Source organism: Virgibacillus litoralis (assembly GCF_017873675.1).
Taxonomy (GTDB): domain Bacteria; phylum Bacillota; class Bacilli; order Bacillales; family Amphibacillaceae; genus Lentibacillus; species Lentibacillus litoralis.
In genome coordinates this window covers 1-57,208 of the sequence record NZ_JAGGKK010000017.1, presented here as the reverse complement: position 1 = coordinate 57,208, position 57,208 = coordinate 1, and the positions used below count along the sequence as shown (strand labels likewise).

At 39.2% G+C, this 57,208-nt stretch carries 67 protein-coding genes, 1 rRNA gene and 2 other annotated features; of the genes, 2 read left to right on the top strand and 66 right to left on the bottom strand.

Going from position 1 to position 57,208, the window contains the following annotated elements; all coding sequences use genetic code 11:
- Positions 1–102 precede the first annotated feature (102 nt).
- Positions 103–1,140, top strand: a complete 1,038-nt coding sequence (locus tag J2Z82_RS14565; RefSeq protein ID WP_209481489.1) for a hypothetical protein — start codon at positions 103–105, stop codon at positions 1,138–1,140.
- Between the two features lie 32 nt (positions 1,141–1,172).
- Entirely contained in the window at positions 1,173–2,327 is a 1,155-nt protein-coding gene (locus J2Z82_RS14560; RefSeq protein WP_209481488.1) for a site-specific integrase, read from the top strand.
- A gap of 105 nt (positions 2,328–2,432) precedes the next feature.
- Here J2Z82_RS14560 and rpsI read toward each other — a convergent pair whose 3' ends face one another.
- The 66 genes from rpsI to rrf all read right to left on the bottom strand — a co-directional run.
- Positions 2,433–2,825: a 30S ribosomal protein S9 gene (rpsI, locus tag J2Z82_RS14555; RefSeq protein ID WP_092494481.1), complete on the bottom strand. Its 393-nt coding sequence runs from the start codon at positions 2,823–2,825 to the stop codon at positions 2,433–2,435.
- Positions 2,826–2,844: 19 nt separating this feature from the next.
- Positions 2,845–3,282, bottom strand: coding sequence for a 50S ribosomal protein L13 (gene rplM / locus J2Z82_RS14550; RefSeq protein WP_092494482.1), 438 nt, complete (start codon positions 3,280–3,282; stop codon positions 2,845–2,847).
- 541 nt (positions 3,283–3,823) lie between these two features.
- Entirely contained in the window at positions 3,824–4,576 is a 753-nt protein-coding gene (gene truA / locus J2Z82_RS14545; RefSeq protein ID WP_209481487.1) for a tRNA pseudouridine(38-40) synthase TruA, read from the bottom strand.
- Between the two features lie 24 nt (positions 4,577–4,600).
- Positions 4,601–5,404, bottom strand: coding sequence for an energy-coupling factor transporter transmembrane component T family protein (locus J2Z82_RS14540; protein ID WP_209481486.1), 804 nt, complete (start codon positions 5,402–5,404; stop codon positions 4,601–4,603).
- The gene (locus J2Z82_RS14535; protein WP_209481485.1) at positions 5,401–6,270 is read right to left on the bottom strand and encodes an energy-coupling factor ABC transporter ATP-binding protein; all 870 of its coding nucleotides are present in this window, start codon (positions 6,268–6,270) and stop codon (positions 5,401–5,403) included. The genes J2Z82_RS14540 and J2Z82_RS14535 overlap by 4 nt, the downstream gene beginning before the upstream one ends.
- Entirely contained in the window at positions 6,246–7,085 is an 840-nt protein-coding gene (locus J2Z82_RS14530; protein WP_209481484.1) for an energy-coupling factor ABC transporter ATP-binding protein, read from the bottom strand. Before J2Z82_RS14530 ends, J2Z82_RS14535 begins: the two co-directional genes overlap by 25 nt.
- A gap of 466 nt (positions 7,086–7,551) precedes the next feature.
- Complete coding sequence (gene rplQ, locus J2Z82_RS14525; RefSeq protein WP_092506407.1) at positions 7,552–7,905, bottom strand: 50S ribosomal protein L17; 354 nt, start codon at positions 7,903–7,905, stop codon at positions 7,552–7,554.
- 251 nt (positions 7,906–8,156) lie between these two features.
- A complete protein-coding gene (locus J2Z82_RS14520) occupies positions 8,157–9,101 on the bottom strand; it encodes a DNA-directed RNA polymerase subunit alpha (protein ID WP_209481483.1) in 945 nt (314 codons plus the stop codon).
- A 229-nt stretch (positions 9,102–9,330) separates the two neighbouring features.
- Positions 9,331–9,720 (bottom strand): 30S ribosomal protein S11, encoded by a 390-nt coding sequence (gene rpsK, locus J2Z82_RS14515; RefSeq protein WP_092494489.1) that lies wholly within the window; start codon positions 9,718–9,720, stop codon positions 9,331–9,333.
- A gap of 23 nt (positions 9,721–9,743) precedes the next feature.
- A complete protein-coding gene (gene rpsM / locus J2Z82_RS14510) occupies positions 9,744–10,109 on the bottom strand; it encodes a 30S ribosomal protein S13 (RefSeq protein WP_209481482.1) in 366 nt (121 codons plus the stop codon).
- Positions 10,110–10,132: 23 nt separating this feature from the next.
- Positions 10,133–10,246 (bottom strand): 50S ribosomal protein L36, encoded by a 114-nt coding sequence (gene rpmJ / locus J2Z82_RS14505; protein WP_010095733.1) that lies wholly within the window; start codon positions 10,244–10,246, stop codon positions 10,133–10,135.
- A gap of 35 nt (positions 10,247–10,281) precedes the next feature.
- Complete coding sequence (gene infA, locus J2Z82_RS14500; RefSeq protein ID WP_092494491.1) at positions 10,282–10,500, bottom strand: translation initiation factor IF-1; 219 nt, start codon at positions 10,498–10,500, stop codon at positions 10,282–10,284.
- Positions 10,478–10,813 (bottom strand): KOW domain-containing RNA-binding protein, encoded by a 336-nt coding sequence (locus J2Z82_RS14495; RefSeq protein ID WP_092494492.1) that lies wholly within the window; start codon positions 10,811–10,813, stop codon positions 10,478–10,480. Before J2Z82_RS14495 ends, infA begins: the two co-directional genes overlap by 23 nt.
- A gap of 183 nt (positions 10,814–10,996) precedes the next feature.
- Positions 10,997–11,641, bottom strand: coding sequence for an adenylate kinase (locus J2Z82_RS14490; RefSeq protein ID WP_209481481.1), 645 nt, complete (start codon positions 11,639–11,641; stop codon positions 10,997–10,999).
- A 34-nt stretch (positions 11,642–11,675) separates the two neighbouring features.
- A complete protein-coding gene (gene secY, locus J2Z82_RS14485; RefSeq protein ID WP_209481480.1) occupies positions 11,676–12,968 on the bottom strand; it encodes a preprotein translocase subunit SecY in 1,293 nt (430 codons plus the stop codon).
- Positions 12,968–13,408 (bottom strand): 50S ribosomal protein L15, encoded by a 441-nt coding sequence (gene rplO, locus J2Z82_RS14480; RefSeq protein ID WP_209481479.1) that lies wholly within the window; start codon positions 13,406–13,408, stop codon positions 12,968–12,970. Before rplO ends, secY begins: the two co-directional genes overlap by 1 nt.
- A gap of 31 nt (positions 13,409–13,439) precedes the next feature.
- A complete protein-coding gene (rpmD, locus tag J2Z82_RS14475; RefSeq protein WP_209481478.1) occupies positions 13,440–13,622 on the bottom strand; it encodes a 50S ribosomal protein L30 in 183 nt (60 codons plus the stop codon).
- A gap of 13 nt (positions 13,623–13,635) precedes the next feature.
- Positions 13,636–14,139, bottom strand: a complete 504-nt coding sequence (gene rpsE, locus J2Z82_RS14470) for a 30S ribosomal protein S5 (protein ID WP_092494497.1) — start codon at positions 14,137–14,139, stop codon at positions 13,636–13,638.
- 24 nt (positions 14,140–14,163) lie between these two features.
- On the bottom strand, positions 14,164–14,526 hold the full coding sequence (rplR, locus tag J2Z82_RS14465) for a 50S ribosomal protein L18 (protein ID WP_209481477.1): 363 nt from the start codon (positions 14,524–14,526) through the stop codon (positions 14,164–14,166).
- 32 nt (positions 14,527–14,558) lie between these two features.
- Positions 14,559–15,095 (bottom strand): 50S ribosomal protein L6, encoded by a 537-nt coding sequence (rplF, locus tag J2Z82_RS14460; protein ID WP_209481476.1) that lies wholly within the window; start codon positions 15,093–15,095, stop codon positions 14,559–14,561.
- Positions 15,096–15,128: 33 nt separating this feature from the next.
- Entirely contained in the window at positions 15,129–15,527 is a 399-nt protein-coding gene (rpsH, locus tag J2Z82_RS14455) for a 30S ribosomal protein S8 (protein WP_209481475.1), read from the bottom strand.
- A 30-nt stretch (positions 15,528–15,557) separates the two neighbouring features.
- Positions 15,558–15,743, bottom strand: a complete 186-nt coding sequence (locus J2Z82_RS14450; protein WP_092494501.1) for a type Z 30S ribosomal protein S14 — start codon at positions 15,741–15,743, stop codon at positions 15,558–15,560.
- Positions 15,744–15,773: 30 nt separating this feature from the next.
- Positions 15,774–16,313, bottom strand: a complete 540-nt coding sequence (gene rplE, locus J2Z82_RS14445; protein WP_209481520.1) for a 50S ribosomal protein L5 — start codon at positions 16,311–16,313, stop codon at positions 15,774–15,776.
- Positions 16,314–16,340: 27 nt separating this feature from the next.
- Positions 16,341–16,652 (bottom strand): 50S ribosomal protein L24, encoded by a 312-nt coding sequence (rplX, locus tag J2Z82_RS14440; RefSeq protein WP_209481474.1) that lies wholly within the window; start codon positions 16,650–16,652, stop codon positions 16,341–16,343.
- A 38-nt stretch (positions 16,653–16,690) separates the two neighbouring features.
- Entirely contained in the window at positions 16,691–17,059 is a 369-nt protein-coding gene (gene rplN / locus J2Z82_RS14435; protein WP_092494504.1) for a 50S ribosomal protein L14, read from the bottom strand.
- A gap of 42 nt (positions 17,060–17,101) precedes the next feature.
- On the bottom strand, positions 17,102–17,365 hold the full coding sequence (gene rpsQ, locus J2Z82_RS14430) for a 30S ribosomal protein S17 (RefSeq protein ID WP_209481473.1): 264 nt from the start codon (positions 17,363–17,365) through the stop codon (positions 17,102–17,104).
- Between the two features lie 23 nt (positions 17,366–17,388).
- Positions 17,389–17,589 carry a 50S ribosomal protein L29 gene (rpmC, locus tag J2Z82_RS14425; RefSeq protein WP_036578662.1) on the bottom strand — a complete coding sequence of 67 codons (201 nt, stop codon included), beginning with the start codon at positions 17,587–17,589 and terminating at the stop codon, positions 17,389–17,391.
- Positions 17,579–18,013 carry a 50S ribosomal protein L16 gene (gene rplP, locus J2Z82_RS14420; RefSeq protein ID WP_092494506.1) on the bottom strand — a complete coding sequence of 145 codons (435 nt, stop codon included), beginning with the start codon at positions 18,011–18,013 and terminating at the stop codon, positions 17,579–17,581. The genes rpmC and rplP overlap by 11 nt, the downstream gene beginning before the upstream one ends.
- 18 nt (positions 18,014–18,031) lie before the next feature.
- Positions 18,032–18,673: a 30S ribosomal protein S3 gene (rpsC, locus tag J2Z82_RS14415; protein WP_209481472.1), complete on the bottom strand. Its 642-nt coding sequence runs from the start codon at positions 18,671–18,673 to the stop codon at positions 18,032–18,034.
- Positions 18,674–18,676: 3 nt separating this feature from the next.
- Entirely contained in the window at positions 18,677–19,018 is a 342-nt protein-coding gene (gene rplV, locus J2Z82_RS14410) for a 50S ribosomal protein L22 (protein WP_092494508.1), read from the bottom strand.
- A gap of 18 nt (positions 19,019–19,036) precedes the next feature.
- Entirely contained in the window at positions 19,037–19,315 is a 279-nt protein-coding gene (gene rpsS / locus J2Z82_RS14405) for a 30S ribosomal protein S19 (protein WP_092494509.1), read from the bottom strand.
- Positions 19,316–19,372: 57 nt separating this feature from the next.
- On the bottom strand, positions 19,373–20,203 hold the full coding sequence (gene rplB, locus J2Z82_RS14400; protein ID WP_209481471.1) for a 50S ribosomal protein L2: 831 nt from the start codon (positions 20,201–20,203) through the stop codon (positions 19,373–19,375).
- 31 nt (positions 20,204–20,234) lie between these two features.
- The gene (gene rplW / locus J2Z82_RS14395) at positions 20,235–20,522 is read right to left on the bottom strand and encodes a 50S ribosomal protein L23 (RefSeq protein ID WP_209481470.1); all 288 of its coding nucleotides are present in this window, start codon (positions 20,520–20,522) and stop codon (positions 20,235–20,237) included.
- Complete coding sequence (gene rplD / locus J2Z82_RS14390; protein ID WP_209481469.1) at positions 20,522–21,145, bottom strand: 50S ribosomal protein L4; 624 nt, start codon at positions 21,143–21,145, stop codon at positions 20,522–20,524. Before rplD ends, rplW begins: the two co-directional genes overlap by 1 nt.
- 26 nt (positions 21,146–21,171) lie before the next feature.
- Entirely contained in the window at positions 21,172–21,801 is a 630-nt protein-coding gene (gene rplC / locus J2Z82_RS14385) for a 50S ribosomal protein L3 (protein WP_092494513.1), read from the bottom strand.
- Between the two features lie 29 nt (positions 21,802–21,830).
- Entirely contained in the window at positions 21,831–22,139 is a 309-nt protein-coding gene (gene rpsJ, locus J2Z82_RS14380; RefSeq protein ID WP_092494514.1) for a 30S ribosomal protein S10, read from the bottom strand.
- Positions 22,140–23,230: 1,091 nt separating this feature from the next.
- Complete coding sequence (gene tuf, locus J2Z82_RS14375) at positions 23,231–24,421, bottom strand: elongation factor Tu (protein ID WP_209481468.1); 1,191 nt, start codon at positions 24,419–24,421, stop codon at positions 23,231–23,233.
- Positions 24,422–24,545: 124 nt separating this feature from the next.
- Positions 24,546–26,624 (bottom strand): elongation factor G, encoded by a 2,079-nt coding sequence (gene fusA, locus J2Z82_RS14370; RefSeq protein ID WP_209481467.1) that lies wholly within the window; start codon positions 26,622–26,624, stop codon positions 24,546–24,548.
- Positions 26,625–26,665: 41 nt separating this feature from the next.
- The gene (gene rpsG, locus J2Z82_RS14365) at positions 26,666–27,136 is read right to left on the bottom strand and encodes a 30S ribosomal protein S7 (protein WP_092494517.1); all 471 of its coding nucleotides are present in this window, start codon (positions 27,134–27,136) and stop codon (positions 26,666–26,668) included.
- Between the two features lie 35 nt (positions 27,137–27,171).
- The gene (gene rpsL, locus J2Z82_RS14360) at positions 27,172–27,588 is read right to left on the bottom strand and encodes a 30S ribosomal protein S12 (RefSeq protein ID WP_092494518.1); all 417 of its coding nucleotides are present in this window, start codon (positions 27,586–27,588) and stop codon (positions 27,172–27,174) included.
- Positions 27,589–27,729: 141 nt separating this feature from the next.
- On the bottom strand, positions 27,730–27,981 hold the full coding sequence (locus tag J2Z82_RS14355; protein ID WP_209481466.1) for a 50S ribosomal protein L7ae-like protein: 252 nt from the start codon (positions 27,979–27,981) through the stop codon (positions 27,730–27,732).
- 214 nt (positions 27,982–28,195) lie between these two features.
- Positions 28,196–31,807, bottom strand: a complete 3,612-nt coding sequence (gene rpoC / locus J2Z82_RS14350; RefSeq protein ID WP_209481465.1) for a DNA-directed RNA polymerase subunit beta' — start codon at positions 31,805–31,807, stop codon at positions 28,196–28,198.
- A 96-nt stretch (positions 31,808–31,903) separates the two neighbouring features.
- Positions 31,904–35,440 (bottom strand): DNA-directed RNA polymerase subunit beta, encoded by a 3,537-nt coding sequence (rpoB, locus tag J2Z82_RS14345; RefSeq protein WP_209481464.1) that lies wholly within the window; start codon positions 35,438–35,440, stop codon positions 31,904–31,906.
- A 540-nt stretch (positions 35,441–35,980) separates the two neighbouring features.
- Positions 35,981–36,583, bottom strand: coding sequence for a class I SAM-dependent methyltransferase (locus tag J2Z82_RS14340; RefSeq protein WP_209481463.1), 603 nt, complete (start codon positions 36,581–36,583; stop codon positions 35,981–35,983).
- Positions 36,584–36,746: 163 nt separating this feature from the next.
- Entirely contained in the window at positions 36,747–37,112 is a 366-nt protein-coding gene (gene rplL, locus J2Z82_RS14335; protein WP_092494524.1) for a 50S ribosomal protein L7/L12, read from the bottom strand.
- A gap of 66 nt (positions 37,113–37,178) precedes the next feature.
- Positions 37,179–37,688, bottom strand: coding sequence for a 50S ribosomal protein L10 (gene rplJ, locus J2Z82_RS14330; RefSeq protein ID WP_209481462.1), 510 nt, complete (start codon positions 37,686–37,688; stop codon positions 37,179–37,181).
- A gap of 28 nt (positions 37,689–37,716) precedes the next feature.
- Positions 37,717–37,865, bottom strand: a sequence feature (ribosomal protein L10 leader region).
- Between the two features lie 48 nt (positions 37,866–37,913).
- Positions 37,914–38,612, bottom strand: coding sequence for a 50S ribosomal protein L1 (gene rplA, locus J2Z82_RS14325; protein WP_209481461.1), 699 nt, complete (start codon positions 38,610–38,612; stop codon positions 37,914–37,916).
- A gap of 138 nt (positions 38,613–38,750) precedes the next feature.
- Positions 38,751–39,176 (bottom strand): 50S ribosomal protein L11, encoded by a 426-nt coding sequence (gene rplK / locus J2Z82_RS14320; RefSeq protein WP_139180819.1) that lies wholly within the window; start codon positions 39,174–39,176, stop codon positions 38,751–38,753.
- Positions 39,177–39,356: 180 nt separating this feature from the next.
- Complete coding sequence (gene nusG / locus J2Z82_RS14315) at positions 39,357–39,890, bottom strand: transcription termination/antitermination protein NusG (protein WP_092494527.1); 534 nt, start codon at positions 39,888–39,890, stop codon at positions 39,357–39,359.
- Positions 39,891–40,038: 148 nt separating this feature from the next.
- Positions 40,039–40,218, bottom strand: a complete 180-nt coding sequence (secE, locus tag J2Z82_RS14310; RefSeq protein WP_092494528.1) for a preprotein translocase subunit SecE — start codon at positions 40,216–40,218, stop codon at positions 40,039–40,041.
- Between the two features lie 34 nt (positions 40,219–40,252).
- On the bottom strand, positions 40,253–40,402 hold the full coding sequence (rpmG, locus tag J2Z82_RS14305) for a 50S ribosomal protein L33 (RefSeq protein WP_209481460.1): 150 nt from the start codon (positions 40,400–40,402) through the stop codon (positions 40,253–40,255).
- Positions 40,403–40,472: 70 nt separating this feature from the next.
- A complete protein-coding gene (gene sigH, locus J2Z82_RS14300) occupies positions 40,473–41,123 on the bottom strand; it encodes an RNA polymerase sporulation sigma factor SigH (protein WP_209481459.1) in 651 nt (216 codons plus the stop codon).
- 206 nt (positions 41,124–41,329) lie between these two features.
- Positions 41,330–41,839: an NYN domain-containing protein gene (locus J2Z82_RS14295; RefSeq protein WP_209481458.1), complete on the bottom strand. Its 510-nt coding sequence runs from the start codon at positions 41,837–41,839 to the stop codon at positions 41,330–41,332.
- Positions 41,840–41,841: 2 nt separating this feature from the next.
- Positions 41,842–42,585 carry a 23S rRNA (guanosine(2251)-2'-O)-methyltransferase RlmB gene (gene rlmB, locus J2Z82_RS14290; protein WP_209481457.1) on the bottom strand — a complete coding sequence of 248 codons (744 nt, stop codon included), beginning with the start codon at positions 42,583–42,585 and terminating at the stop codon, positions 41,842–41,844.
- Positions 42,560–42,985, bottom strand: a complete 426-nt coding sequence (locus J2Z82_RS14285) for a Mini-ribonuclease 3 (protein ID WP_209481456.1) — start codon at positions 42,983–42,985, stop codon at positions 42,560–42,562. The genes rlmB and J2Z82_RS14285 overlap by 26 nt, the downstream gene beginning before the upstream one ends.
- Positions 42,975–44,387 (bottom strand): cysteine--tRNA ligase, encoded by a 1,413-nt coding sequence (cysS, locus tag J2Z82_RS14280; protein WP_209481455.1) that lies wholly within the window; start codon positions 44,385–44,387, stop codon positions 42,975–42,977. Before cysS ends, J2Z82_RS14285 begins: the two co-directional genes overlap by 11 nt.
- The gene (cysE, locus tag J2Z82_RS14275; RefSeq protein WP_209481454.1) at positions 44,368–45,036 is read right to left on the bottom strand and encodes a serine O-acetyltransferase; all 669 of its coding nucleotides are present in this window, start codon (positions 45,034–45,036) and stop codon (positions 44,368–44,370) included. Before cysE ends, cysS begins: the two co-directional genes overlap by 20 nt.
- 361 nt (positions 45,037–45,397) lie before the next feature.
- Positions 45,398–45,613 (bottom strand) — a binding site (T-box leader).
- Between the two features lie 44 nt (positions 45,614–45,657).
- Positions 45,658–47,127: a glutamate--tRNA ligase gene (gene gltX, locus J2Z82_RS14270; RefSeq protein ID WP_209481453.1), complete on the bottom strand. Its 1,470-nt coding sequence runs from the start codon at positions 47,125–47,127 to the stop codon at positions 45,658–45,660.
- A gap of 115 nt (positions 47,128–47,242) precedes the next feature.
- The gene (locus tag J2Z82_RS14265; protein WP_209481452.1) at positions 47,243–48,340 is read right to left on the bottom strand and encodes a PIN/TRAM domain-containing protein; all 1,098 of its coding nucleotides are present in this window, start codon (positions 48,338–48,340) and stop codon (positions 47,243–47,245) included.
- A 196-nt stretch (positions 48,341–48,536) separates the two neighbouring features.
- Positions 48,537–49,910 carry a DNA repair protein RadA gene (gene radA / locus J2Z82_RS14260; protein WP_209481451.1) on the bottom strand — a complete coding sequence of 458 codons (1,374 nt, stop codon included), beginning with the start codon at positions 49,908–49,910 and terminating at the stop codon, positions 48,537–48,539.
- Positions 49,911–51,057: 1,147 nt separating this feature from the next.
- Positions 51,058–53,493, bottom strand: coding sequence for an ATP-dependent protease ATP-binding subunit ClpC (gene clpC, locus J2Z82_RS14255; protein WP_209481450.1), 2,436 nt, complete (start codon positions 53,491–53,493; stop codon positions 51,058–51,060).
- Between the two features lie 16 nt (positions 53,494–53,509).
- Complete coding sequence (gene mcsB, locus J2Z82_RS14250) at positions 53,510–54,574, bottom strand: protein-arginine kinase McsB (protein ID WP_209481449.1); 1,065 nt, start codon at positions 54,572–54,574, stop codon at positions 53,510–53,512.
- Positions 54,571–55,107: a protein-arginine kinase activator protein McsA gene (gene mcsA / locus J2Z82_RS14245; protein ID WP_209481448.1), complete on the bottom strand. Its 537-nt coding sequence runs from the start codon at positions 55,105–55,107 to the stop codon at positions 54,571–54,573. The genes mcsB and mcsA overlap by 4 nt, the downstream gene beginning before the upstream one ends.
- Before the next feature lie 15 nt (positions 55,108–55,122).
- Complete coding sequence (locus tag J2Z82_RS14240) at positions 55,123–55,590, bottom strand: CtsR family transcriptional regulator (RefSeq protein WP_092494542.1); 468 nt, start codon at positions 55,588–55,590, stop codon at positions 55,123–55,125.
- 306 nt (positions 55,591–55,896) lie between these two features.
- Entirely contained in the window at positions 55,897–56,595 is a 699-nt protein-coding gene (locus J2Z82_RS14235; protein WP_209481447.1) for an MgtC/SapB family protein, read from the bottom strand.
- 504 nt (positions 56,596–57,099) lie between these two features.
- Positions 57,100–57,208 (bottom strand): 5S ribosomal RNA (rrf, locus tag J2Z82_RS14230); the annotation flags it as partial.

Genomic DNA, 57,208 nt, shown 5'->3' with positions numbered 1-57,208 from the left:
TTATTGAAATGTTGTTGATTTTGTTGTAATGTAAATATAACACCTAACACTTACACTTTCTATGTATCAAAAGGGTAAATAATTGAAAGGGGATATTTTTTTATGAATAGCAGTAGGATCAAGGAAAATAATTCAAGTTGGTGGAAATCAGAATACGAAATAACTAATATTGATGGAATTGAATTCATAGTTCAAATGAAAGGAGGTGGAAGAAGTGAATATGACCCTTTGAAATATAAAATTCCAAAAAAAAGACCTGAAGTTCAAAGTGGACAATTAGAAATAGCTCCACATATAGCATTTAGCCGTATTAATCCAGATAACCATGAGGAAATACTTCAATTTGCAAATACATGGGGGTTATTAGGGTTAAGAAAAACAACAACTTATAGCGATATAAATACAGTCTCAGAGATATTTGATAAGCATAATGTAGCCATTGAGATTCACAAAATAGATGACTTGTATAAGAATAAGAATAAGCCTCAAGGAGAAAGAGATCGCGAGCCAGTTATTGTCTTCCAAGAAGCAATTCGCAAATATAAGGAACTGATAAATAAAATAGGCAACGAATATAAGGATGTTGGCTTTAAAAAAGGATTCCGAAGTAAAAAAGAATTGAATAAATACATGAATGAAATGATACGAATCGAAGATAAAACAAGAAATGTTCCAAAAAAGCACAAAAAAAGAGTGGAAGATATTTTTACTAAAAAAGGACAAACACTAATACCTTTTCTTCACTTAAATGAGATACTAAAGGATGTTCATCCCCAGGTATTCCCGGATATAGTAAACCATTCTATAAGTAAAGGTTGGAGATTCGATTCTCTATTATCCGCTATTTATCTTAGATTAACTATGGATTGGGAAGAAGGAAAAGAATTCATTGAATGTACTTGGAGAAAATGCAATAGGCTATTTATTCCAAACAGAAAGGATAATCAACATTGTTCGGATAGTTGTCATAACAATGATAAGACAGATAGGGCAAATCAAAGAAAATGGTTGGAGGAAGCATTATCAGAGTTTAATTCACATTCGCAAAGCAAGATAGAACAATTATTCAATTCATTGATCGAAGCTGGATATAGTGGCAAAGTTTCAATCTTAGACGAAATTCGTAAAAGATTATATTGAATTCTAAACTATACTGGAAGGATGATAAGAAAATGGCATCATACCAAAAATACTCAACAAAACAGGGCCAAAAGTGGTTATTTAAAATAGATTCTGGTACTAACCCTCAAACGGGGAAAAGAAAAACAACAACGCGAAGAGGATTTAAAACAAAAAAGGAAGCACAAACAAGTGCTGTCAAGTTGGAACAAGAACTGGAAAACGGATTACTAATTGATTTTAATAATCTCACTTATCATGACATTTTCAATCAATGGTTTTCCGACCATGCGAGGACCATTAAAAATAGCACAAAGAAAACTATCACTTCAAAGTTCAAAATTCATATTCTCCCTCGCTTTGGTAAATTAAAAATGAAAGATATTACAAAGGCATATTGCCAAAAAATGATAAATGAAATAGCGGATAATATTGCATCTGTTAATGATATCAAGATCCAAGCAAACCAGGTATTTAAATATGCTCTTAAGATGGACATAATTATGAGAAACCCTATGGAGCACGTAAGTATACCAAAACAACAGAAAGAAATTTTAAGCGAAGGAGATGATTCACAACAACGTAATTATTGGAGTAAAGGCGAGATCAAACAATTCTTAGAAATAACTGAAAAGGAAGTATCTATCCGTGATCATGTTCTTTTTCATCTTTTTATCTATACAGGTGCTAGAAAGGGAGAGTTGTTAGCTATATCCTGGGATGACATCGACTTTGAGGCAAGTTCAATACGATTTGGAAAAACACTCTTCCAGACCAATGGTGAATTTCTCTTACAAACACCGAAAACAAAAGCATCAAAACGTTTAATTAGTTTAGATAGCAAAAGTTTAAACTTACTTAGAAAATTACGTATCCATCAAAAAGAAGAAAAGTTATCTAACCTTATTAATATAGAAAATAATAAGTTTGTTTTCACCCGTGAAGATGGTTCTCCACTTCGTTCGTCATATTTAAATGAAAAGCTAGCAATGTTAGCTAAAAAACATAAATTACACAAAATTACTATTCATGGATTTCGTCATACACACGCTTCCTTATTATTTGAAGCAGGAGCAACCATTAAAGAAGTCCAGGAACGATTAGGACATTCTGACATCCACACGACCATGAACATTTATACACATGTCACGGATTACTTAAAAGAACAAACAGCAACCAAGTTCCAAAAGTACATGGAGCAGCTATGAGTGCAAAGAATATATTTTCGTGGTCAAAATGTGGTCAGAAGCAAAAAATAAGCATAAAAAAGACCCCCAACCAATAAAGGTTGAGAGCCTTGAAACGTAGATATATTAACGTTTTGAGAATTGTGGTGCACGACGAGCGCCTTTAAGACCGTATTTCTTACGTTCTGTTTCACGTGCGTCACGTGTTAGGTATCCTTCGCGTTTTAGGGAACCGCGGTATTCAGGATCTGCTTTTAGAAGCGCACGAGCGACACCGTGGCGGATAGCACCAGCTTGGCCAGTAAATCCTCCACCATGCACGTTAACTAAAACATCATAAGTTCCTTGAGTTTCAGTAGTTGCAAGTGGTTGATTTAAAATTAATAGTTGCGTTTCATATGGAAAGTAGTCTTGTGCATCACGGTCATTTATAACTACACGGCCAGTTCCTGGAACTAGACGTACACGTGCAGTTGATCTTTTACGACGACCAGTGCCGTAGTATTGTACTTGTGCCAATTGATTAACCTCCTTTTAATTATCCACGAAGCTCGTAAACTTCTGGTTTTTGTGCTTGATGATTGTGTTCAGAACCTCTGAATACGTGCAATTTCTTACCCATTTTACGGCCTAAAGGACCTTTTGGAAGCATACCTTTTATAGCAAGCTCTATCATTTGTTCAGGGTAATTTGTACGCATTTCATTTGCATTACGTTCTTTTATTCCACCTGGGTGGCCTGTATGACGATAGTACATTTTGTCATTTAATTTATTACCTGATAGTTCTATTTTTTCAGCGTTAATAACAATTACATTATCACCTGTATCAGCGTGTGGTGTGTAAGTTGGTTTATGCTTCCCGCGAAGGATCGCAGCAACCTCACTTGCCAAGCGGCCTAAACGTAGACCTTCAGCATCCACAACTAGCCATTTACGTTCAATGTTATTTTCATTCGCCATGAAAGTTGTGCGCATGATGGTTTCCCTCCATATTTCAATAATTCGTTTCAGTTGTTATTCCTATATATTCAACACAATTAGATTCCGGGGCTAATCGCGGTTTTAGAAATAAAATGCCAATAATCATCATATACCATCACTAATGTGTTTGTCAAGCTTTAGAAGGATTTTTTAAAAGAAGCTCTCTTCGTGAATCTTGTTGCTCTTTGTATATTGTGACACAGGCAAAGGGGACCGATAAAACTGCGGTGCGGATCCTCGTTCCGTTAAATAGGGGAAAAACCGTCCCAAATGGGATGAGATGAATCCTAGTTCCGTTAATTGCTCAAAAAACATGAAATTTGAGGGTGTAATGTACAAATAGCGGAAAGAGAATTACATAACGTGCTTCAAACATACGATTTACAGGAAATAACGGAATGAGGATCCGACTAATTTGCAAAACTGACCCCGGTTCGGCTAAATGTACTTAGGCAATATCGCCGGATGAGAACTTTGTGAAGAGTACTTAGTTCAACAAGGATAGTAAATCAAATTTTTTTGCTTGCTAAGTTTACTAGTGAGGCTCCTCATACTTGACCTGCCATAAATATAACCCTTGTGCTGGCACAGTTTCTCCAAGCAGTCTCCGGTCTTTTTTTTCCAATAAATCAGTAATATCAGATGGCTCGCGTCTTCCCTGTCCAATATCCAAAAGAGCCCCGATAATAATCCTTACCATATTGTATAAAAAACCGCTCCCACGAAAAATAAATTCGATCTGATTTCCCTCTTTGTGGCAAGATACTTCGTACATATGGCGTATCTTACTACCTTTTATAGTCGCTTTTGCTGATGAAAATGTGGTGAAATCATGGGTTCCTTCAAAATAGCGGCATGCATATTGCATCGCTTGAATATCGAGAGGATACGGAAATTGATACATATAATTTTGCTTAAACACATCTTTTTCCCGTTCATTCCAGATATAATACCGATACTCTTTCTCCGCAACATCATAGCGAGCATGAAACGAGTCAGGAACTACCGCGACTTTGTATACGTTTAAATCGGCAGGTAGAAGGGTGTTAAGCGCTTGTTTCCAATTTTGAGGAGGCAGCGTGAATGGTGTTTCAAAATGAATTGTCTGACCCCTTGCATGCACTCCTGTATCTGTACGACCAGAGGCATGCACTCGGATATGCTCACCTTTATGAATTTTAGTTAATGCCTTTTCCAGTTCTCCTTGAACGGTACGTGTTCTTGGCTGGATTTGAAAGCCTGAAAAGTTCGTACCATCATAGCTAATAATACATTTGATTTTTTCCATGCTTCCTCCAACCTTTCTTGGTGTCTAACTCCAGTTTCTTGTAAAAAATAGACCGGCAACTACAAATACGAATAATATATAAATAAATATATCGCGCTTTTCGATTTTTAACTCCCGGAGTTTCGTTCGTCCTTCGCCTCCCTGATAACCCCGAGCCTCCATGGCCATTGCAAGGTCTTCAGCACGCTTGAATGCACTAACGAATAGCGGAACCAATAAGGGAACAACTGCTTTCACTCGTTCTTTTAGCGGACCAGTCCGAAAATCCACACCTCGTGATGCTTGTGCTCTTGATATTTTCTCTGTTTCCTGCATGAGTGTCGGAATAAATCGTAAGGAAATAGACATCATAAGTGCAAGCTCATGGACAGGGAACTTCATTTTTTTCAAAGGATGTAGTATATTCTCGATTGCGTCTGTGATTTCAATCGGTGTTGTTGTTAAGGTCAAGAGTGATGTTACCAAAATAAGCAGGAAAAACCGCATTGAAATAGCAAAACCTTGAATAAGTGCACCAGAATAAATTTTAAAACCTAGGAATTCTATTAGTACTGATCCTTCTTTTGTAACGATAAGATGCAATAGGAACGTAAACACAATCAGGAACCACACAGGCGTTAACCCTTTGATAATATAGTACATTGGAATTCGTGTCGTAAACATGCTCGCTAGCGCAAAAGCAGTTAGAACACCATAGCTTAAAACAGAGTTTGCAAAGAATACGATAAACACGAAGAAGAAAATAATAATAATCTTTGTTCGTGGGTCCAACCGATGAATGACCGATTTTCCGGGAACGTATTGACCAATGATTAATGAATTGCTCATGATGATTCAGCTCCCTCCAAAAATTGCTGAATTTCACTTGCAATTTCTTCAATTGATTGCCGTCTATACGGAATTCTTTTCCCGAACTTTTCCTCGAAAGCATTCAAAAATTGAACTATATCCGGGACTTCGAGTTGAACCTTTTGAAGAGCTTTTTTCTGTATGAATACTTCTTCTGGCTTCCCCTCCATATATTTAGTGCCATTATTTAATATAATTACATGATCAGCATATTTAACTGCGTCTTCCATGCTATGGGTTACAAGAATGGTAGTAAGGCCCTCTCTCTTATGCATATCATAGAACATGTTCATCATTTCTTTTTGCCCTCGTGGATCAAGTCCGGCAGTAGGCTCATCCAATACGAGTACCTCAGGTTTAATGGCAAGTACCCCTGCAATCGCTACCCTGCGCATTTGTCCACCACTTAACTCGAATGGTGACCGTTTCAATAATTCTTCAGGTATTCCTACATCAGGTGTTATCTCCCGAATCCGTTTTTGTATTTCATCTTTCGGAACATCAAAATTTTCTGGGCCGAATGCTATATCTTTTTCAACGGTTTCTTCAAATAATTGGTGTTCCGGATATTGAAATACAACGCCAACTCGACTGCGTAATTCTTTCATGTTTTTGACTTTAGAATCATTTGTTAAATGAAAATCACCGATCGTAACATCACCAGAACTTGGACGAACCAATCCATTCAGGTGCTGAATAAGTGTTGATTTACCAGAGCCAGTGTGACCAATTATCGCTACAAATGAACCCGACGGAATATCAAAAGATAAATCTTCAATTGCTTTATGTTCAAATGGTGTACCCTGTTGGTAGATATAGTTTACATTCTTGAATGTGATATCCATAAATCCTCCAGAAGTTCTCTTTGATTTAAGGGTTCATTTGTAATCGATACCCCAGCTTTTAATAACGCATCAGATAAATTTGCAATAAAGGGAACATCTAAACCAATTTTTCGCAGTTCAGCCCTTTTTGCAAAGATTTCCCGTGGTGTAGCCTCATCCCAAATTTCACCTTCATTCATCACAATTACACGCTCAGCTCTTACTACTTCCTGAAGATCGTGGGTAATCGTGATCAATGAAAGTTGATGTTTCTCCTGGACACTAGTTATTGTTTCCATAATTTCTGTTCGACCTTTTGGATCTAGCATTGCTGTTGCTTCATCCAATATAAGAACTTGTGGGAAGATTGCTAAGACGCTTGCGATTGCTACTCGCTGTTTTTGACCTCCCGAAAGTTTGTGCGGCTCGGTCATAAGGTAATCCAGCATACCGACAGCAGATAAAGTATCATCAATCCGTTTAACCATTTCGGCACGAGGTATCCCGCGATTTTCCATACCAAATGCAACATCATCCTGTACAGTTGTTCCAACAAACTGGTTATCCGGATTTTGGAAAACCATGCCAACATCTTTCCGAATTTCCCAGATGGACTCTTGTGTTACCTGCTGACCGTTAATAAAGATTGCTCCCTCTTCTGGGAAAAGCAGACCATTCATTAACTTAGCAACAGTTGATTTACCTGAACCATTATGACCTATAATCGCTACTTCTTCGTTTTCATAGATTTCGAACGAACAATCTTTCAGCACCCAAGGCAGTTCTTCAGTGTACCTGAATGACACGTTTCTAAATTCTATTAACTTACCTCTCATAGCAATAATACCCCCTGCTCTGCTCAATGCCCTGGGTGGAGCGTGAGTTTATTTTGGTTTTCTGGTTGATGTTGGGCTCTTCTGTCGATGTTCTCGCTCTTCTGTCGATTTCCCTGCTCTTCTGTCGATGTTCTCGCTCTTCTATCGATGTTCTCGCTCTTCTGTCGATGTTCTCGCTCTTCTGTCGATGTTCACTGCTCTTCTGTCGATATTTCCCGCTCTTCTGTTGATGTTCTCGCTCTTCTGTCGATGTTCTCGCTCTTCTATTGATGTTCACTGCTCTTCTGTTGATGCTCTCGCTATTCTGTTGATGTTCCCCGCTCTTCTGTCGATGTTCTCGCTCTCCTGTCGATGTTCCCACTTGTCCATCTATAAACAGTCATCTGCTTAATTCTGCATACAAAAAAAGGGCCGGGATTCACCTCATGGAAGAGATTCTGTCCTGCCCCTTAAGCGCACGAATTCATTAAACTAGTTCAATGATTGCCATTTTTGCTCCGTCACCTTGACGAGCACCTAGCTTAAGAACGCGTGTATATCCGCCTTGTCTGTCTTCGTAGCGTGCAGCGACGTCATCGAAGAGTTTTTGCATAACACTTTCGTTTTCGTTCGCTTCTTGATTATATAAGAAAGCTGCTGCTTGACGACGCGCGTGAAGATCACCGCGTTTTCCAAGTGTAATCATTTTCTCTACTGTTGATTTTAACTCTTTCGCTTTTGCTTCTGTTGTTTCAACCCGTTCGTGAATAATCAAATCAGATGCAAGGTTGCGAAGTAGTGCCATACGAGCGTCTGTTGTACGACCTAATTTTCTAGCCATGGACTATCCCTCCCTTATACTGCTACATAGATATTCATTACTTCTAGTAACGTTGATTATTGAACATCTGCGCAGGGCCACGTCCAGCTTCGACGCACAGGACGTGCAAGTGTCGATGAAGTCACAGGACGTGACGTTTTTATCGACCAGCGCCTAACGTCTAGTGAACCACCCGTGTTGCACGGGCGCAGTTCATACGTCGTTGAACAGGCACTTCCGCTTTTGTTCTATTCTAAAGGTGTCTGTATCGATCAGTCATCATCTCGTAAGCCTAAGCCTAAATCCTCTAGTTTTACTTTTACTTCTTCTAGTGATTTGCGACCTAAGTTACGCACCTTCATCATATCTTCTTCAGATTTATTTGAAAGCTCTTGAACTGTATTAATTCCAGCACGTTTTAAGCAATTATAGGATCTGACAGATAAATCGAGTTCTTCGATTGTCATTTCCATCACTTTTTCTTTTTGATCTTCTTCTTTTTCGACCATGATTTCTGCATTTTGTGCTTCATCTGTCAAACCTACAAAAATATTTAGATGCTCTGTAAAGACTTTTGCACCTAAAGAAACTGCTTCTTCAGGACGGATGCTTCCATCTGTAGATACATCAATTGTTAATTTATCGTAGTTTGCAACTTGCCCCACACGGGTATTTTCGACTTGATATGTCACACGTGATACTGGTGTAAAGATTGAATCAACCGGAATCACTCCGATTGGTCGCTCATCATGATTGTTTGCATCAGCTGGACGATAACCGCGGCCGCGTTCTGCCGTAATCTTCATATGCAATTTACCTTTACCGTTAATTGTAGCAAGTGGTAAGTCAGGATTTAATACCTCTACATCACTATCATATGTCAGGTCTGCAGCCGTAACTTTTCCTTCTCCCTGCACATCAATCTCTAAGGTTTTCTCTTCTTCAGAGTAAATCTTTAGAGCAAGCTTTTTCAAGTTCAAAATAATTGTTGTTACGTCCTCAACAACGCCTTCAATTGTTGAAAACTCATGATGCGCTCCATCCATCTGAACTGATGTAACAGCAGCACCCGGAAGTGAGGATAATAGGATACGACGCAAGGAGTTTCCTAGAGTGGCACCATATCCACGTTCAAGCGGTTCGACGACGAACTTTCCAAATTTAGCATCATCGCTGATCTCTACCGTTTCTATTATTGGTTTTTCAATTTCGATCATTCAATAAAACCCTCCTTTAAAACGTCGAAACCCCGGTTAGACTTCGTGTCTAACCGAAATTCCTCAAATAGGCAGTTGGCGTTTCTGCGCTATTAAAATTTCATTCGTACTCTCATGTCTTTGTCATGTTGTATAGTAAAGTCTGTTCAAAAGGGAATTTCCCTTATGCTTTATACTTTTAGCTATCATAACCCATTATAGACAGGGTGACAAATTCTATACAGTACAATTATACACGACGACGTTTTGGTGGGCGGCAACCATTGTGAGGTACTGGGGTTACGTCACGGATAGCCGTAACTTCCAATCCTGCTGCCTGTAGTGAACGAATTGCTGCTTCACGTCCAGCACCAGGGCCTTTAACAGTTACTTCTAATGTTTTCATACCGTTATCAACTGCTGTTTTAGCTGCGGTTTCAGCAGCCATTTGTGCAGCAAATGGTGTAGACTTACGAGAGCCTTTAAATCCTAGTGCGCCGGAAGAGCTCCAGCCAATAGAATTACCTTGGACATCCGTAATCGTAACGATTGTGTTGTTAAACGTAGAACGAATGTGTGCTACACCCGTATCAATATTTTTTTTCACACGACGCTTACGCGTATTTGTTTTACGTGCCATTGATTAGCTTACCTCCTTTTACCTTACTTTTTCTTGTTAGCCATTGTACGACGTGGACCTTTACGAGTACGTGAATTGTTTTTCGTTTTTTGACCACGTACTGGCAACCCACGACGATGTCTGATTCCTCGATAAGAACCAATTTCGATTAGGCGTTTAATGTTGAGGGATACTTCACGACGAAGGTCACCTTCAACTGTAAATTCGTTAATTGCTTTACGAATATTGCCTAATTCATCTTCTGTCAAATCGCGTACACGAGTATTTTCTGAAACGCCTGCTTCTTTAAGGACTTCCTGTGCAGTATTTTTTCCAACACCATAAATATAGGTTAATGAAATAACTACACGTTTATCACGCGGAATATCTATACCTGCAATACGTGCCATAGCTCAATGCACCTCCTTGTTTATTAGCCTTGTTTTTGCTTGTGTTTAGGGTTTTCACAAATCACCATTACTTTGCCCTTACGCTTAATGACTTTGCATTTTTCACATATTGGCTTTACAGATGCTCTTACTTTCATCATCTTTACCTCCTTTTATATCGGAGCTCACTCGTCTATTTATAACGGTACGTAATTCGTCCTCTTGTTAAATCATACGGGGAAAGTTCTACCGTCACTTTATCACCAGGTAAAATGCGGATGAAATGCATACGAATTTTGCCAGATACATGAGCTAAAACCGTATGGCCATTTTCAAGTTCGACATTAAACTGTGCATTCGGCAATGTGTCAGTTACGGTACCTTCCACTTCAATTACATCGTCTTTCGCCATCGTGTTGATCTCCCTTCATTAAATCAGTCACAATTTCATTGACAAATTTATCTATGGCAAATCGTAATTTACCATTTGTGACACGACCAGTTTCTAGAAGGCTGTTTTGGACTTCCGGAGAAATATAATCCATAACTTCAATATGATGTAGATTCTTTTTCTTTGGTCGATCATATTTACGTTTTTCCCCATCTGCAAGCAAGACAAATCGATCATCTATCATTTTTAGTACTACAGCATATTGTCCTGCTTCTCGCCCTTGCTTTATACGAACAACTTGACCTATCCGCGGAATCGAATCAGCTTCGCTCAACAACGATCACCTTCACTTAGGCTTTTATTTTAATCCTGCCAATCATAGGCACACTACCAGTTGCTATTCTGTGTCACTGTTATATCAAGTAATACACGTTCTGCCGCATATTCTACGACTTTCATTATAACTTTAACAAAATAGAATTGCATCTATCCTGAGCTGGTAATACAGCCAAAATGCTTACTTTTCTATTTTTGCTTGAATATCTTGAAAGACTTGATCAATTTCTTGATCACCATCAACGGTCACAAGATATCCTTTCTCTTGATAAAAATCCAATAACGGCTGCGTTTGTTTCATGTTAACTTCCAAACGTTTTTTCACCGTTTCTGCTTGGTCATCTTCTCGTTGTATCAGTTCAGAGCCATCTTTATCACATATTCCCTCATGTTTAGGAGGATTATATATGACATGATATGTTGCTCCACAATTCGGACAAATTCTACGACCCGTTAGACGCTCCACTAATTTTTCTTCTGGTACATCTACATGCAGGACATAGTCAATTGATTCCTTCAAATCAGCTAAAAGAGATTGCAATGCCTCAGCTTGTGCAATGGTCCTTGGAAAACCATCCAATAAAAAACCATTTTTACAATCATCTTTGCCTAAACGCTCTTTAACAATTCCTATTGTTACTTCATCCGGAACAAGTTCACCTTGGTCCATATATTCTTTAGCCTTCTTACCAAGGTCAGTTCCTTCTTTAATTGCTAATCGGAACATATCTCCTGTTGAAATATGAGGGATGTGGTATTTTTCATTTATTTTTTCTGCCTGGGTGCCTTTACCAGCACCAGGTAGACCCATCAAGATTAAATTCAACAATTTTCCCCTCGCTCTCATTGGCAGCAATCTGTTACTTAATAAACCCTGTATAGTGTCGCTTCACTAATTGACTTTCCAATTGTTTCATTGTTTGCAGTGCAACACCTACAACGATTAGTAAGCTCGTGCCACCGATTTGTACTGCTTGCGGCAGATTTGCAAGACCACCTAAGAGGATAGGAAGCACAGAAACAGCTGCTAAGAAGATAGACCCTACAAATGTTAAACGATACATAACGCGTGTAAGATACGTTTCTGTATTTTTCCCAGGACGAATACCTGGTATATATCCACCTTGTTTTTGCAAGTTCTCTGCCATTTGTTCTGGATTTACTTGAACAAACGTATAGAAATAGGTGAATGCAATGATCAATGCTACATAAATAACCATGCCAATTGGTTGGGTATAATCAAATATCGTTCCAATTGTTTCAGCAAACTCATTACCTTCAAATAACCCTGCAACCGTTCTTGGTGCGATAATGAATGCTATTGCAAAGATTACCGGGATAACTCCGGCAGCATTTACTTTTAATGGTAAATGTGTGGAGTGCCCCCCCACTGGAGAACGATTTACAAGCTTTTTAGCATATTGAATTGGAATTTTACGTAGTGCTTGCTGGATAAAGATAACTCCAACAACTACTGCTACTACCACCAATGCAATTAATGCGACAATTACAATGTTTATAAATAATTCATCACCAGGATCTACAAAATACTGGCTATATAATTGATTTACTCCATTTGGAACCGCTGCTACGATACCAGCAAAAATTAAAATAGAGATTCCGTTTCCAACACCATTTGCTGTGATCTGTTCACCCAACCACATCAAGAATGTTGTTCCACTTGTTAGTACGAGAGCAATGATAATAAATTTTAATACGCTTGGGTCAGCTATTAATAATCCACCAGCCATTGCATTAAAACCAATTGACATCGCGATCGCCTGGACAAACGCAAGTGCAACTGTGCCGTAACGAGTAATTTGTGCTAACTTCTTGCGGCCCATTTCTCCTTGCTTTTTCCATTCGGTGAACTTTGGTACAACATCCATTTGCAGTAATTGCATAATAATCGCTGCAGTAATATAAGGCATAATCCCCATCGCAAAAATGGAGAAGTTTTGTAATGCCCCACCACCAAATGTGTTTAAAAAGCCGAATACGTTTTGTTGATTCATAAAATCGATAGCTTCTTTATCTGTATATGGCACTGGAATAAATGTACCAAGACGGAATACAACTAACATTAGTAATGTAAATATGATCTTCCGTCTAATGTCACCTACTCGCATTAAATTGGAAATCGTACGGAACATTAAATCACCTCTGTTTTACCGCCCGCTGCTTCGATAGCTTCCTTCGCTGAAGCAGAGAACTTATGAGCTTTTACAGTAAGTTTCTTTTCAACAGCACCCTTACCTAGTACCTTGATACCAGCTTTAAGATTGCTAACGGCACCTTCTTCAAGTAATAGCTCAGGTGTAATTTCTGTGCCTTCTTCAAATTTATTTAATGCATCTAGGTTTACAATCGCAAACTCTTTACGGTGAATATTTGTAAATCCTCGCTTAGGCAAACGTTGGAATAATGGCAATTGGCCACCTTCAAAGCCCGGACGAGTGTTTCCACCTGAACGTGCTTTTTGTCCTTTATGTCCTCTTCCGGAAGTTTTTCCGTTACCAGATGACATACCACGACCTACGCGATTACGCTTTTTGCGAGTTCCTTCTGACGCCTTCAATTCATGAAGTTTCATTCGAGCACCTCCTCTTTACGCTAATGTTTAATTAAACCTCTTTAACCGCTATGAGATGAGATACTTTGTTAACCATACCGCGTACAGCTGGAGTATCTTCACGAACTACGGATTGATGAATTTTTTTCAGACCTAGTGTTTGAACAGTTTGACGTTGTCCTTCTGTTCGACCAATAACACTTCGCGTGAGGGTGATTTCTAATTTTTTAGACATAGTATTTCCCTCCTTATCCTAACAGTTCTTCTACAGACTTTCCGCGTAGTTTTGCTACGTCTTCTGCACGTTTTAAGTTTGATAGTCCACTTAGTGTTGCACGAATCATGTTGATTGGTGTATTTGAACCAAGTGATTTAGTTAAAATATCGCCGACACCTGCAAGTTCCAGTATAGCACGAACAGGTCCTCCGGAAATTACTCCAGTACCTTCAGTTGCAGGCTTCATTAATACGTTACCTGAACCAAATCTTCCATTAATTTCGTGTGGAATAGTTGTTCCAACAATAGGTACTGTGATTAGGCTTTTCTTTGCATCATCAACAGCCTTCTTAATTGCTTCTGGTACCTCTTGTGCTTTACCAGTACCAAAGCCTACATGGCCGTTTTTATCTCCAACTACAACCAATGCAGCAAAACGGAAACGACGTCCACCTTTAACAACTTTTGCAACACGGTTGATTGTAACAACGCGTTCTTCAAGATCTAATTTGTTCGGATCAATGCTAGTATGCATCTATGTCCCTCCTTTATCTATCGATTAAAATTCAAGACCTGCCTCGCGGGCAGCTTCAGCTAATGCTTTTACACGTCCATGATAAAGGTAGCCTCCGCGATCAAACACAACCGATTTAAAACCTTTATCCTGGGCACGTTTTGCAACTAATTCTCCGACTTGTTTAGCTGCATCTACATTGCCTGTTGTTTCAACCTTCATTTCATTATCTTTTGTAGAAGCACTTGCAACAGTAACTCCTTCGTTATCATCAATTAATTGTGCATAGATGTGTTTATTTGAACGGTACACATTCAGACGAGGCTGTTCAGTTGTTCCAACAACGGATTTACGAACACGCGCATGTCTTCTCTTGCGTACAGCGTTTTTGTCAGGCTTTGTGATCATCTAGGTCACTCCTTTCTGCTCCCTAACTAACCTTACTTAGCAGTTTTACCTTCTTTTTGTCGTACATATTCACCTTCATAGCGAATACCTTTACCTTTATAAGGTTCTGGTGGTCTGATTGCTCTAATGTTTGCTGCAACTTCACCAACCAATTCTTTACTAATACCTTTTACGATAATTTGTGTGTTTTTAGGAACATCAATCTCGATACCATCAATTGGATCAAGTTCAACCGGGTGTGAATAACCTGCGTTAATCACTACTTTGTCACCTTGTTTTAAGGCACGGTAACCAACACCGCTGATTTCAAGATTTTTCTCAAAACCTTTATGAACTCCTTGAACCATGTTATCAATCAAGCTGCGAGTCGTACCGTGCAGAGCTCGGTGTTCTTTATGGTTACTTGGACGTTCAACAGTTAAAACATTATCTTCTATAACAACTTTCATATCTTGATGAAAGTCTCTTGTTAATTCACCTTTTGGGCCTTTTACTGTAGCAGTGTTTCCATTAATGTTTACCTCAACACCCTCTGGAATTTCCACTGGCTTAAGTCCTATACGAGACATCCCATGCACCTCCTGTCTTAAAAGTATATATTATTACCAAACGTACGCTAGTACTTCGCCACCAATAGCTTGTGTACGTGCTTCTTTATCAGAAAGCACTCCATTTGATGTTGATACAACAGCAATACCTAAGCCATTTAGTACACGAGGTACTTCATCAGCTTTTGCGTAGACACGCAAACCTGGTTTACTAATCCGTTTGATACCTGTTATTACTCGTTCGTTGCTTGCACCGTACTTAAGGAAAATACGCAGAACGCCTTGCTTATTGTCTTCAATAAATTCATAATCACGTACAAAACCTTCACGTTTAAGGATGTCGGCGATTTCTTTCTTAATTTTTGAAGCCGGAAGCTCTAACTTTTCATGGCGCACCATGTTTGCATTACGAATACGAGTTAGCATATCTGCGATTGGATCTGTCATAACCATTACTACATTACCTCCTTCCCGAATCGGGGTTTACCAGCTTGCTTTTTTGACACCAGGAATTTGACCTTTATAGGCAAGTTCGCGGAAACAAATACGGCAAAGTTTAAATTTACGAATTACAGAATGCGGGCGTCCACATCGTTCACAACGTGTATATTCACGTACTTTGTACTTTTGTGGGCGTTTTTGTTTCGCAATCATTGATTTTTTAGCCACAATTTTCCCTCCTTGTATTAGCTCCTAGCTTTACTTTTGGAAAGGCATGCCTAGCTGAGCTAAAAGTTCACGTGCTTCTTCGTCAGTATTGGCAGAAGTTACAATAACAATGTCCATACCACGAACTTTACTTACTTTATCATAGTTGATTTCTGGGAAAATTAGCTGTTCTTTAACACCTAATGTATAGTTGCCACGACCATCAAATGCTTTCTTTGAAATACCACGGAAATCACGAACACGTGGAAGTGAAACTGCAATAAGCTTTTGTAGGAATTCATGCATACGATTGCCACGAAGTGTTACTTTTGCTCCAATTGGCATCCCTTCACGCAAACGAAATCCAGCAATTGACTTTTTAGCACGAGTCACCATTGGTCTTTGCCCAGAAATTAGTGCAAGTTCTTCAACTGCATTATCTAATGCTTTTGAGTTCTGTACTGCATCACCAACACCCATGTTGATAACAATTTTCTCGATAGCTGGTGCTTGCATAACAGAATCATAATTAAATTTATTCATTAATGACGGCAATACGTCGTCCTGGTACTTTTGTTTAAGTTCATTCATCATGTCGCCCTCCTTTCACAGCACAAACTATTTATCCAATGCTTCACCGGATTTTTTTGCGATACGGACTTTTTTTCCGTCACGTTCTTCATATCCAACGCGAGTTGGTTCACCGGATTTTGGATCTAATGGCATTACGTTAGAAACATGAATTGGTGCTTCCTGGTTAAGAATTCCACCCTGTGGATTGTCTTGTGAAGGTTTTGCGTGTTTTTTAATCATATTGATACCTTCTACTAGGACACGTTCTTTTTTAGGATATGCTTCTAAAATAGTACCTTGTTTATCACGGTCTTTACCGGAAATTACTTTGACTTTATCACCTTTTTTTACATGCATGCTTTACGCACCTCCTTGACAAGGCTTTTCATTACTCATTATAGAACTTCTGGAGCTAGAGATACGATTTTCATGAACTTTGCTTCACGTAATTCACGTGCAACTGGTCCGAAGATACGAGTACCTCGTGGACCTTTATCATCACGGATAATTACGGCAGCATTTTCATCAAAACGAATATATGATCCATCTTTACGGCGCATTCCTGTCTTTGAACGTACGATGACGGCTCTTACAACCTCACCTTTTTTAACAACGCCACCTGGTGTTGCGTGCTTTACGGAACAAACAATTACATCACCAATGTTAGCTGTCTTACGTCCAGAACCACCCAATACTTTAATGGTTAATACTTCACGAGCACCAGAGTTATCTGCAACTTTTAAACGAGTTTCTTGTTGAATCATATCGCTGTGACCTCCCTTCGGATACCTTCCGAGCGAACTTTATTATATTATTACCGCTTCTTCAACGATTTCAACTAGACGGAAACGTTTAGTTGCTGATAGCGGACGAGTTTCCATGATTTGAACAACATCACCATTTTTAGCTTGATTATTTTCATCATGTGTTTTGAATTTTTTAGAGTATTTTACACGCTTACCGTATAACGAATGAAACTTGTAAGTCTCAACCAAAACAGTAATTGTTTTATCCATTTTGTCTGAAACGACACGGCCTGTATATACTTTACGATCATTACGCTCAGTCATTGAGGTTATCCTCCTCTCTTGTTTCAGTTATTCACGCTTACTTCACGTTGACGTACAACTGTTTTCATACGAGCAATAGACTTTCTTACCTCACGAATACGTGCGGTGTTTTCCAATTGGCCTGTTGCTAGCTGAAAGCGTAAATTAAATAGTTCTTCTTTTAACGATTTAACTTTTTGTTCAATTTCGGCAGTGGTTAGTTCTCTAATTTCATTAGCCTTCATTGATTTCACCACCAATTTCTTCACGTTTTACGAATTTAGTTCTAATCGGCAGTTTATGAGAAGCAAGACGCAACGCTTCACGTGCAACTTCTTCTGGTACACCAGCGATTTCAAACATTATTTTTCCTGGTTTAACTACTGCTACCCATCCTTCTGGAGCACCTTTACCGGAACCCATACGGACCTCTAGGGGTTTTGCAGTATATGGTTTGTCTGGAAAGATTTTAATCCAAACTTTACCGCCACGTTTCATGTAACGAGTCATTGCAATACGAGCGGCCTCGATTTGACGACTTGTAATCCAAGAAGCTTCAAGTGCTTGTAGACCATACTCACCAAAAGCTACTGTAGTTCCACCTTTAGCACGGCCATTCATTTTACCACGATGTTGCTTACGATATTTTACACGTTTAGGCATTAACATAATGCATTTCCCCCTTCCTTACTTTTTAGTTTTAGTTGGAAGGACTTCTCCACGATAGATCCACACTTTAACGCCCAACTTACCATAAGTTGTGTCAGCTTCTGCTGTGCCATAGTCGATATCAGCACGCAATGTGTGTAGTGGTACTGTTCCTTCACTGTAATGTTCCGCACGAGCGATGTCTGCGCCGCCTAGACGTCCGGACACTTGTGTTTTAATTCCTTTTGCTCCTCCGCGCATTGCACGTTGAATAGTTTGCTTTTGAGCACGACGGAATGAAATACGATTTTCTAATTGACGAGCAATGTTATCAGCAACTAATACTGCGTTTAGATCAACTTTTTTGATTTCAACGATATTGATGTGAACACGCTTGCCGGTCAGACTATTTAATGATTTACGTAGAGCTTCTACTTCTGAACCGCCTTTACCAATAACCATACCTGGCTTACCAGTGTGAATGGTGATGTTTACACGATTTGCTGCACGTTCGATGTCGATAGAAGAAACAGCAGCAATGCGTAAGCGATTTTCAAGATATTCTCTAATCTTAATATCCTCGTGTAGTAAGTCTGCATAGTCTTTGCCTGCATACCACTTTGACTCCCAGTCACGAATGATACCAACGCGAAGACCTTTTGGATTTACTTTTTGACCCACTGACTATCCCTCCTTCTTTTCAGTTACAACCACTGTAATATGGCTTGTGCGTTTATTAATTTTACTTGCACGTCCTTGTGCACGTGGACGAAAACGTTTCAATGTAGCACCTTCATTTACAAATACTTCAGAAACTACCAGGTTATCTGCTTCCATTTCATAGTTGTGTTCCGCATTCGCAATTGCAGAATTTAGTACTTTTTCTACAACTGGAGAAGCACCACGTTGTGTATGGCGTAGTATTCCTACTGCTTCACCAACTTCTTTTCCTCGAATCAAATCTACGACTAAACGAACTTTACGAGGAGCAATACGAACAGATTTCGCAACGGCTTTAGCTTGCATGTGGAGCGCCTCCTCTCATTAGCGTTTTGTTTTCTTATCATCGCCACCGTGTCCTCTATAAGTACGGGTTGGCGCGAATTCACCTAATTTATGTCCGACCATATCTTCTGTAACATAGACAGGTACGTGTTTACGTCCGTCATATACAGCAATCGTATGACCAACAAAAGTAGGGAATATTGTTGAACGACGAGACCAAGATTTAACTACTTGTTTCTTGTCAGATTCATTTAGAGTATCAATCTTTTTCAATAGATGGTCATCTGCAAAAGGTCCCTTTTTCAAGCTACGACCCATGGATAAACCTCCTTTCGTAATTGAACGACGGATCTTACCGCCCGTCGTCTCATCCGTTTATTTTTTACGCTTACGAACGATATATTTATCTGTAGGTTTGTTACGCTGACGCGTTTTGTAACCAAGTGTAGGCTTACCCCAAGGTGACATAGGTGATTTACGTCCGATTGGCGCACGTCCTTCACCACCACCATGTGGGTGATCATTAGGGTTCATAACAGAACCACGAACAGTCGGGCGTTTACCTAACCAACGAGAACGACCAGCTTTACCTATAGTTATAAGCTCATGCTCAAGGTTTCCAACTTGGCCGATTGTTGCACGGCATGAAGATAATATTAAACGAACTTCGCCTGATTTCAAGCGTACCAACGTATATTTATCTTCGCGTCCAAGAATCTGTGCTTCAGCTCCAGCTGAGCGTACAAGTTGTCCGCCGCGTCCAGGCTTCAATTCAATGTTGTGAATAATAGTACCCACTGGAATGTTTTGAAGTGCAAGACTATTACCTAGCTTGATATCTGCTTGTTCGCCAGATTCAATTTGTTGTCCTACTTTGATTCCTTTTGGTGCTAATATATAACGCTTTTCTCCATCTGCATAATGAATTAATGCAATATTAGCTGATCGGTTTGGATCATATTCCACTGTAGCAACGCGTCCAGGTATTCCATCTTTATCACGCTTAAAGTCAATTATACGGTATTGACGCTTGTGACCTCCGCCTTTATGACGAACTGTAAGCTTACCTTGGTTGTTACGACCGCCACGCTTGTAAATTGAACTTAATAGAGACTTTTCCGGAGTATCCGTAGTAACCTCTGCAAAGTCAGATGAAGACATGAAACGTCTGCCGTTTGTTGTTGGTCTGAATTTTTTAATAGCCATTTTGTTTTCCCTCCTTCACTAGTTTCTCTATTTAACCTTCAAAGAAGTCTAGGTCTTTACTATCTTTTGAAAGCTGCACAATAGCTTTTTTGCGATCTGAACGGTATCCGCCGTAACGGCCCATTCGCTTGAATTTACCTTTAATATTCATAGTGTTTACTTTGTCTACCTTCACACCAAAAACCAGTTCAACAGCGTCTTTAATCTCTGTTTTGTTCGCTTTCGGAGTTACTTCAAACGTATATTTCTTTTCTGCCATTAAGTCAGCAGAACCTTCTGTAATGACAGGGCGCTTTATAATATCACGTGGATCTTTCATTATGCAAGCACCTCCCCTGCTTTTTCAGCTGCATCCTTGGTTATGATCAGCTTGTCATGCGTAAGCAAGTCTAGTACATTTACTTCTTCTACAGTAAGTACTCTTACGTTCTGTAGATTATTGGCAGAACGAACTACTGTTTCGTCTCTGTCAGCTGTTACAATTAATGCCTTTTTATCTGCATTAAGTGCATTTAGCATTTGTACTACTTCTTTTGTTTTTGGAGCATTAATTGCAATGCTTTCCACTACAATCAAGTCTTCTTCCTTTGCTTTTGAAGAAAGTGCCGACTTAAGTGCTAAACGACGAACTTTCTTCGGTAGTTTATAGCTGTAGCTACGTGGTGTTGGGCCAAATACAGTTCCGCCGCCAACCCATTGCGGTGAACGAGTTGAACCTTGACGTGCACGACCTGTTCCTTTTTGTCTCCACGGCTTAGCTCCTCCGCCACGAACTTGTGAACGGTTTTTAACAGCATGTGTGCCCTGACGTAGTGATGAACGTTGCATTAGTACTGCTTCATTCAAAACATGCGTGTTTGGCTCAATACCGAATACGGAGTCGTTTAATTCAAAATCTCCAGCTTTAGATCCATCTTGTTTTAATAGTGCTACTTTAGGCATGACATATCCTCCCTTCGTGTATATGATTAGTTAGCCTTTAATGCACTCGCAATTTTTACGAATGATTTTTTTGCTCCAGGGATATTACCTCTGATTAAAAGCAGATTGCGTTCAGCGTCTACCTTTACAATATCAAGGTTTTCAATAGTGATTTGTTTACCACCCATTTGACCTGGAAGTTTCTTACCTTTGAAAACACGCATTGGGTCAATTACACCCATCGCACCTGGCGATCTATGAAAATGAGAGCCGTGGGTTGATGGTCCGCGTTGTTGTCCATGGCGTTTGATAACCCCTTGGAAACCTTTCCCTTTAGAAGTACCAGTTACATCGACCTTATCGCCAGTTTGAAAAACATCAACGCCAAGTTCTTGACCAACTTCATATTCATCAAGATTTGCGTTACGGATTTCACGAACGTAGCGCTTAGGGGCTGTGTTTGCTTTATCAGCATGGCCTTTTTCCGCTTTGTTTGTACGTGATTCCTTTTCATCTGCAAAACCGATTTGTACTGCTTCGTAGCCATCATTTTCTAATGTTCTCTTTTGTAATACTACGTTTGGCTCAGCTTGAACAACTGTTACCGGGACTAACTCTCCCTCGTCAGAAAATAACTGAGTCATGCCGATTTTACGACCTAAGATTCCTTTCGTCATCCGTTACACCTCCTATATAATTCAATAATTTATAATTTAATTTCAATATCCACACCAGATGGTAAGTCAAGACGCATCAATGAATCAACTGTTTGTGGTGTTGGATTAACAATGTCGATCAAGCGCTTATGAGTACGCATCTCGAACTGCTCACGAGCATCTTTGTATTTGTGCACCGCACGCAATACAGTGTAAACAGATCTTTCTGTAGGCAACGGAATCGGTCCAGAAACACTCGCTCCAGAACGCTTCGCTGTATCTACAATCTTTTCAGAAGACTGATCTAAAATACGGTGATCATATGCTTTCAATCGAATTCTAATCTTCTCTTTTGCCATTATTTTCCCTCCTTTTCGCCCATTTTATAATAGACATTCTCCGTGAAAATTTCTCGACCATCCGCCATGGCAAAGGGGCCGGGTGTGTCAACAACCTTTCACTTCATCGCCTTTTTTCGACCAACATTAATATTATAAAGAAAAAACGTGGTCAATGCAACCTTTAATTATAGATAACTATTTGATTGCACATCTATGTATTATACAAACATATTCCACTGATTGCAAGGAGTTAGAGAATTTTTTTTGTAGAAATTTGCTGAAACCAGAATTAAATTCTGTTGAGCGGGTTTTGTATGCGTGAACACTCGCCTTAATCTCTCATTTCATATGTGGTTAGTATCTCGAGAAATACCGCAAATGCCAGGTACCACCCCAACTTATAATAACTCGCCGAAAATTTACTACGCGTACTTTAAGGCATGAAGTTTGCCACTCGGAATGATAGTCTGGCAAACGGGCGAAATGAATCCTCATTCCGCTAATTGGTAAAAAAGGTGCTCTTAGAAGGGTGAGACGGATCCTCGTTCCGTTAATAGCTGGAAATCAGCCATTTTTGCTGTGAAAAGGACAAATAGCGGAACGAGGATCCGGACCCAGGCTTGAAACGATGGTTTTCAAGGAAATAACGGAATGAGGATTCGCCAAACAGTTGGAGCGGATCCTCGTTCCGTTAAAAATGGCTTCTGCAACAACAGGGGGCGAAATCTATGCTAATTTCTACGCGACTTCTATCGTTATCCGGACAGAACCCCTATTTTAGCAGTTAAGTATAAATACTTCTTAACTGCATAAGTGCAACTAAGGTTTGCGCTCCAGAGTATAAGGGGTTCTAAGAAAGCAAAATACGCTTTCATTACAATCCCCTTAACGAATGCCAAGTTTTCTAACATATACCTTGATTAATAGAATGCTTTAAGGTCCACAGAGTCCGCAGAACCACAAAAAATGTTTCTAATTTGATTAAATTGATTTTCATGATAGATGGTGGCTGCACATCGACAGCCAAGTTACTTTCTTACCTGCCGAAAAGAGCGAACTAAAAAACAGACAGCGTCGTCACGCTGTCTGTTTCTTAGTTATCATATTAATTATTTTTGAATTGAAGTTACAACGCCTGATCCTACAGTACGTCCGCCTTCACGGATTGAGAAACGTGTGCCGTCTTCAATAGCAATTTTTGAAATTAACTCAACATCCATTTCGATGTTATCGCCAGGCATTACCATTTCTACTCCTTCTGGAAGTTGAATAACTCCAGTTACGTCAGTTGTACGGAAATAGAACTGTGGGCGATAGTTAGCGAAGAATGGAGTATGACGTCCACCTTCTTCTTTAGATAACACATAAACTTCTGCTTTAAAATTTGTATGTGGTGTAATTGAACCTGGTTTAGCTAGTACTTGACCACGGTTGATATCATCACGTGATACCCCACGAAGAAGTGCACCAATGTTGTCACCTGCTTCAGCGTAATCAAGAAGCTTACGGAACATTTCAACACCAGTTACAGTTGATTTAGATGGAGCATCAGCAAGGCCGATGATCTCAACATCGTCACCAACTTTGATAGAACCACGTTCAACACGACCTGTTGCAACTGTACCACGGCCAGTAATTGAGAATACGTCCTCAACTGGCATCATGAATGGCTTGTCATTGTCGCGTTCTGGAGTTGGAATATACTCATCAACTGCTGCCATAAGTTCATAGATTTTTTCTTCATAATCTGCATCGCCTTCAAGAGCTTTAAGAGCAGAACCTTTAATTACTGGTACATCGTCGCCAGGGAAGTCGTATTCAGTTAATAGATCGCGAACTTCCATTTCAACTAGTTCTAGTAATTCTTCGTCATCTACCATGTCTGTTTTGTTAAGGAATACAACAATTGAAGGTACCCCAACGTTACGTGATAGTAGGATGTGTTCACGAGTTTGTGGCATAGGGCCATCAGCAGCAGATACTACTAGGATAGCTCCGTCCATTTGTGCTGCACCAGTGATCATGTTTTTAACATAGTCAGCGTGTCCTGGGCAGTCAACGTGAGCATAGTGACGAGTATCAGTTTCATACTCAACGTGAGATGTTGCGATTGTAATACCGCGTTCTTTTTCTTCTGGAGCACCGTCGATTTGGTCATATGCCATTGCAGTACCTTCACCAGATTGTTTGTGCAATGTAGTAGTGATTGCAGCAGTTAAAGTAGTTTTACCATGGTCAACGTGACCAATTGTTCCAATATTCACGTGACTTTTTGAGCGATCGAACTTTTCTTTAGCCATTTATAGTTCCTCCTTTAAATAAATAAAAGTATGTTTTAGATTTTATATTTTCAGCCAAGAAATAACAATATGTTATTTCTTAGCCTTCAATAAAAGTTATACTTCAGATTTAGAAAAAAATCAATTATTCGCCTGCATTTTTCTTGACTATTTCTTCTGAAATACTCTTTGGCACTTGTTCATAATGATCAAAGTGCATTGTAAATGTTCCGCGACCTTGCGTGTTTGAACGTAATGCAGTTGCATAACCGAACATTTCTGCAAGTGGTACAAATGCTTTAACAAGCTGTGCCGGGCCACGTGGCTCCATTCCTTCTACACGTCCACGACGAGAAGTAACATCACCCATGATATCTCCCATGTATTCTTCAGGGATTACGATTTCAACTTTCATCATAGGCTCTAAAAGAACAGGCTGACATTTGTTTTTAGCAGCCTTTAAGGCCATTGAACCAGCTATTTTAAACGCCATTTCGTTCGAGTCTACGTCATGATAGCTTCCATCATAAAGTGTTGCTTTAATATCGATTAATGGATAGCCAGCTAATACACCATTTGCTGTTGACTCTTTAATACCTTGTTCAACAGATGGAATGTATTCACGTGGTACAACACCACCAACGATTTTATTAGTAAATTCGAAGCCTGCGCCTTCTTCGTTTGGTTCAAATTTAACCCAAACGTGACCGTATTGTCCACGACCACCAGACTGCCGTACGAATTTACCTTCAACTTCAGCTGATCCACGGAATGTCTCACGGTATGCTACCTGTGGAGCACCAACAGTTGCTTCTACTTTAAATTCTCTTTTTAGACGGTCAACGATAATGTCAAGGTGTAACTCACCCATACCAGAAATAATTGTTTGACCAGTCTCTACGTCTGTTTCTGTTCTGAAAGTAGGATCCTCTTCTGCAAGTTTACCTAAAGCAATTGCCATTTTATCTTGGTCAGCTTTTGTTTTAGGTTCAATTGCAACACCGATAACCGGTTCAGGGAAGTCCATTGATTCCAAGATTACAAGATCCTTCTCAGCACAAAGTGTATCTCCTGTTGATGTATCTTTCAAACCAACCCCAGCAGCTATCTCTCCTGCATATACAGTTGAGATTTCTTCACGGGAGTTTGCGTGCATTTGCAGGATACGTCCTACACGCTCACGCTTATCCTTTACTGAGTTTTTAACATATGAACCAGAAGATAATGTTCCAGAATATACGCGGAAGAATGTTAACTTACCAACGTATGGGTCTGTAGCCACTTTAAAAGCTAGTGCAGAGAAAGGCGCGTCATCAGATGACTCACGAACTACTTCCTCTTCCGTACCAGGAACCTTACCTTCGATTGGTGGAACGTCAGTTGGAGATGGCAAATAATCAATTACACCATCCAACATTAGTTGGACACCTTTGTTTTTGAATGCTGACCCAACAAATACAGGGTAAAATTCAATGTTAAGTGTTGCTGTACGAATTGCTTTTTTAAGTTCGTCGTTGGAGATTTCCTCTCCTTCTAGATACTTCATCATTAGCTCTTCGTCTAACTCGGAAACAGCTTCTACTAAGCTAGCACGCAGTTCTTCTGCTTTTTCTTTATATTCTGCTGGAATCTCGCGCGCTTCTGCACGTGTTCCCAGATCATCTAGATAGTAGTAAGCATCCATTGTAATTAGGTCAATAATACCTTCAAAATCATCCTCAGCTCCAATTGGTAACTGAACTGGATGGGCGTTTGCACCTAAACGTTTTTTCAATGTTTCTGTGGAATAAATGAAATCTGCTCCCACTTTATCCATCTTGTTAATAAATACCACTCTAGGCACACCATAAGTTGTTGCCTGGCGCCATACAGTTTCGGTTTGTGGTTCAACACCTGATTGCGCGTCAAGAACAGTTACCGCCCCATCAAGTACACGCAATGAACGTTCAACTTCTACTGTGAAGTCTACGTGTCCTGGTGTATCAATGATGTTTATACGATAACCTTTCCATTGAGCAGTAGTTGCTGCGGATGTAATTGTGATACCGCGCTCTTGCTCCTGCTCCATCCAGTCCATCTGAGAAGCGCCTTCATGAGTTTCGCCAATTTTATGAATACGTCCTGTATAGAAAAGAATACGCTCAGTAGTAGTGGTCTTACCTGCATCAATGTGTGCCATAATACCAAGATTACGCGTCTTTTCCAAGGAGAACTCTCTAGCCATGTATTCTTCTCCTTCCTGTAAAAATCTTTATTTTGTTTTTATTACCAGCGATAGTGAGCAAATGCTTTATTGGCTTCAGCCATTTTATGCAATTCTTCGCGTTTTTTAACTGATGACCCTGTGTTGTTAGAAGCATCAAGAATTTCATTAGCAAGTCGCTCTTCCATCGTTTTTTCTCCGCGCAGACGTGAGTAATTAACAACATAACGTAAACCTAATGCTTGACGGCGTTCTGGGCGAACTTCCATCGGTACTTGGTAGTTTGAACCACCAACACGACGTGCGCGAACCTCAAGTACTGGCATTACATTTTTCATCGCTTGTTCAAAAACTTCCATTGCGTTTTGTCCACTTCTTTCTGCTACAAGTTCAAACGCATTATAAAGAATTTTTTGTGCTTTACCTCTTTTACCGTCTATCATGATTTGATTGATTAAACGTGTAACTAGCTTTGAATTATAAAGCGGATCTGGCAAGACATCGCGTTTAGGTACTGGTCCTTTACGTGGCATATGTCCCCCTCCTTTCCTATATCTATATTATAAAATTATTTCTTTTTAGGTTTTTTCGCACCATATTTAGAACGACCTTGTGCACGGCCTTCCACACCAGCGGTATCAAGAGCACCACGTACAATATGGTAACGTACACCTGGTAAGTCCTTAACACGACCGCCACGGATTAATACCACACTATGCTCCTGTAGATTGTGTCCAATTCCAGGAATGTATGCAGTTACCTCCATGTTATTTGACAAACGAACACGTGCATACTTACGAAGTGCAGAGTTCGGTTTCTTTGGTGTTAGTGTACCAACTCGTGTACAAACGCCACGTTTATGTGGTGAATTTTCATCCGTAGCTCTTTTCTTGAAGCTGTTGTACCCTCTATTTAGTGCAGGAGAGTCAGATTTTCTTGGTTTGTTCACACGACCTTTACGTACAAGTTGATTAATTGTAGGCATAATTGTTATCCTCCCTTCTTATTTATAAGCTTATTTTAAACCAGTTACCACCCAATTTTTGGTTATTTCTAATCCCACATATCCAGGTGGTTCATCCTTTAGCAAAAAACAAAGTCTTCGCGAAAAAATCCGCCAAAACCTTTATTGTTTTACTGCTACTGTCGATGCACCAACGTCTATGCCGCAAGCAGCGCCTAGTCGTTCCATCGAATCAACACGGTGACAAGGCACATCCAGCTCATTAGCTAAACGCTCTACCTTTTGTGTGATTTGTTGGTCTGCATCATCAGCAATAAACACTTCACTTACATCACCAGTTTTCATAGCTTTAAGTGTTTGCTTTGTTCCGATTATCAACTGTGTTTGAACCTGAGTTACTTTTTCATAAGACATCAATACATCCTCCAAAGTAACAAGTACAATCGGAAACACCTTAAACATAGTATCATTCTCGTTTTTTAATGTCAACTGAAATTTTACTATTTTATTAGTGTTTCCGAAATTTAGTCACTTGTTTTTGGCAGGAAGAAAAGTATAGAACTTTCCTTCCTGCATAAGTTCAACTAGGACTCTCAAGAGTCACGACGACGAAAGCCAAGTTAAATGGTTACTTTACCGTTTCTGTTTCTTCTTGTTCTTCTTCTTTTTCACTCGTTTGATCTAAAGATGATTTGAGCTTACGGTAACGTTGCATTCCAGTTCCAGCAGGGACCAGTTTACCGATGATCACATTCTCTTTAAGACCTAACAGTTCGTCGCGTTTACCTTTAATGGCAGCATCCGTTAACACACGAGTTGTTTCCTGGAAGGATGCAGCTGATAAGAATGAATCAGTTTCCAGTGATGCTTTCGTGATTCCCAGTAATACAGGTTTACCGACAGCTGGTCGTTTTCCTTCCTGTAATACTGCGTTGTTTGCATCTTTGAATTGGTGTATTTCGAGTAATGATCCAGGGAGTACATTTGTATCTCCGGATTCAACAACACGAATTTTACGAAGCATTTGGCGAACCATTACTTCTACGTGTTTATCCCCGATTTCAACACCTTGCATGCGATAAACACGCTGTACTTCACGTAACAAGTATGATTGAACTCCTTGTACGCCTTGAGCACGAAGAAGTTCTTTTGGATCAACAGAACCCTCGGTAAGCTCTTGACCAGCGGATACTTCATCACCAACAGTAACTTTCATGCGTGCATTGTACGGAACAGGATAAGAGCGCTGTTCTACATCACCTTGAACAACAATTTCCTGCTTATCTTTTACTTCTTTTATTTCATTGACTGTACCATGAACTTCGCTGATAACTGCTTGCCCTTTAGGGTTACGCGCCTCAACCAGTTCCTGAATACGTGGTAAACCTTGTGTAATATCGTCTCCTGCAACCCCACCTGTGTGGAATGTACGCATTGTAAGCTGTGTACCTGGTTCACCGATAGATTGTGCAGCGATAATACCTACCGCTTCACCAACTTCTACCTCATCACCCGTTGCTAGGTTTCGGCCATAGCATTTCTTACAAACGCCATGTTTTGTATTACATGTGAAAGCAGTTCTTATGATAACTTGCTTGTGTCCTGCTTCAATGATTTGTTTTGCTTGATCCTCTGAGATAACTTCATTGATATCTACTATTACTTCACCTGTTTCAGGATGGCTAACCTTTTCAAACGCTGTACGTCCGACTAACCGATCCAACAGTGGTTCGATCAATTCTGTTCCATCGGTTAACGCTGAAACAGGTAAACCGCGATCTGTACCACAATCGTCTTCACGAATTATTACATCCTGTGCTACATCGACGAGACGACGGGTTAAGTAACCAGAGTCAGCTGTTTTCAGTGCAGTATCAGCAAGACCTTTACGAGCACCGTGTGTAGAAATAAAGTATTCTAACACCGTTAACCCTTCACGGAAGCTTGATTTGATCGGTAATTCAATAATCTTACCAGCCGGGTTGGCCATTAAACCACGCATACCTGCAAGCTGTGTAAAGTTAGATGCGTTACCTCTTGCGCCTGAATCACTCATCATAAATATTGGGTTTCTTGGGTTCAGTGATTGCATTAAACGTTCTTGAATATCGTCTTTTGCTTTAGACCAGATTGCTATAACTCGGTCATAACGTTCTTCATCGGTAATTAAACCGCGTCGGAACTGTTTTGACACGTTATCAACCTTGGATTGTGATTCTTCGATAATCTTTTGTTTTTCGGCTAATACAACGATATCAGATACACCAACAGTCATTCCTGCTTTTGTTGAATAGCTGAATCCAAGATCTTTCATTCTGTCGAGCATTTTTGATGTTTCGCTAATTTTAAACCGTTTAAACACTTCAGCAATTATATCTCCAAGTATACCTTTCTTAAATGGAGGAATAATCTCACGTGATTTAATCTCTTCCCTAATATCTGTTCCTTTTTTAACAAAATACTTCTCTGGAGTTTTAATTTCCAAATTGTCATTTGTTGGTTCATTAATATACGGGAATGATTCAGGTAATATCTCATTAAAGATAAGCTTACCTACAGTCGTAATTAACAATTGAGCCTGCTGTTCATCAGTGAATGATTTCTTGTTCAAGCTGGATGCCTGCACGGCAATTCTCGTGTGTAAATGAACATAACCATTTTGATAAGCTATCAGCGCCTCACTAAGATCTTTAAATACGCTGCCTTCTCCAATTGCATTCTCACGTTCTAGCGTCACATAATAGTTACCTAACACCATATCCTGTGACGGCGTTACAACTGGTTTACCATCTTTAGGATTTAGAATGTTTTGAGCAGCAAGCATTAGAATACGTGCTTCGGCTTGAGCCTCTGCCGAAAGTGGCACGTGGACAGCCATTTGGTCTCCATCAAAGTCAGCGTTATAAGCTGTACAAACTAATGGGTGAAGGCGAATTGCTCTACCCTCTACTAATGTTGGTTCGAATGCCTGAATACCTAAACGGTGCAGCGTTGGAGCACGGTTTAGCAGTACAGGATGTTCTTTAATAACATCCTCTAATACATCCCAAACATCTGGATGCACGCGTTCAATTTTGCGTTTTGCTGATTTAATATTATGAGCTATTCCTCTTTCAACAAGCTCTTTCATAATGAATGGCTTAAATAACTCAAGCGCCATTTCCTTCGGTAGCCCGCACTGATACATTTTAAGACTTGGGCCAACAACAATTACCGAACGACCTGAGTAGTCTACACGTTTACCAAGCAAGTTCTGACGGAAACGACCTTGTTTACCTTTCAGCATATGAGATAAGGATTTTAATGGTCTATTTCCTGGACCTGTAACTGGACGGCCGCGACGCCCGTTATCAACCAATGCGTCAACAGCTTCCTGTAACATACGTTTCTCGTTTTGCACAATAATACTTGGTGCACCAAGGTCCAATAGTCGTTTTAAACGATTATTACGGTTAATAACACGACGATATAAATCGTTTAGATCCGAAGTTGCAAAGCGTCCTCCATCAAGTTGCACCATTGGACGAATTTCTGGTGGAATAATCGGAAGTACATCAAGGACCATCCATGACGTATCATTACCTGAATGGCGAAATGCCTCTAATACATCTAAACGTTTGATTGCACGAGTTCTGCGTTGTCCTTGTGCTGTTTTTAACTCCTCTTGCAATGCTTCAACTTCTTTTTCAAGATCGATATCCTGTAAAAGCTTCCGTATTGCTTCAGCTCCCATTTGCGCCTTGAAAGTTTTGCCGTACTTGTCATAATATGCCCGATACTCTTTTTCTGATAGAAGTTGTTTCTTCTCCAGTGGTGTATCTCCTGACTCCGTAACAATATATGCAGCAAAATAAATCACTTCTTCTAACGCACGTGGAGACATATCTAATACAAGACCCATTCGACTTGGAATCCCTTTAAAGTACCAAATATGTGATACTGGTGCAGCTAATTCAATATGACCCATACGCTCACGACGTACTTTAGCTTTGGTAACTTCTACACCACATCGATCACAAACGACGCCTTTATACCGTACACGCTTATATTTTCCGCAATGACATTCCCAGTCCTTTTGTGGACCGAAAATACGTTCACAAAATAATCCGTCTTTCTCTGGCTTTAGTGTGCGGTAGTTAATCGTTTCTGGTTTTTTGACCTCGCCGTATGACCAAGAGCGAATTTTTTCTGATGAAGCTAAACCTATTTTCATATACTCAAAGTTATTTACATCTAGCAAGGGGCCTACCTCCCTTTTAGTGTCCGATTTTACCAATTACTTAGAATTATATAGATGGAGGTGCTGACCCAGTATTGAGTCAACACTCCGTTATTTTTAGTTGCCTTCTACTTCTAAGTTCAGTTTGCTTGCTGCTTGCGTTTCTTCTTCTTCAAGGTCTCGCATTTCTATTTCTGACTCATCACTTGCGAGCATCTTAACGTCCATGCCAAGACTTTGTAATTCCTTAATAAGGACTTTAAAGGATTCTGGCACTCCTGGTTCGGCAACATTGTCGCCTTTAACGATTGATTCGTACGTTTTCACGCGTCCGACAATATCATCAGATTTAACCGTCAATATTTCTTGAAGTGTATAAGCAGCACCATATGCCTCAAGTGCCCAAACTTCCATCTCACCGAAACGCTGTCCACCGAATTGCGCTTTTCCGCCTAGTGGTTGCTGCGTTACAAGTGAATATGGTCCTGTTGAACGAGCGTGCAACTTGTCATCAACCATGTGTGCAAGTTTAATCATATACATGACACCAACAGATATACGGTTGTCAAACGGCTCTCCCGTTCTCCCGTCATATAATATGGTCTTGGCGTCTTTTGGCATACCCGCTTCTTCCAGTGTATCCCATACATCTTGCTCTGAGGCGCCATCGAAAACTGGTGTTGCTACATGGATACCAAGCTGACGCGCAGCCATACCTAAGTGCATTTCAAACACCTGTCCGATATTCATACGTGATGGTACACCCAATGGGTTAAGCATTATATCGATTGGTGTCCCGTCTGGTAAGAACGGCATATCTTCTTCAGGTAGTATTTTGGAAATAACACCTTTATTACCATGTCGTCCGGCCATTTTGTCACCTTCAGATATCTTACGTTTCTGAACGATGTATGCTCGAACAAGCTGGTTAACACCTGGTGGCAGTTCATCTCCATCTTCACGATTAAAGATTTTAACGTCCAGAACAATTCCTCCAGCACCATGAGGCACTCGTAATGATGTATCACGAACTTCTCGGGCCTTTTCCCCAAAAATAGCATGTAGTAAGCGCTCTTCAGCGGATAGTTCGGTTACCCCTTTAGGTGTTACCTTACCAACCAAGATGTCTCCATCCGAAACTTCAGCACCTACTCGAATAATTCCTTCTTCATTTAGGTCTTTCAAGGCATCCTCGCCAACATTCGGAATATCTCTGGTAATTTCTTCTGGTCCGAGCTTCGTATCACGAGCTTCAGATTCGTACTCCTCTATATGAATAGAAGTATAAACGTCATCCTTCACAAGTCGTTCACTCATGATGATTGCATCTTCGTAGTTGTAACCTTCCCAAGTCATGAAGCCGGTAAGGACATTGCGACCTAATGCTAGCTCGCCATCTTCCATGGATGGACCATCCGCAAGAATTTCGCCTTTTGTAACACGGTCTCCCTGGCTTACGATAGGACGTTGGTTATAACAACTCCCTTGATTGGAACGAATGTATTTTTGCAAACGGTAACGGTCTAAGTCACCTTTTACTTCTTTTCCATCCACTTCAGAAACGCGGCGAATGTGAACTTCTTTTGCTTCCACGCGTTCAACAATACCATCGTTAACACAAATAATTGCTGCACCCGAATCTTTACCAGAAACATATTCCATTCCTGTTCCAACAACTGGTGCTTCAGGTTGCAACAACGGTACTGCTTGACGCTGCATGTTAGCCCCCATTAATGCACGGTTAGAGTCATCGTTTTCTAAAAATGGAATACACGCAGTTGCAGCCGAGACAACTTGTTTAGGAGATACATCCATGTAATCAAGCTGTTCACGCGGTACAGCTGTGTTTTCACCACGGAAACGCGCAATAACTTCATCATCTGTAAAACTGCCATCTTCGTTTAAGCGAGCGTTCGCCTGAGCTACAATATAGTTATCTTCTTCATCTGCTGTCAGGTAATCAATTCGTGCTGTTACTTTACCTGTTTCAGGATCAACTCGACGATATGGCGTTTCGATAAAGCCAAATTCATTAACTTTTGCGTAACTGGACAACGAGTTTATTAAACCAATGTTTGGTCCCTCTGGTGTCTCAATTGGACACATACGGCCGTAGTGAGAATAGTGAACATCACGAACTTCAAATCCTGCACGCTCACGGGTCAAACCACCTGGTCCCAGAGCAGACAAACGACGCTTATGCGTTAACTCTGCTAATGGATTTGTTTGGTCCATAAACTGTGATAACTGTGAACTTCCGAAAAATTCCTTAATTGAAGCAATCACAGGTCGAATATTAATTAATTGTTGCGGTGTAATACTAGATGTATCCTGAATCGACATTCTTTCACGCACAACACGTTCCATACGAGATAGCCCGATACGGAATTGATTTTGTAATAATTCCCCAACAGAACGAAGTCTGCGGTTACCCAGGTGATCTATATCATCTGTGCCTCCAACGTGGTGAAGTAGATTAAAGAAATAGTTAACCGCTGATAAAATGTCAGCAGGCATTATGTTTTTAACACTTCTGTCAACACCGGCATTACCAATCACATCTAATTCTCTTTCACCACTTGGATCAGTAGGGTCTATTATTTTAATTGATTGTACAAGAATCGGATCATCAAGAACTCCCTCTTGTAGTTCAACACTTTTTGCACCGAGTTTATCTTCCTCACTTTCCAAGTAAGGAATTATCTTATCAAGCAGTTTACGCTCTAGTTTATCACCTTTTTGCGCTAAGACCTCTCCAGTTTCCGGATCAACAACTGGTTCAGCTAGCACTTGATTAAACAGGCGATTTTTAATGTCCAGCTTTTTATTCATTTTGTAACGGCCTACATGTGCAAGGTCGTAACGTTTTGGATCAAAGAAACGTGAAACCAATAAACTTTTTGCGTTATCCACTGTTGGTGGTTCACCAGGACGCAGACGTTCATAAATTTCTAATAACGCTTTATCTGTTGTTTCTGTATTATCTTTTTCTAATGTATTCTTAAGGTACTCGCTTTCACCTAGTACATCGATAATTTCCTGATCAGAACCAAAACCAAGTGCACGTAAAAGTACCGTAATTGGCAATTTACGTGTGCGATCAATTCTTACATATGCGACATCTTTGGCATCTGTTTCAAATTCCAGCCATGCACCACGATTCGGAATAACCGTTGCTGTAACACCGCGTTTACCATTTTTGTCGAATTTCTCATTATAGTAAACACTAGGTGAACGTACAAGCTGCGAAACGATGACACGTTCAGCCCCATTAATAATAAATGTACCTGTGTCTGTCATGAGTGGAAAATCACCCATAAATACTTCTTGCTCTTTCACTTCACCGGTCTCATTATTGATTAAACGAACCTTCACGCGAAGTGGAGCATTATACGTGACATCTCGATCTTTTGATTCGTCTACAGGATATTTCGGTTCCCCGAGACTATAATCAACAAACTCTAGCGAAAGGTTGCCTGTGAAATCTTCAATAGGAGAAATATCCTTGAACATTTCTCTCAAACCTTCTTCTAAAAACCACTGGTAAGAAGCGGTTTGAATCTCGATTAGATTTGGTAATTCTAACACCTCGCTAATACGCGCATAGCTCCTGCGTTGGCGGTGCCGTCCATACTGAACTAGTTGACCTGTCAACAACTTCACCCCTCAAATCAAGCATTTTTCATAAACTATTAAAGCGTAAATACGCTCTTTTGAAAAATGACTAATAATATTTAGCAAAAACGAACTGATATAATGTAGATTAAATCAGTTGTTTTTTGAATCCTATTTGTGTGTTGATACGAAACAACAATAGCACAAGTGCTACTGTTCGAAAAACATGCTGAACAAACTTGTAATTCGGAGTTATACAAGCACATATTTTTCATTCATCAGTAATATAACACGTTTCAATATGATATAATAAAAATATTAAAAACCTTAACTAATCGTAAAAAGTCTTTATGAAAGCATAGTCTGCTTTTCTAGAACCCCGACTACAATTAGAAAGTATTAAACTTTCTTAAATGCGAAAAAAGGCTTTTGTTAAAAACCTTTTGTGTTAATTTTTGGGATTTTAACAGTGTCTCCGATTACCGACGAATTATACGTTTCATTTTTCACAGAATTTCCCCTTGACAAAGGAAGTCCCATGTTAGCATTTTACTATACTATCACATGTAAAATCTAAGGTCAATCATTTGTGGCTTTCAATATAAAATATCCTTTACTGCGTACAACAACTTCAACATTTCCAAATAAATCACTTAATTTCTCCTTTGCTGAAGGGGCACCTTGCTTCTTTTGAATAACTACCCACAATTGACCGTGCTCCAATAGAGCATTCTTACTATCTTCAAACATTTGATGAACCACTTTTTTCCCTGCTCTAATCGGCGGATTTGTCAGTATAGCAGCAAACGACCGATTTGTTAGATTGCTAAAACGATCACTTTGCACAAATTCAACATTTACTACATTATTATGATCGGCATTTTGTTGAGCAAGGTTGATAGCGCGTTCGTTAATATCTGTTAAAATCACGTTTCTGTCTTGATAACAATCTGCCAACGTAATTCCAATCGGACCGTAACCACAGCCCAAATCTAAAAACTCGCCTGTAATCGAAGGCTGTCTGAATTGTTCTATTAGTAAACGTGAACCATAATCCACTTCATTTTTTGAAAAAACACCATAATCACTTTCAAATGTGTAATCCTTGCCTCGTAATTGGTAATTCCATTTCTTGGGTGAACTTTTAGATTGAGGATTCTGCGAAAAGTAATGCTCTGACATTAGGGCACCTACTTCGTGTGTAATATATGAAGAAATAAATATATATAGAGCCCGTCGCGGATTCCGACGAGCTCTTTTTTGAAAACTTGACTTATCGCTAAGCCAGAGTTCACTTATGCAGCAAGAAACTATTACATATTCTTAACTGCTATTAAAACTATTATTACTTAACTTCTACTGCTGCTCCAACTTCTTCTAGTTTGCCTTTGATTTCTTCAGCGTCTTCTTTAGAAGTAGCTTCTTTAACTGCTTTAGGAGCATTGTCTACTAAGTCTTTTGCATCCTTAAGACCAAGACCAGTAATTTCACGAACAGCTTTAACTACTTTGATTTTTGAATCTCCAGCACTTTCAAGTACTACGTCAAATTCAGTTTGTTCTTCAGCTTCTTCTGCTCCACCAGCAGCACCGGCAGCAGCAACTGGCGCTGCAGCACTTACACCAAATTCTTCTTCAATTGCTTTAACAAGATCGTTCAATTCTAAAACAGACATTTCTTTAACTGCTTCAATGATTTGTTCATTAGTCATAATTTATTCCTCCATTTTTCTTTTTAATTTAATAATTCTGGAATGCTAAATTGCTCTAACGTCAATTTATGCACCTTGTTCTTCTTCTTTTTGATCTGCGATTGCTTGTGTTGCATACGCAAGATTACGTATAGGCGCTTGTAGCACGCTAAGTAGCATAGATACCATACCTTCGTAATTTGGCAGATCAGCAAGTTCTTTAATTTGTTCAAGCGATGCAACCTGACCTTCAATTACGCCACCCTTAATTTCTAGCGCATTGTGATCTTTTGCAAAGTTATTCAATATTTTAGCTGGTGCCACTACATCCTCATTACTAAATGCGATTGCAGTCGGACCTACCAATGTATCAGATAACTCTCCTAATTCTACAGCATCCACAGCACGACGAGCCATTGAGTTTTTATAGACTTTGAATTCAACATCAGCTTCACGAAGCTGTTTACGCAATTCAGTTACCTCAGCTACATCAAGACCACGATAATCAACTAACAAAGTAGATTGGCTGTCACGGAATTTAGCAGAAATCTCTTGTACGAGTTGTTGTTTTTGCTCAATAATATTGCTATTGGACATTGTTCCACCTCCTATTAACGTTACCGATAACGAGACTAATAAAGCCTCCATGTAGACATGGAGGCTTTTATGACAAATTATAATCATCAACGATCATTTAATCTGCTTTTAAACACCTCGGCAGGAAATTAAGCGATTACTCGCACCTACTGTCTACGGTACAACGTATTCTTTTTTACAACGCAATTCAGTATACCTAATCGTTGTTAGATTGTCAACAACAAATTAGCCGCGAACATAACTTGAGACGTCTACTTTAATTCCAGGTCCCATTGTTGATGTCACAGATGCATTACGCATGTAGATACCTTTAGCAGCTTGTGGTTTAGCTTTTACAAGCGCTTCTGTAATTGCTTCAAAGTTTTCGACTAATTTTTCATTGTCGAATGAAATCTTTCCAATTGGAACATGGATGTTCGCTGATTTATCAACACGATATTCCACTTTACCAGCTTTAATATCGTTAACAGCTTTTTCAATTTCAAATGTTACTGTACCAGTTTTTGGATTAGGCATTAGTCCTTTTGGTCCTAATACACGTCCAAGCTTACCAACTTCGGCCATCATGTCAGGAGTTGCAACAATCACGTCGAATTCAAACCAACCTTGATTGATTTTATTGATTAGATCCTGTTCTCCAACATAATCGGCGCCAGCTTCTTCAGCTTCTTTTGCTTTATCACCTTTTGCAAATACTAGTACACGTTGTGTTTTACCAGTACCATGCGGTAAGACCATAGCTCCGCGAATTTGCTGGTCAGCTTTCTTAGGGTCTACACCCAAACGAAATGCCGCTTCTACAGTTTCATCGAAGTTTGCTTTTGCTGTTTCTTTTAACAATGCAACAGATTCTTGTACTTCATATGATTTTGTACGATCAACAAGCTTGGTAGCTTCTTGAAGTCTTTTACTTTTTTTAGCCATTTTGTTTCCTCCTCAATTGTGGTTATAGCGGTAAGACCTCCCACTTATAAAAGTATAAATACTTTTATAGCTTGCAAAAAGGTTGCGATGGATGGTAACCCATTCCCGCAACCTGTACCTATTAAAGATTGTTAGACATTAGTCTTCAATCGTAATGCCCATACTGCGTGCAGTTCCTTCAACCATGCGCATCGCTGCTTCTACGTCAGCGGCGTTTAAATCAGGCATTTTTGTTTCCGCAATTTCTTGTACTTTATCACGCTTAACAGTAGCAACTTTATTACGGTTTGGTTCACCTGAAGCAGTTTCAATCCCAGCTGCTTTTTTCAACAATACAGCAGCAGGCGGAGTTTTTGTGATAAATGTAAATGAACGGTCTTCAAATACCGTGATTTCTACCGGAATAATCATACCAGCATCATCTTGCGTACGCGCATTAAATTCTTTACAGAATCCCATGATATTAACACCTGCTTGACCTAACGCCGGCCCTACTGGTGGTGCTGGGTTTGCTTTACCAGCTGGAATCTGTAATTTAACTAACTTGATTACTTTTTTAGCCACGAGACACACCTCCTTAAAGTCCGTGATGTGGTAATTGGGGAAATTTCCCCTCCCACTCATTATTAGCCATTTTCCTCGAATATCGAGGACATAAATAACAAAAGAATTTTAGCATGAATCATAAAATTATGCAAGGTTTTGTTGAAACACTTTTATAAAACAGTCGTAAAATAATTCCTGTTATAGTTTTTCAATCTGGGAGAAATCCAGTTCAACTGGTGTCTCACGCCCAAACATATTAACATGTACCTTAACCTTTTGCTTATCAACATCAATATGTTCAATTGTACCTGTAAAGTTTGTGAATGGTCCATCGTTGACTCGTACATTTTCTTTTATTTCAAAGTCAAGCTGCATAACAGGTTCGGCTACTCCCATACGCTTCAGCACTGCATCTACCTCATCCGGTAAAAGCGACGTAGGTTTCGTTCCATGTCCACTTGATCCCACGAATCCTGTTACGCCAGGTGTGTTCCTAACAACATACCATGAATCATCAGTCATCACCATCTCTGCCAGAACATACCCAGGGAAGAATTTCTTTTTAACAACTTTTTTCTTACCGTTTTTAATTTCTGTTTCTTCATCTTCCGGCACAATTACACGAAAGATTCTATCTTCCATGCCCATTGATTCCACACGTTTTTCCAAATTTGTTTTAACTTTGTTTTCATACCCGGAATATGTATGAACAGCATACCAATTTTTTTCCATTTAAGCAGGACAAAATTACTTGCCCTTCCCTCCCTTAGCTTAAAACTTTAAAGTTCCCTAAAAAGATCTGCAATATTAAAAAACCCGTTTGCCCCGGGTTTTTTCAAATCGAAATATTATATTCCATTATAACATAATTATAGCTTAATTATTCAAAAAATGAACTTAAAATTTCGGAAATCCCAAGATCTATTACTGTGAAAAACAATGCCACAAACACTACTGTCGATATTACAGTTATGGTGTAACTAGTTAATTCACGACCTTTTGGCCAACTAACCTTTTTCATTTCCCGAGATACATTCTTAAAAAATTGAACAAGATTCATGCTTGTACCCCCAAACTCTACCCGAAGAGTGCTATTATTTCGTCTCACGGTGCAATGTATGCTTCCCACATGTTTTGCAATACTTTCTAACTTCCATACGTACAGGTTGTGTGGATACATTTTTACTAGTTGTATAGTTTCTGCTTGAACAAATTGCACACGCTAATGTTATTTTTTTATTCACTTTATCACCCCATTGTAGGGTTTTTTACTCATATAACTGTAGCATGGTTACTACGATGTGTCAACGGCTATTATACGCTGGTTTCATTCGATTCCAGCAGCTGCTCTAATTTACGTTTAACCCGTTGCAAAGCGTTATCTATCGATTTCACGTGACGTTTTAACTCTACTGAAATCTCCTGATAGGTTTGTCCATCTAAATATAAACGCAGCACTTCTTTTTCTAACTCACTTAGTAATTCTGACAATCTATATTCCATATCACCAAACTTTTCTCTATTTACGAGTAATTCCTGTGGATCAATTGCTTTTGAACCTGCTACAACATCCAGCAATGTCCTGTCTGATTCTTCATCATAAATTGGTTTATCTAGTGATACATACGAATTAAGTGGTATGTGCTTTTGTCTTGTAGCTGTTTTAATCGCCGTAATAATTTGTCGGGTCACACAAAGTTCAGCAAATGCCTTAAACGATGATAGCTTGTCCCCGTCATAGTCGCGAATTGCCTTATACAGACCTATCATGCCTTCTTGAATAATATCCTCTTTATCAGCACCAATAATGAAATAGGTTCTTGCTTTCGCTCGTACAAAATTGATGTATTTATTTATTAAAAAATCAAGTGCTTGACTATTCCCTTGATGCACAAGAAGGATAATACTATCATCATCCAGCATTTTTAGGCTTTGGTTCTTTTCTGCTGCTAGCTTGACACTCACCAAAAATGACCCCCCGACTACAGTGTAGTCAATTTAAACGTATTATACAGTAAGCGCTTCACTAACGTCAATATTAGAAAACTTTGGAAGATGAAAAAATTTATACTTTTCTTAACTCGGAATTAAAGCGCAATTGTTACTTCACATTAGTCGCTTGTATATTCTATACACCAATGCTGTACAATTAAAAAGTGGAGAACGAGGTATTATTTGTCTCCCCGTCTCCACTTTTCAAATTTTTCATGTACTTCTTTTTTTAATGGAATCCTAATTTTAGGTTGTACCTTCTTGTGTGCTTCTATATCTTTTTCAATTTCTCTTTCAAAATCCTTAAATTCAATATATAGTTCTCTGGCTGACTTCCGTAAAGCTCCACGTCCGAATATGGTTCGTTGCTCTGCATAGTCTGATGTCGCTACATACACTTGATTTTTAACGTTCTTTAATCCTTTAACAAGCCTTTCAATACATTCGTCAGCTGTTTCATTTTCTTTTGTGTAAATAACCTCAACCTTATATGATTTATGCTTGCTTTCGATACCTTTAACATAGTACGCGTCAAATACAACGATAACTCGGAACCCTGAATACGACTGATACTCTGCCATCGATTCAATCAATTTGTCCCGAGCCTGTCCAATATCTTTTTCTTTAAGTTTCTGGAGTTCTTCCCATGCGCCGATGATATTATAACCGTCAACAACTAGTACAAACATGCCTAATCACCAAGCGGAAATCTTTTTCGATATATTTCATACAATAGCAGACTGCAAGCAACAGATGCGTTTAAAGAGGAAACATGACCAGTCATTGGAAGGCTAACAGTCCAATCACATTTATCTTTAACCAAACGGCTTATCCCTTTTCCTTCATTCCCGATCACAATGGCGACCGATAAGTCACCGTCAAGCTCACGGTAATCTTCTGTACCATCCGCGTCTGTTCCAACAACCCAAACATAACGTTCTTTTAATTCATCAATTGTTTTTGCAATATTTGTAACCCTGGCAACAGGAATATGTTCCAGTGCTCCTGCTGCAGTTTTTGCTACTGTTGAAGTTAGACCAACTGACCTGTGTTTTGGAATAATTACCCCGTGAACTCCTGCGGCATCAGCAGTCCTTAAGATAGACCCTAAATTATGAGGATCCTCCAGCTCATCCAATATAATAAAGAATGGTGTTTCATTTTTGTCATTTGCTTTATCAAACAGATCCTCCAAAGTAGCATATTGGTAGGATGCTACATAGGCTAAAATCCCTTGATGTGAACCTTCCACAAGCTGGTCAAGCTTCTTTTTCGGCACCTTTTGAATAATGGTCCCAGCATTTCTGCTAAGTTTCTGCAGCTTCCCAAATAACTGATTGTTTAATTGCTCTGATACTAATACCTTATTTACCGATCGTCCAGAGTTTAGTGCCTCGATTACAGGGTTCTTACCGATTATTATCTCCTGATCCATCGTTAGCCTGCCTCCCTTCGCTGAATTCTATTGCTTGTGTTATCAATTCGTCTAAACGACTTTCATTTTTTAGTAAATAATGATAACCAATTAGCGCCTCGAACGCCGTACTATAATTATAAGCTTGTACACTTGTATTTTTAGGGACCGTTCCGGATTTTGCGTTACGACCTCTGGAGACAACTCCTTCTTCTTCATCACTAAGAAGTTTAGTTTCCTGCCAGTGTAAAATAACAGCAGCTTGTGCCTTTGCTGATACAAACGAAATAGCCGATCGATGTAACTGATTCGGTTTCACTTTACCAGTTTGCAATAAATACTCCCTTACATGGACTTCATAAACAGCATCACCCATGTAAGCGAGAGCTAAACTTTTCATTTGCTTTACATCAAGACTCATTACTATCCCTTTTCCAGCGGGTTCCTTGAGGAGTATCTTCTAAAATAATATTCTTTTCTTTCAGATTATCGCGAATTTCGTCTGCCCGATTAAAGTCACGTTTCTTTCTGGCTTCCACTCGCTCTTGCAATAATGCTTCGATTTCTTCGTCGAGTAATTCCCCTTCCTGCTCAATATAAATTCCCAACACATCCAGTAAAGTGGTGAAGCTGCTTTGAAATGCCTCGATTACTTTTATGGAGGTATGTTTACCCTGCAGATAGAGATTAGCTTCTTTTGTTAAATCGAACAAAATTGAAATTGCATTTGCAGTATTAAAGTCATCATCCATCGCTTCTTCAAATTGTTCATTCACCTGCGTAACTTTTTCCAGCCATTGGTCTGCGTTTTTATCCATGTTCATACTTGTTTGTTTACGGTGCTCCAAGTTGAAATAGGCATTTTTAATACGGTCCAGGCTATTTTTAGCACCTTCCAGCAATTCCTCGGTAAAGTTTATCGGATTACGATAATGAACACTTAGCATAAAGAACCGAACCACCTGCGGGTCATGCTGTTGAATGATATCCCTCGTTAATACGAAGTTACCTAGTGATTTGGACATTTTTTCATTGTCAATATTAATATACCCATTATGCATCCAGTATTTTGCAAAGGATTTACCTGTCATTGCCTCAGATTGTGCGATTTCATTTTCATGATGCGGAAACGCCAAATCCTGTCCACCGGCATGGATATCAATTGTTTCAGCAAGGTATTTTTTGGCCATTGCAGAGCACTCGATATGCCATCCCGGTCTGCCTTGTCCCCACGGGGAATCCCAGGCTATTTCATCAGCCTTTGCTTTTTTCCACAATGCAAAATCAAGTGGGTCTTCTTTTTTCTCACCTACTTTTATTCGTGCACCTGAGCGCAATTCATCAATCGATTGATGTGATAGTTTTCCGTATCCGTCAAATGAACGAGGTTTAAAGTAGACATCTCCATCAACTTCATATGCATACCCTTTTGCAATTAATGTTTCGATAAACGTCAAAATATCACTCATTGCTTCAGTAACTCGCGGATTATAGGTTGCTTTTTTTACACCTAAGGAACCGACATCCTCCAAATAGGCATCGATAAATCGATTCGCAACTTCCGATACTTCTTCGCCTACCTCATTGGCAGCTTTAATGATCTTGTCATCTACATCTGTGAAATTTAACACATAATCGACTTGATATTCTTTATATTCCAGATACCTTCGCACTGTATCAAAAACAATCGCAGGGCGTGCATTCCCAATATGAATATAATTGTAGACAGTTGGGCCACACACATACATACTGACTTTTCCTTCTTTAAGTGGCTTAAACAGCTCTTTTTGACGCGTTAAAGTATTATAAACGGTTATCGGCATTTTGATTCCCTTCTTTCAGCTTTGCTAGTTCTTCTTGTAATGCGTTTATTTCCTCTTGCAGCTGATCACAACGATCTGCTACAGGATCTGGTAGTTTATGATGATCTAGATTTTTACGTAATTTTTGACCGTTTTGAACGACTACACGCCCAGGCACCCCTACAACCGTTGAGTGATCAGGTACATCTTTTAATACTACCGAACCACCTCCGACCTTAGAACTTTCGCCGATGGTTATTGAGCCAAGCACCTTGGCACCAGTTGCAATAAGGGCATTGTCTTTAATAGTTGGGTGACGCTTTCCTCTTTCTTTCCCTGTACCACCTAACGTTACCCCTTGAAAAACGGTAACATTATCACCTATTTCACAGGTTTCTCCAATCACAACTCCCATACCATGATCGATAAAAAACCTTCTGCCGATTTTCGCACCAGGGTGTATTTCAATACCAGTTATAAAACGGCTTATCTGTGATATCACTCGCGCAATAAAATATAATCTCTGTTTAAAGAAAAAATGAGCAATACGATGATTCCATATTGCATGCAGCCCCGAATAGGTTAAACCTACTTCAAAATAATTCCTTGCTGCTGGATCTTGTTCAAAGACTACATCCATATCTTCTTTCATTCGTTTAAAAAACCCCATTATGACAACGCCTCCTCCCCATTATTTGGCATTAGAAAACTTGGCATTCGTTAAAGGGATTCTTTCGAAAGGGTATTATGCTTTCTTAGAACCCCTTATAACTTTGGATTGCCTTATACTTTTGCAGTAACAAAAGCGCAAGCGCCTGTTCAGCTCCGTATGGACTGGACTGACCCGTGTGAGATAAAGGATACACGAAGAGCGTAAGCGATTCGATGTTGACTTATCGTAGACACGGGGAGGGAAGTCCACTAGGCGCTAGGCGCTGGAGCTGGACGTGGCTGATTCTGGAGTCCAGTTATCCACTGCACTTATATTTTATAGCTAGACAGTTTAAAAAAACGCCCCTGTGTATTCAATACACAGAGACGCTTATGGCGCGGTTCCACTCTGTTTGGAGATATCGCTTCTCCCAACTTATACTCTAATAACGGCTGAGTACCGCCGTTATGTACATTTCTTCCATAACGGGCTCAAAGGTGCATTTCAAAAACGATGCTTTAAATCGCTCCCAGCCTCAGGCGATTCTCTCTGGATAAGTCATCCGTTTTTTACTTCTCCTTATCAACGCTCCAATATTGTATTACTACTATATTATATTTTCGGCTCGATGTGAATTAATTAAGCTTCTAATTTTTTTAACACTTTATCTAATCTGCTTAAAATAATTTCTTTTCCTAATAATTCTATCGCCATTGGGAGCTCTGGACCATGTGCTTGTCCAGTTGTAGCAACTCGAATTGGCATAAATAACTTTTTACCTCTGTGGCCTGTTTCTTTTTGCGTTGCCTTAATTTCTGCTTTAATAGAATCCTTCGTAAAGTCATCCAAATGGATTAGTTTGTCTGTAAAAACCTGCAATACTTCAGGTACCTGCTCCTGTTGCAATATTTCCATGGCACTTTCATCATAATCAATTGATTCCTTGAAAAACAACTCCGTTAATTCAACGATTTCCGCTCCGTATCGCAGTTGTTCCCGATATAATGTGATAACATTCTCTGCCCATTCCCTTGTCGAAGCATCCATATCTTCAGGTAATCTTCCAGCCTTAATCAGGTGCGGCATTGCTAACTCAATTACTTTTTCAATATCAGTTGCTTTAATATACTCATTATTCATCCATTTTAATTTATGCTGATCAAAAATTGCAGCAGACGTTGATAACCGCTCAGGATCAAAAATTTCAATTAATTTTTCCTTATTAAAGATTTCCTCTTCGCCTACCGGAGACCAGCCAAGCAACGTAATAAAGTTAAATAATGCCTCGGGTAAATAGCCTAAGTTACGATATTGTTCAATAAATTGCAGAATATGCTCATCACGTTTGCTCAGCTTTTTACGATCTTCATTCAGAATGAGTGTCATATGACCAAATCTTGGTGCTTCCCATCCAAAGGCATCATACACCATCATTTGTTTAGGCGTGTTGGAAATATGCTCTTCACCGCGCAGGATATGTGAAATCTGCATTAAATGATCATCAATCGCAACGGCGAAATTGTATGTTGGTGTACCACTTTTCTTTACAATTACCCAGTCACCAAAATCACTTGATTCAAACTTTATATTACCTCTTACAATATCATTAAATGTATAATCTTTATTTGAAGGAACACGCATACGAATACTTGGCTTACGACCTTCCTGTTCAAACTGGGCAATATCTTCTGCCGTCAAATTACTGTGTGCACCGGAGTATTTTGGAACTTGTCCTTTAGCACGTTGCTCTTCTCGTTCCTCATCAAGTTCTTCTTCAGTCATATAACATTTGTAAGCTAATCCCTTTTCAAGTAATTCGTCTACGTATTTATCATATATATCCAGCCGTTCCATTTGACGGTATGGGCCATAGTCTCCACCAATGTCAGCACCTTCATCCCATTCGATGCCAAGCCACTTTAAATATTTAAGCTGACTCTCTTCTCCTCCGGCTACATTTCGCTTCTCGTCAGTATCCTCCGTCCGGATTATAAATTTCCCATCAAAATGTTTAGCATATAAATAATTAAACAGTGCCGTCCGCGCATTTCCTATATGTAAATTACCAGTAGGACTTGGCGCATAACGAACACGAACTTGATCTGTCATGTTGGGTACCCCTTTCTATTAGTTAACAATATATAAAGTGCAGTACATTTAGTATTAGAAAAAGTGATAACATACTACGTTATCACTTTTTCATCCTCTATAAGTTATACCTTTTTTACAGTGCTTTTTCAAGTAATTTCGGTTTAGCAAAAATCATTCGTCCTGCAGATGTTTGCAGAACACTAGTAATAAGTACCTCTATTGTTTTACCGATGTAATCCCGGCCTTCTTCTACAACAATCATTGTACCATCATCTAAATAAGCAATACCCTGGTTTTGTTCTTTTCCATCTTTAATTACTTGAACCATTAACTCTTCACCAGGCAATACTACTGGTTTCACAGCATTCGCTAGATCGTTAATATTTAACACGTGTACACCTTGAAGATCACACACTTTGTTCAAATTAAAGTCATTTGTAACAACAATACCATTGATTACTTTCGCTAGTTTTATCAGTTTGCTGTCGACTTCCTGAATCTCTTCAAAGTCACCTTCATATATTTCTACTTTAACCGGTAATTCTTTCTGGATACGGTTCAAAACGTCCAGTCCACGGCGTCCGCGGTTACGCTTCAACACATCTGATGAATCAGCAATATGCTGTAATTCTCCTAATACAAACTGTGGAATCACAATGGTTCCTTCTAAGAAACTAGTTTGGCAAATATCAGCGATACGGCCATCAATAATAACACTTGTATCTAAGATTTTAGCCTTAGGCTGTGTCTGCTCACTAGAATCACCATCTGTTGCAGTCCGCTTATCGCGTTCCTTTTTACTGATATTTAATAAGTTCACGAATTCTTCTCTTCGTCTAAACCCAACTTGAAAACCAAAGTAACCAAGCAAAATGGTAACAAACAACGGAATAACCTGTGAAACAAACTCAATATCAATATCCTTCAGTGCAATATTGATCAAATATGCAACAACTAAACCAATAATTAATCCCAGGCTGCCAAAAAATAAATCGCCAACAGGCACTTTAATAAGTGCCTCCTCGATCCACCTTAATAATCCGACAATGTAATCAGCTAGCCAATAAGAAATAAGAGATAGTATAATTGCACCTAAAACTAAACCAACATATGGGGATTCTACCCAACTTGCATCTGTAAAATCTAATAATTCTATAATATCCGGTATATATAAATACCCAATGGTACCTCCACTAATGATAAAAAATAAATGGACAATCTTTTTCAGCACCACCGTCACCTCCTATCTTTTTATTATTACCTATTTTTCTAAAAATAACCCTAAATAAAAATAATCTTGGAAGTGTAAAAAACTTATAATATCAATTAAACAATAGCATAACTGCAATTAACAGTCAATTTAATAAACAATAAAGTTTAACACATGATGTTATGTCTGTCAATTTAATTTCAACTGATTTTCTTGCTTATCTGTCCAATCCAATATCCAATGCTTCTTGTACAGTATTAACACCAACCACCTCTATCGATTCAGGTGCTTTCCATCCTTCCAGGTTTTTCTTCGGACAAATAACCCGTTTAAATCCCAGCTTGGCAGCCTCTTGTACACGTTGCTCAATTCGGGACACACGCCTTATTTCTCCTGTCAGCCCTACCTCTCCAATAATAATATCCTCCGGCTTGGTAGGCTGATCACGGAAACTCGAGGCAATGCTCACCGCAACCGCCAAGTCTATTGCTGGCTCATCAAGCTTCACTCCCCCAGCAACTTTTATATAGGCATCCTGGTTTTGGAGCATCAATCCTACACGTTTCTCTAAGACTGCCATTAACAATGGAACACGATTTGAATCAATGCCAGTTGCCATTCTTCTTGGATTTCCAAAGCTTGAAGGTGATATTAATGCCTGAATCTCAACCAGAACTGGCCTTGTCCCCTCCATTGAGGCAACAACAGTTGATCCTGACGTACCTTGAGAGCGTTCTTCCAAGAAAATTTCAGAAGGATTTAACACTTCTCTAAGTCCTTCTTCCTTCATTTCAAATATTCCCATTTCATGTGTACTGCCAAAGCGATTCTTAACCCCTCGTAAAATACGATGTGTATGATGTTGCTCCCCTTCAAAATAAAGAACTGCATCAACCATATGCTCAAGCATTCGTGGTCCCGCAATTGCACCCTCTTTCGTTACGTGTCCAACAATAAAGATTGGGATCCCATTTGTTTTAGCAATCCTCATTAATTCACTCGTACACTCACGTACTTGCGATACACTTCCTGGTGCACTTGTAACTTCCTCGCGGAAAATAGTTTGAATGGAATCAATTACAACGAAAGATGGTTTGATTTGTTCAATTTGGTTAGCAATATCAAGTAAATTAGTTTCGGCCAGTACATATAACAAATCTGACTTGACTCCCAACCGGTCCGCGCGGAGCTTCGTTTGGCGAGTAGATTCCTCACCAGATATATAAAGAACAGGCAATTGCTTTTCAGCTAATTGGGCTGAGATTTGTAAGAGTAATGTAGACTTTCCGATACCTGGATCACCGCCAATTAGCGCTAGTGAACCTGGAACAATACCCCCGCCAAGCACACGATTAAATTCCTTCATCGTTGTTGTCATACGTGGTTCTTTCTCTGAATCAATTGCAGTAATACTCTCAGGTTTACGAGCAGCTTTTGCTCCCCCACCTACTGTATGTCTGTTTTTTACACTTGATGCTTCAATTTCTTCTACTAATGTGTTCCAATTATTACAACCAGGACATTTACCCATCCATTTTGCAGATTCATAGCCACAATCCTGACAAACAAACTTCACTTTTCGTTTTGCCAATGTGATTCAACCCTTTCAGTTCAACTTCTATTCTATACGAAAAACGTAACATGAAGGTTACAGAATTCTATCAATTAAACAATAAAATTTACATACTTATGCCACAAGAACTAGTTTAACATCTTTCCCTGTTAAGTGTGATGAATTAGAAATCCTGACTAATCGTTAAAAGGATTGTGATGTTTTGCTTTGGTATGAGTATGAGTTTTCTTAACTGCTAAGGCTCTTTTAAGTAAGGTTGTTGTTTTTGCCATAAAAGATTTAAACTGCGAACTAACATGAAAAAATGGTTGAGTGCTATGACACCGCTCCGGAAATACACTACGCTGTTGACTGGAGTAAGAATCGCTATAGAATAAATCTGTGACAGCACTACACTAGTCCGGGTGAGCGGAGGGCGGTGACTCCTGCGGGAATATCAACAGCTGAAGATCCAGCAGGAAGCTGTTTTGGTTTCCGAGGAAGCTGAAGCGTTGCCCGAGGAAAGCATCCGCCCGCAGCGAACCCCGGACGGCGGGACGAGAGGCTTTCAGAGATTATTCTAGCAGTTACTTCGCATTTTATATCTTATGTATACAAAATACTTTAATCAATGTTGTCGAGGCAACAATTTAAAAACGTTCTGAGATTATTCAGATAGCTGTTTGAGCTTATTCTATAAATGCGAAAGTTGAGTTAATATCAATAAACCTTTACCCATTGCTTTAGAAAACTTGGCTTATCGCCAAGCTTTAATATAGATAAGCCTTAGTTGCCCTTATGCAGTAAGAAAGTATTTAAACTTTTGTATGAAAATATCTCTATAACTTGATTTTAGCGGACACAGGAGACGCTATTTCTATATAAAAGTAACTTTCTCGAAGTTATCCGGACACAGAAGCCCTTATTATACATATTTCATGGTTATTTAACTGTATTTGTGTTAAATAAGGTCCTTGGTGTCCGCAAACACCATCATTTTCGTGGATTTTTGCCAAATAAGGTCCCTGGTGTCCGCTAACCTCAAATTTGCTATATGAAAAATAATTTTCATGATAGATGGTGGCTCGCGGAGCGGAGCCATGCTGGTTTCTTAACTGCTAAAAAAGCTGAAAGGGAGTTCCCTTTCAGCTTTTTGCAGGATATTTAATTCGTTAAATCCTATTTTTTAGGATAAGACAATAAATTCTCCCTTGTTATTTAAACCGATTTTTACTTTTTCACCTTTTGAAATAGTTTCTTTCAGCAATTCTTCAGATAGTAAATCCTCGATATTTTTTTGAATGGATCGACGTAATGGACGTGCTCCATATTCTGGATCAAATCCTTCATTAGCGATCTTTTCAATAGCTTTATCTGTTAATGTAAACTCTATTTCCTGTTGCTTAAGGCGTTGCTGCAGTTGTTTAATCATAAGTGTTACAATATCCTTCATGTGTTTGCGCTCTAATGAATGGAATACAATTGTCTCGTCAATTCTATTTAAAAACTCTGGTCTAAATGCTTTTTTCAACTCTTCGGTTACTTTAGTTTTCATATTATTGTAATCCTGGTTCTCTTCATCCAAGTTAAAACCAACATATTTATTCCGTCTCAACTCATCTGCACCTACGTTGGAAGTCATGATGAGAACAGTATTACGAAAATCAATGAGACGACCTTTTGAATCAGTTAAGCGACCATCCTCAAGTACCTGCAGCAAAATGTTGAATACTTCTGGATGGGCTTTCTCAACCTCATCTAATAATACAACGGAATATGGTTTCCTTCGTACTTTCTCAGTAAGCTGACCACCTTCTTCATAACCTACATATCCAGGTGGGGAGCCTACAAGGCGGGACGTAGAATGTTTTTCCATGTATTCAGACATATCAATTCGAATCATAGATTCCTCATCAGCAAACATTGCTTCAGCTAACGCACGTGCAAGCTCCGTTTTACCGACTCCTGTTGGGCCTAGGAATATAAACGAACCGATTGGGCGTTTAGGATCCTTTAATCCAGCTCGTGCACGACGGATCGCTTTTGATACTGCATTTACGGACTCTTCCTGACCGATAACACGGCCATGTAACGTTTTTTCCAGATTTAACAGTCGGTCACTTTCATCTTTGGTGAGATTAGAAACAGGCACACCGGTCCATGTAGAAACAACCTTAGCAATATCTTCTACGGTTACCTCTGAAGTTTCCTGACCTTGCTTTTCTTTCCACTTACTCTTAGTTTCTTCTAATTCTTCTCGCAGTCGTTGTTCTGAGTCACGTAACGATGCCGCCTTTTCAAATTCCTGACTTTGTACTGCGGAGTCTTTCTCTTTGCGAACTTCTTCCAGTTTCTGTTCCAGTTCCTTTAAGTTTGGCGGAATTGTATAAGAGCGTAATCGAACTTTAGATCCTGCCTCATCAATTAAATCAATTGCCTTATCTGGTAAAAACCGGTCTGTAATATAACGGTTTGAAAGATTTGCCGCTGCCTCTACAGCCTCATCCGGAATTGTCACTCGATGATGAGCCTCATAGCGATCACGTAATCCCTTCAAGATTTGAACCGTTTCTTCCAATGTTGGCTCATCTACCTGAATTGGCTGGAATCTCCGTTCTAACGCAGCATCCTTTTCAATATATTTACGGTATTCGTCAAGTGTAGTTGCACCAATACATTGCAGTTCGCCCCGGGATAATGCTGGTTTAAGAATATTAGATGCATCAATAGCACCTTCTGCTCCACCAGCTCCAATTAATGTATGCAATTCATCAATGAACAAAATAATATTGCCTGCTTGACGAATTTCTTCCATCACTTTTTTAAGTCGGTCTTCAAATTCACCACGATATTTTGTTCCTGCAACAACAGTCCCCATATCTAGTGTCATAACACGTTTATCACGTAAAGTTTCTGGAATCTCATTGTCGACTATTTGCTGAGCTAATCCTTCCGCGACAGCGGTTTTACCGACACCTGGCTCCCCAATTAAGACAGGGTTGTTTTTAGTCCGGCGGCTGAGTACTTGAATTACTCTTTCAATTTCTTTCCCACGTCCAATAACTGGATCAACATTTCCTTCTTTTGCACTAACAGTTAAGTCACGTGCCAGTGAGTCCAATGTTGGAGTGTTCGCACTTGATGTCGCCTGTGCACTACCACGGCCTTGGCGACCTGCCTGTGACTCATTACTCCCTAATAGTTGAAGTACTTGTTGACGCGCCTTATTCAGACTGACACCAAGGTTATTTAGAACACGTGCTGCAACACCTTCCCCTTCACGAATTAAGCCTAATAGAATATGTTCTGTTCCTACATAAGAATGACCTAATTTCCGCGCTTCATCCTGAGATAATTCGACTACTTTCTTAGCTCGTGGTGTATAATGAATTGTTTGCATAGGTTGTTTGCCAACACCTATTAGCTTTTCCACTTCTTCTTGTATTTTTGGAACCTCTAATCCTAATGATTGCAGTGCTTTTGCAGCAATGCCTTCTCCTTCACGAACAAGACCTAATAATACATGCTCTGTACCAATATTATTGTGGCCCAGTCGAACTGCTTCTTCCTGGGATAATGCTAACACTTTTTGCGCTCTTTCTGTAAAACGTCCAAACATCATATCGATTTCCTCCTACCTATTTCTCTAATTGCAGCCGTTCACGAACTAATGATGCTCTAAATACATCTCGCTCACTCGCTGTTAAAGTCTTTTTTGCATATTGCTGTAAAAAACCAGGTTGAGTGAGAACCATTAACTCACTAAGTATATTACGGGGTACTTTTTCTATAATTCCCAAGTCAATTCCCAGCCGAACATTCGATAGACATTTTGCAGCTTCTTTTGATTCCAATATTCGGCTATATTCCAATACTCCGTATGAGCGATAAATTCTGTTCTCTAATTTTGTACTCGACTGATCCATTATTCTATTGCGAGCATTACGTTCATGTTCAATTAACTGCTGGACAACACTTTGTAAGTCCTCAACAATATCTTCTTCAGATTTACCTAGTGTAATCTGATTGGAAATTTGAAATATATTTCCAATAGCTTCGCTGCCCTCACCATAAATACCACGAACAACAAGCCCCAGCTGGTTTATTGACGGTATCATACGATTAATTTGCTGAGTCCATGATAATGCCGGGAGGTGCATCATAACAGAAGCCCGCATCCCTGTTCCAACATTTGTCGGGCAAGTGGTTAAATATCCATGTTTTTCATCAAATGCATAATCAATTTTTTCTTCTAGCCAATCATCAAATTCGAAAGCTTTTTCAAGTGCCTTATTTAATTGGAATCCGGGAAAATAAAGCTGAACCCGAATGTGATCTTCTTCATTTATCATAACAGATACTTGTTCGTTTTTTGAAATGAGTGTTGCAGCGGAATTATCATGCTCCACTAAGTGCGGACTAATCAAATGCTTTTCTACCAGAACACGCTTTTCCACTGGTTTTAGACTGCTAATAGGTATAAATTCAAAATTCAAGTAATCCTGAAAAGATTTATGTTCGTATTCATCCCGGAAAAACTGACTTATGCTTTGAAGGTCTTTCTGATTAGCTAATATTGGATATGAATAATCTGCAAAATTACGTGCCAGCCGTATCCGGCTACTCAATACAATATCACTATCAGGACCTTCTTCTCTCATCCACGGGCTAATGGCTTCATTCATAAAGTGTTGTAAGGTCATGTGTTATCACCTCGCATCTGTTTTTCCAATTCTTTAATTTTATCTCTAACCTTTGCAGCATCCTCGAAAGCTTCATTTTCAATTAACTGGTGTAATTCAGCTTTATGTGACTCTATTTCCTTCTTCATGTGCAAATCCCCACCTTTTCGGGTAGGAATTTTGCCATGGTGCTTCGTATTACCGCTATGCACACGACGAAGGATTGGATCTAAACGTTCAGAAAATGTTCGGTAGCATTCAGCACAACCAAACTTACCAACACGTTTAAATTCAGAAAACGTCATTTCACATTGCGGACATTGCAAATCTTGTGCCTGTTGATATGGTGAGCCTTTTTGACTGTCTATAGATGAAGTGTCAAAATTAAATAAACCAGATAATAAATTATGAAGGGAATAGCCTTCTTCAGGATATGTCATATATCCTTTTTCTTTTGCGCAGATTTCACAAACATGTACTTCTGTTTTATTGCCGTTAATAACTTGCGAAAAATGAAGGGTAGCTTGCCGTTTATGGCACTCTTGACATTCCATATATTCTCTCCCCCTTTATTTATTTAAATATTTTAAAGTCGACAGCATTGAAGTTAACACACGGGCACGAACCTCGTCTCGTAAAGGTAATTGAAATGCCAGTGTATTCCTGCCGATAGCGCTTAAGATAATTTTGGCCTCACGTTTTGTAACAATTTCTTCTTCTAGCAACCTTTCCAGTATATCAAGTGCAGCTTGTTGTGTTACTTGAGGATTTATCATCTCTATAATGTCATCTATTAATTCAGACTTGTCCTGATGCTGAATTCGGATAATACGGATATATCCTCCACCACCACGCTTACTTTCAACTATATACCCTTTTTCCACAGTAAAGCGTGTATTAATCACATAATTAATTTGTGATGGCACACAATGGAATTGATCAGCGATCTCGCTTCGTTTAATCTCGATCGCATCCTGCCTAGCAGCCTCCAGAATTTTCTTTAAATGTTGTTCAATTATATCTGAAATGTTGCTCATATACCCTCCCCCACTTTCATCTTATGAATTATCCTTTTATGTCTTTCCAACTCTTTTAATTTTAAGTTTTTGACTTTGACTAACTTTGACTATATTTTTATTATACTTTAAATTATTTCTTATGCAAATACAATGTTCTATATCTATTTTAGCCAAGTTACAGATAAATGAAACATTAGAAAACTTCGCTTATCGCCAAGCTCGAATGGTTTAAGCCTTAGTTGTACTTACGCAGCAGGAAGGGGCCTATACTCTGTTATTTGCTAAAAAAACCTTACGAATTCTGATCGCAAGGTTCTAAATAAATTACTTTCGCTCGATAATATTTTTTACATGCTTTAGATTTGATACTTCCGCGAACAATGATACCCGATCTAAATCCTGATCCCGGTCAATCTTAATAAAGATATTACGAAGATCGTTATCAACCCGTTCGATTTCGACTTGCTTAATAGATAGATTATACGCTTCAAAGATTGATACAATATTATTAATTTTTAAATCAGGCAATGCAACAATTTCAATTAAGTAGGATGATCGACTTTTAGTAAATAGTTTTTCAAAATTGTTTAGAAATACTAAACTTAACAAAATAATTAGTGTTGTAAACATCGCTGGAGCATACATCCCAGCACCAACTACTAATCCTAATCCTGCAACTGCCCATATAGATGCTGCAGTAGTTAGCCCACGGATAGTCATTCCATTTACAATAATAGTACCTGCTCCAAGAAAACCGATTCCGCTTATTACATAAGAAGGTATACGTGCTGGATCAAACCGAATGTTATCGTATTCACCAATAAATTCTTCAAAACCATATAAAGATAATAACATCATCAAACAGGAGCCAACTCCCACCAAAATATGGGTACGAAATCCTGCTGAGTGATTTTTTAGTTCTCGTTCAAACCCGATTAAGCCTGAAAGTAACAAAGCAATCAGTACGCGAACAATAATTATTAAAAAATTATCGCCGAAAAATTGGTCTATATATTCAATCATTCACTATCCTCCTCACTACTTCTATATATATCCTTTTATTTTAAACTAAATTACAGGTTTTCACGAGCGAGAAAGCCCATCACTTTTAAGCGTTGGATGGAACAAGTCATACGAATATATTTTATTTATTAGAAAACTTGGCTAATCGCCAAGCCTTAATTAAGATAAGCCTTAGTTGCACTTATGCAGTAAGAAAGGATTAATACTTTCATATCTGCTAAAATTAAAAACCTTTGTGTAAACTTTTACTTATATTTTGAATAAGGTTTAATAAATGAAAACCTACGTTCTTAATGGGGTGTTTTTGATGGCTAAAAACCAATCGACAACAGGAATTTGTAGTCGGAAGAAGGACAATGATTCAGAACCCCACTGCTTTTAGTTGTGTTGGGGTATCAGATATAAGTAAATTGTATTTACTTGAGGCGTTAGACAAAAGGCAATTTATAAATTTCCATATAGAAAAAAGCTAAGATACAACATTGTATCTTAGCTTTTTATAATGCCTGGCGGCGTCGTACTCTTGCAGGGGCAAAGCCCCAACTACCATCGGCGCTGGAGAGCTTAACTGCTGTGTTCGGCATGGGAACAGGTGTGTCCTCTCCGCTAATGC

What these genes read in the sequence shown, in the direction of transcription:
- gltX (WP_209481453.1), bottom strand. Translation starts at nt 47,127, where the DNA reads ATGACAGATCAAGTTCGTGTTCGTTATGCGCCAAGTCCTACTGGTAAT.
- rplN (WP_092494504.1), bottom strand. Translation starts at nt 17,059, where the DNA reads ATGATTCAACAAGAAACTCGTTTAAAAGTTGCAGATAACTCTGGTGCT.
- J2Z82_RS14295 (WP_209481458.1), bottom strand. Translation starts at nt 41,839, where the DNA reads ATGTTTGTACTAGTTGTTGACGGTTATAATATCATCGGCGCATGGGAA.
- rplM (WP_092494482.1), bottom strand. Translation starts at nt 3,282, where the DNA reads ATGCGCACAACTTTCATGGCGAATGAAAATAACATTGAACGTAAATGG.
- rplW (WP_209481470.1), bottom strand. Translation starts at nt 20,522, where the DNA reads ATGAAAGATCCACGTGATATTATAAAGCGCCCTGTCATTACAGAAGGT.
- rplL (WP_092494524.1), bottom strand. Translation starts at nt 37,112, where the DNA reads ATGACTAATGAACAAATCATTGAAGCAGTTAAAGAAATGTCTGTTTTA.
- rplX (WP_209481474.1), bottom strand. Translation starts at nt 16,652, where the DNA reads ATGCATGTAAAAAAAGGTGATAAAGTCAAAGTAATTTCCGGTAAAGAC.
- J2Z82_RS14355 (WP_209481466.1), bottom strand. Translation starts at nt 27,981, where the DNA reads ATGTCTTATGAAAAAGTAACTCAGGTTCAAACACAGTTGATAATCGGA.
- rplV (WP_092494508.1), bottom strand. Translation starts at nt 19,018, where the DNA reads ATGCAAGCTAAAGCCGTTGCGAAATCTGTTCGTATTGCTCCTCGTAAA.
- rplD (WP_209481469.1), bottom strand. Translation starts at nt 21,145, where the DNA reads ATGCCTAAAGTAGCACTATTAAAACAAGATGGATCTAAAGCTGGAGAT.
- clpC (WP_209481450.1), bottom strand. Translation starts at nt 53,493, where the DNA reads ATGATGTTTGGACGTTTTACAGAAAGAGCGCAAAAAGTGTTAGCATTA.
- rplO (WP_209481479.1), bottom strand. Translation starts at nt 13,408, where the DNA reads ATGAAACTTCATGAATTGAAGGCGTCAGAAGGAACTCGCAAAAAGCGT.
- rplF (WP_209481476.1), bottom strand. Translation starts at nt 15,095, where the DNA reads ATGTCTCGTATAGGACTTAAGCCAGTGGAAATTCCAGAGGGTGTTGAG.
- rpsK (WP_092494489.1), bottom strand. Translation starts at nt 9,720, where the DNA reads ATGGCACGTAAAACAAATACGCGTAAGCGTCGTGTGAAAAAAAATATT.
- rpsQ (WP_209481473.1), bottom strand. Translation starts at nt 17,365, where the DNA reads ATGACTGAGCGTAATGATCGTAAAGTATATACAGGCCGTGTCGTTTCA.
- rpsL (WP_092494518.1), bottom strand. Translation starts at nt 27,588, where the DNA reads ATGCCTACAATTAATCAACTTGTACGTAAAGGTCGTGTGAACAAACCA.
- rplA (WP_209481461.1), bottom strand. Translation starts at nt 38,612, where the DNA reads ATGGCTAAAAAAAGTAAAAGACTTCAAGAAGCTACCAAGCTTGTTGAT.
- cysE (WP_209481454.1), bottom strand. Translation starts at nt 45,036, where the DNA reads ATGGGGTTTTTTAAACGAATGAAAGAAGATATGGATGTAGTCTTTGAA.
- J2Z82_RS14285 (WP_209481456.1), bottom strand. Translation starts at nt 42,985, where the DNA reads ATGAGTCTTGATGTAAAGCAAATGAAAAGTTTAGCTCTCGCTTACATG.
- truA (WP_209481487.1), bottom strand. Translation starts at nt 4,576, where the DNA reads ATGGAAAAAATCAAATGTATTATTAGCTATGATGGTACGAACTTTTCA.
- rplR (WP_209481477.1), bottom strand. Translation starts at nt 14,526, where the DNA reads ATGATCACAAAGCCTGACAAAAACGCTGTACGCAAGAGAAGACATGCG.
- fusA (WP_209481467.1), bottom strand. Translation starts at nt 26,624, where the DNA reads ATGGCTAGAGAGTTCTCCTTGGAAAAGACGCGTAATCTTGGTATTATG.
- secY (WP_209481480.1), bottom strand. Translation starts at nt 12,968, where the DNA reads ATGTTCCGTACGATTTCCAATTTAATGCGAGTAGGTGACATTAGACGG.
- secE (WP_092494528.1), bottom strand. Translation starts at nt 40,218, where the DNA reads ATGAATCTTGTTCAATTTTTTAAGAATGTATCTCGGGAAATGAAAAAG.
- rpsE (WP_092494497.1), bottom strand. Translation starts at nt 14,139, where the DNA reads ATGCATACTAGCATTGATCCGAACAAATTAGATCTTGAAGAACGCGTT.
- rplE (WP_209481520.1), bottom strand. Translation starts at nt 16,313, where the DNA reads ATGAATGAACTTAAACAAAAGTACCAGGACGACGTATTGCCGTCATTA.
- rplP (WP_092494506.1), bottom strand. Translation starts at nt 18,013, where the DNA reads ATGTTAATGCCTAAACGTGTAAAATATCGTAAGCAACATCGTGGTAAA.
- J2Z82_RS14565 (WP_209481489.1), top strand. Translation starts at nt 103, where the DNA reads ATGAATAGCAGTAGGATCAAGGAAAATAATTCAAGTTGGTGGAAATCA.
- J2Z82_RS14340 (WP_209481463.1), bottom strand. Translation starts at nt 36,583, where the DNA reads ATGTCAGAGCATTACTTTTCGCAGAATCCTCAATCTAAAAGTTCACCC.
- rpmC (WP_036578662.1), bottom strand. Translation starts at nt 17,589, where the DNA reads ATGAAGGCTAATGAAATTAGAGAACTAACCACTGCCGAAATTGAACAA.
- nusG (WP_092494527.1), bottom strand. Translation starts at nt 39,890, where the DNA reads ATGGAAAAAAATTGGTATGCTGTTCATACATATTCCGGGTATGAAAAC.
- J2Z82_RS14235 (WP_209481447.1), bottom strand. Translation starts at nt 56,595, where the DNA reads ATGATTGAATATATAGACCAATTTTTCGGCGATAATTTTTTAATAATT.
- mcsA (WP_209481448.1), bottom strand. Translation starts at nt 55,107, where the DNA reads ATGGAATGTCAAGAGTGCCATAAACGGCAAGCTACCCTTCATTTTTCG.
- rlmB (WP_209481457.1), bottom strand. Translation starts at nt 42,585, where the DNA reads ATGGATCAGGAGATAATAATCGGTAAGAACCCTGTAATCGAGGCACTA.
- rpsH (WP_209481475.1), bottom strand. Translation starts at nt 15,527, where the DNA reads ATGGTTATGACAGATCCAATCGCAGATATGCTAACTCGTATTCGTAAT.
- J2Z82_RS14240 (WP_092494542.1), bottom strand. Translation starts at nt 55,590, where the DNA reads ATGAGCAACATTTCAGATATAATTGAACAACATTTAAAGAAAATTCTG.
- cysS (WP_209481455.1), bottom strand. Translation starts at nt 44,387, where the DNA reads ATGCCGATAACCGTTTATAATACTTTAACGCGTCAAAAAGAGCTGTTT.
- mcsB (WP_209481449.1), bottom strand. Translation starts at nt 54,574, where the DNA reads ATGACCTTACAACACTTTATGAATGAAGCCATTAGCCCGTGGATGAGA.
- rpsM (WP_209481482.1), bottom strand. Translation starts at nt 10,109, where the DNA reads ATGGCACGTATTGCAGGTATAGATATTCCGCGTGATAAACGTGTAGTT.
- J2Z82_RS14560 (WP_209481488.1), top strand. Translation starts at nt 1,173, where the DNA reads ATGGCATCATACCAAAAATACTCAACAAAACAGGGCCAAAAGTGGTTA.
- tuf (WP_209481468.1), bottom strand. Translation starts at nt 24,421, where the DNA reads ATGGCTAAAGAAAAGTTCGATCGCTCAAAAAGTCACGTGAATATTGGA.
- J2Z82_RS14540 (WP_209481486.1), bottom strand. Translation starts at nt 5,404, where the DNA reads ATGAGCAATTCATTAATCATTGGTCAATACGTTCCCGGAAAATCGGTC.
- rpsS (WP_092494509.1), bottom strand. Translation starts at nt 19,315, where the DNA reads ATGGGTCGTAGCTTGAAAAAGGGACCTTTTGCAGATGACCATCTATTG.
- J2Z82_RS14520 (WP_209481483.1), bottom strand. Translation starts at nt 9,101, where the DNA reads ATGATCGAAATTGAAAAACCAATAATAGAAACGGTAGAGATCAGCGAT.
- rplJ (WP_209481462.1), bottom strand. Translation starts at nt 37,688, where the DNA reads ATGTCCAATAGCAATATTATTGAGCAAAAACAACAACTCGTACAAGAG.
- rpmD (WP_209481478.1), bottom strand. Translation starts at nt 13,622, where the DNA reads ATGTCTAAAAAATTAGAAATCACCCTCACGCGAAGTGTTATTGGTCGA.
- J2Z82_RS14530 (WP_209481484.1), bottom strand. Translation starts at nt 7,085, where the DNA reads ATGAGAGGTAAGTTAATAGAATTTAGAAACGTGTCATTCAGGTACACT.
- J2Z82_RS14535 (WP_209481485.1), bottom strand. Translation starts at nt 6,270, where the DNA reads ATGGATATCACATTCAAGAATGTAAACTATATCTACCAACAGGGTACA.
- rpmJ (WP_010095733.1), bottom strand. Translation starts at nt 10,246, where the DNA reads ATGAAAGTAAGAGCATCTGTAAAGCCAATATGTGAAAAATGCAAAGTC.
- infA (WP_092494491.1), bottom strand. Translation starts at nt 10,500, where the DNA reads ATGGCGAAAGACGATGTAATTGAAGTGGAAGGTACCGTAACTGACACA.
- rplB (WP_209481471.1), bottom strand. Translation starts at nt 20,203, where the DNA reads ATGGCTATTAAAAAATTCAGACCAACAACAAACGGCAGACGTTTCATG.
- rpsG (WP_092494517.1), bottom strand. Translation starts at nt 27,136, where the DNA reads ATGCCACGTAAAGGACCAGTACCTAAACGCGATGTCTTGCCAGATCCG.
- rplC (WP_092494513.1), bottom strand. Translation starts at nt 21,801, where the DNA reads ATGACGAAAGGAATCTTAGGTCGTAAAATCGGCATGACTCAGTTATTT.
- rpsJ (WP_092494514.1), bottom strand. Translation starts at nt 22,139, where the DNA reads ATGGCAAAAGAGAAGATTAGAATTCGATTGAAAGCATATGATCACCGT.
- rplQ (WP_092506407.1), bottom strand. Translation starts at nt 7,905, where the DNA reads ATGGCTAGAAAATTAGGTCGTACAACAGACGCTCGTATGGCACTACTT.